Consider the following 56794-nt stretch of genomic DNA (forward strand, 5'->3'; position numbering starts at 1 on the left):
CGGGGACAGCTCGATGTACTCGTAGCCCAGGTCGGCGACGAGACCGGGCAGCTCGAGCAACGGCGTCGTACGGAACATGTACGGGTCGAGGGCAACCTTCATTCGAGCACCCCGGCCTTCTCGGCGGCGGCGATCAGGTTGTCGGCGGCGAACTTCAGGCCCTCGATCTGGCCGAACGACGCGTCCTCGTGCTCGATGTTCACCGGCAGGTCCGGATCGACCTTGTGCAGCGCGGTCAGGAAGCGCGCCCAGAAGTCCACGTCGTGCCCGCGCCCCACGGCGACGAACGACCAGCCGGGAACGCCCGGCCACCGCGTCACGGTGTACCGCCCGCCGAGCCCGAGCGGCTTTTCCGAAGCCGGGATCCACTCGAACCGGTCGTCCAGGACCCCGTTGATCGCAGCCGTCTCGTGGATGAGCGTGTCCTTGGCAGCCGCGAAGAACACCAGGTCGCCCAGATCCTCGATCGCCCGGACCGGGTCGATGTGCTGCCAGAACAGGTGGCTTGGGTCCAGCTCCGCGCCGAGGTGGGTCGCGTTGGTCTGCTCGACCAGCCGCTTCAACGTGGCCGGGTTGAAGACCAGGTTGTGCGGATGCATCTCGATCGCAACGCGTACGTCGTACTGCGCGGCCAGGGCCTCGATCTCCGTCCAGAACGGTACGGCGACCTCGTCCCACTGGTAGTCGAGGGTCTCTTTGTAGACGCTGTCCCACGGGATGACCGTCCACGACGGCCGGGTCCCGCCGGCCTCGGCGGCGGGCAGCCCGGACATGGTGATGACGGTCTTGATCCCGAGCAGGCCGGCCAGCTTGACGGACCGCTCGAGGTCGGCGCCGTGCGTGATCTCGGGATCGGGGTGCAGCGGGTTGCCGTTGCAGTTCAGCGCGGTGAGTTCGATGCCGTACCTGTCGAAGGTCGCCAGGTACTCCTTGCGCGCGTCCGCACTCTCGAGGAGTTCCTCGACCGGGAGGTGCGGGGTGCCGATGAAACCGCCGGCGTTGACCTCGACGCTGGTCAGGCCGAGGTCGCGCAGGATCGCCAGCGCCTCGTCGAGGGGCTTGTCGTGCAGGCAGGCGGTGTAGGCGCCGAGCTTCATAGCGGGTGGTTCCTTTCAGCTGAGGGAGACGGCCTGGCCGTTGTTGAGCGCGGACTGGGTGACCGCGGCGAGGATCTCGAGGTTGTGCAGGCCGTGGGCCAGCGACGGCACCGGCGCGAGTTTGCCGAGGCCGGCGACCTGGTCCAGGAAGGCTCTGGCCTGCCAGGTGAACAGGTCGTTCTGGCCGTGGCCGACCGACGGGAAGTCCATCGGGATGCCCTTGTCGATCCCGGGGTGCTGCGGACCGATCAGCACAGTGCGGAAGCCGTTGGTCTTCGCGTCCGGACCGTGGTCGGCGAAGGTGAACTCGCCGGGCCGGTTCAGGTCGAAGGCCGCGGCGCCGTCGGCGGTGAAGATCTCGAAGCCGAGCCCGTTCGGCAGGCCGTGCGAGATCCGGCTGATCGAGAACGTGCCGACGGCGCCGTTGGCGAAGCCGGCCGTGAAGGTGGCGATGTCCTCGTTCTCGACCGGCTCCAACTCCTCGCTCACTGCACCGGCCGCATGCCCGACCGTCGCGCCCAACGGCACCGGGCGCTCGCTGGTGAACGTCCGGAACACGGCGCCGCCGACCGACGCGATCGGTCCACACAGGTACTCCCCGAGATCGACCAGGTGACTGCCGATATCCGCCAGCGCCCCGCTGCCAGGCCCGCCCTGGTAGCGCCAGCTCATCGGGTTGCCCGGGTTCTGCGCGTAGTCGCACCAGTAGTGGCCGTTGAAGTGCCGCACCGGCCCGATCGCCGCGAGCTGCTCACGGATCGCGTTGATTCCCGGCGTACGACGGAACGAGAAGCCGACCCCGGACTGTGTGCCGGCCGCCTCCGCCGCGGCGACCATCGCCTTCGCATCCTCGACCGAGGGCGCGAGCGGCTTCTCGCACAGCACATGTTTGCCAGCGGCAAGCAATGCCTCGACCACCGGCCGGTGCAGCTCGTTGGCGATGGCAACCGACACCACATCGACGTCCGGCGCCTCGGCGATCGCCTGCCAGGACGTCTCAGCGCGCTCGTACCCGAACCGCCGGGCCCCGTCGACTGCGAACGGTTCGTACGCGTCCGCGATCGCGACCAGCCGGATCTCCGGCAGGTCCAGGTCGTAGAGCTGGGACGCGGCGCGGTAGCCGGCGGCGTGCGCCCGGCCGACCATGCCCGCGCCGATGACGGCGACGCCAAGAGAGTTCACAGCTGTCCTGCCTTCGCTTCTTCGGTCGTGGTGAATTCCTCGATCTCGGCCTCCAGTTCGGCCATCGCCTCGCCGCCGGCCATCAGGTCGGTGATCTCCTCGCGGGACCGCTCGCCCTTCCGGAAGTCCGCGGCCAGCGCACCCCGGATCAGTACGGCGAAGTGGTCGCCGACCGTCATCGCGTGCGTGACGTGGTGGGTGACCAGCACGACCGCGATGCCCTTCTGGCGCGCCTGCATGATGATCCGCAGCACGTGCGCGGCCTCCTTCACGCCGAGCGCCGCGGTCGGCTCGTCGAGGATCAGCAGCTTGGCGCCGAAGTACACCGCCCGCGCGATCGCCAGCGCCTGCCGCTCACCACCGGACAGTCCGCCGACCAGCCGGTTCCCGTCGGTCACGCGAGTGATCCCGAGACCCTGCATCTCCCGGACGGCGACCCCGCCGGCGTACCTGCGGTCGAACCGGCGGAACGGCCCGCGCCACCTGGTCGGCTCGGCCCCGACGAAGAACGACCGCCCGATCGACATCAGCGGGAATGTGCCGCCGAACTGGTGCACGGTGGCGATCCCGTGCGCACTCGCGTCCCGCGGGCTGCGGAAGACCACGGTGTCGCCGTTCGCCTTGATCAGGCCCGACGTCGGCTGGTGCACTCCGGACAGGATCTTGATCAGCGTCGACTTGCCCGCGCCGTTGTCGCCCAGCAGGCAGAGCACCTCACCAGGGTGCACGCGCAGCGAGATGTCGGTGAGAACGTCGGTCGCACCGAACGACTTGCAGACGTCGGTCAGCTCCAAGAGCGGTTCCGTCATGATCACGCCTCCTTCTCGGCGCGGAGCGCAGTGGGTAGCTTCTTCGTGCGGGGCGCGTGCGCCAGGGCCATGCGCCGGAACGTGTTGTTCATCAGGACGGCGGCGAGGATCAGCACGCCGAGGATCAGCGCGGCCCAGTCGGAGTTCCAGCCGGTGTAGTAGATGCCCTGGCTGACGATCGCGAACGTGAGCGTGCCGAGCACGATCCCGACGACCGAGCCGTAGCCGCCGGTCAGCAGCACGCCGCCGATGACGACCGCGATGATCGAGTTGAAGACGAACGACTGCCCGTTCGCGACCTGCGCGCTGTTGTAGAGCATGGTCTGGATGACGCCGACCACCGCGGCGCCGAACGCCGAGGCGATGAACAGCGTGATCTTCACACCCTGGACCGGGATACCGGTGGCGCGGGCGCTCTCCTTGTCACCGCCGACCGCGAACACCCAGTTGCCGTACGGGCTGACGTGCAGCAGCCAGCCGACCACGAGGATCGCGGCGATCCACCAGAAGATCGCGACCTCGAACTTGCCGCCGACCAGGGTGCCCAGCACCGCCTTGGCCTGCGGACCGGGGTCGATCGCGACACTCGTCGTACCGGTGACGACCCGGGACAGGCCGAGCGTCAGGCCGGAGAGTCCGGACAGGGTCGCGAGCGTGACGATGAAGGACGGGACGTTGGTCCGGGTCACCAGCAGGCCGTTCAGGAAACCGACGGCCAGGCCGAGCGCGAGTGCGGCCACGATGCCGACGATCACCGGGCCACCCCAGTAGCCGGAGACGATCGCCACCGTCATCGAGCTCGCCGCCAGCACCGAGCCGACGGACAGGTCGAGCTCGCCGGCCACCATCAGCAGGCCGACCGGGATGGCGATGATGCCGAGCTCGGCGGCGACGTTGAGCCAGCTCGCGGCGCCGCCGGCGGACAGGAACTGCCCGCCGCCGAAGATCGCGAAGAACACGAAGACGCTGATGGTGCCGATCAGGGCGCCGGTCTCCGGCCGACGGGCCAGGTCGCCGGCCGACGCTCCCGAGCGGGCGCCGTACCCGGCCTGTGACTTCGCAGGCGACGGGTCGGCCAGTTGGACTGTCATGGGAAATACCACCTTGTGCTTGGTGATCGTGCTTGGTGATCCGAGGGTCAGCGGACGCCGGCTTTGGCGCCGGCGATGGCGGAGTCGACGTTGTCGGCGCTGATGATGGCCGGGCCGGTGAGCAGCGGGCGCTGCGGCAGCTCGAGGCCGTACTTGAGGTAGCCGTTGGCCATCGAGACCGCGAGGTAGCCCTGCAGGTACGGCTGCTGGTCGATCGAGAACAGCTGCTTGCCGGCCTTGATCCGGTTCAGCTGCGACTCGTCCATGTCGAAGGTGCCGAGCTTGACCCGCCGGCCGAGACCGGCCTGGTCGATCCCGCTGGCCGCGCTGTCGGCGTCCTGGGTGCTGATCGTGACGACTCCGTCGATGGTGTCGTCCTTGAGCAGCGCCGCCTTCACGCCCTGGGCGACCGCGGTCGGGTTGCCGAAGTTGGACGACGGCATCGGCAGCTGCTTCGAGCTGCCGCCGCTCGCCTTGACGCCGTCCGCGACACCCTTGCAGCGCGACTCGGTGTTGGCGGCGCCGGGCACGGTGTTGACGCACAGCACGTTCTTGGCGCCCTGCTTGCCGAGGAACTCACCGCCCGCCTTGCCGGCCGCGTACTCGTCGCTGCCGATGTAATTCAGCGCGCCGAGCCGCTCGGCGGCCTCCATGCCGCCGGCGTTGTAGACGATCAGCGGCACCCCCTTGGCGACCACTCGCCGGAAGGCGGCGTCCTCGGCCTCCGGCACCCAGTCGGGGCCGATCACCGCGGTCGCGCCCTGGCTGAGCGCGGAGTCGATCAGCTTGGCCGCGTCCGGGCCGAGGTTGTCGTAGTTCTGCGGGCCGAGGAAGGTGACCGACCCGCCCTGGGCCTGGATCACCTTGCCCGCGTCGTCGACCCCACGCTTCACCTTCGACCAGAACGGGTCGTCGGACTTGCCGCCGATCACGAAGATCGCGGTCTTGCCGCTGTCGGCGGCCGCGTTGGCCGCAGTTCCGGCGTCGGCGGCCGCCGCGTCCGCCGTGGCGCCGGAGGGTTTGCCGCTGTTGCAGCCGCTGGTGAGGAGCAGGGCCGCCAATGCGACCGCGCCGATCCGCATGAGTGACACGAGTCGATCCCTTCCTGGAGTGCTGGGGGTGTGGCGCCAGTCACCAGAGAACCGGCACATTTCGGCTCTGTCAATACTTTGTAACGACATTTTAGAGCGCTCTAGATTTTCCGTCGTTGTAATCGTCTATAGCGCTCTAGAGCTATTGCGCTAGAGCGCTATAGGCTGGATCGTGCGTTACGGTGGGCCGACTGGAACGGGAGGTGTGCAGGTGACGGCAGAGCTGGGGCGGTCGGGGCGGCGGGTGACGCTCGCCGATGTCGCTCGCCGAGCCGGGGTCTCGCCGGCGCTCGTCTCGATCGTGATGCGGGACGCGCCGGGTGCGAGCCAGCAGAGCCGGCAGTTGATCCTCGCGGTCGCCGAGCAGCTGGGCTACCGGCCGGATGTGCGGGCGCGTTCGCTGGCCAGTCTCAAGGCGCACACCATCGGGGTGCTCTTCGGGCGGGCAGGGCGGTTCCACATGGAGCTGATCGACGGGCTCTACTCTGCCGCCGAGGAGCGCGGCTGGGATCTGGTCCTCAGCGCGCTCACCACCAGTCGGGACGAGAAGCAGGCGCTGGCTTCACTGCACGACTTCCGGTTCGACGCGTTGATCATGCTGGGCCCGCCGGTGGCCGCGCCGCTGCTCGCGGGCGACGTTCCGCTGGTGGTGATGGGTTGGCACGTCGACCATGCGGATGTCGACATCGTGCGTACGTCGGACGAGCACGGGATCGCGCTGGCCGTGCAGTACCTCGTGGAGCTCGGCCATCGCCGGATCGCCCATCTGCAAGGCGGTGACGGGCTCGTGGCGATCGCGCGGCGTGATGCTTACGTGCAGGCGATGCGGGCTCATCGGTTGAGCAAGCAGGTCCGGATCGTTCGTTGTGATGGTGAGGATCAGCTCGACGGGCAGCGTGCGGCGCGGGCGATGCTCGACGACAAGGCCGAGCTTCCGACCGCGATCGTCGCGTTCAACGACGACATCGCCGCGGCCGCGATGAGCGTGCTCGGCCAGCAGGGAATCGACGTTCCCGGGGACATCTCGATCATCGGGTTCGACGACAGCGTGCTGGCCCATGGGCCGGGGATCGACCTGACGAGCGTGCAGCAGCTACCGCGGGAGATGGCCCGGCTCGCGGTCGACCGGGTCATCGCCCGGACGGCCGGCGACGCCGTACCCGATCGCGAGCTCGTCCTCGAGCCCGAGTTGATCATCCGCTCGACCACCGGACCCGCGACCGGCTGAACCGCCCACGACCCGGACCGGCCCTGGTGGAACCGGTCCGGTTTCGTGACGTCCTCAACCGATCGAGATCCGGTCCAGGTCACCTCGTTGTGCCACTGCGGGTCTTTTCGATGGCCTCCGGGGTGACGGGGGTGAAGAAGTTGACGAGGTTGCCGTCGGGGTCGCGGAACAACAGCGACCGGTTGCCCCAGGGCATCGTGGTGGGCTCGTTGACGAAGTCGGTGACGAAGCCGGTCAGGTTCTGGTGAACGCGGTCCACGTCGTCGACGAGGAACTCGGTGATCACGCTGTGGTTGTCCGCCGGGTGGGCCGAGCCCGGGGCGAACAGCGGGACGGTGCGGGTGCCGGCGATCGCGAGGGTTGCGCCCGCGGTCTTGAGCTCGGCGAAGTCCTCGGTGGCCCACGTCGCCGGCGCCCCTGTGGCTCGCTCGTAGAACTCGACGAGGCGTGCGACGTCGCTGGTGATGATGCGGATCGAGACGAAGTCCATGGGAATCTCCTTGGCTGTGCTGGAGGCGTGCACGTCGCAGGCTAGGAGAAATAGTGGACAGAATCGGTCCTGTATTCGCGTTAGGCTGCGAACATGCCACGACCCACCGGCCGCGTGCTGACACTCCTGGAGCTGCTGCAGTCGGGCGGCACCCGGACTGTGGCCGAGCTCGCCGACCGTCTCGGCGTCGAAGGGCGCACTGTGCGGCGGTATGTGGACCAGCTGATCGACCTGGACGTGCCCGTGGAGTCGGTGCGCGGCCGCTACGGCGGGTACCGGCTGGCTCCCGGGTACCGCTTGCCTCCCCTCATGCTCAGCGACGACGAGGCGCTGGCCGTGCTGCTCGGCCTGGTCGCCGGCCGCCGGGCAGTGCTGACGACGACGCAGCGCGCGGCAAACGAGACGGCGTCAGCGAAGATCCGCCGGGTGCTTCCCAAGCACATCGCCCGCCGGCTCGACACACTCCTCGAAGCTCTCGCCTTCACGGATCAGCCCGGCGAGTTGGACCACCCGGACGCCGGGCTCCTCCTCACCATCGCCGATGCGGTGCGCCACCGCCGACCGGTCTCGATCCGCTACACCGACCGCGACGGACGGCGCAGCGAACGCACACTGCACGCGTACGGGATCGTCGCCCATGCGGGCCGGTGGTACGTGACGGGCAAGGACGCCCAGGTCGGCGAGGACCGAACCTTCCGGCTCGATCGCATCGCAGCCGCGAGGGCCCTGCCCGGCTCATTCGAAGCGCCCGTGGGTCCCGGTCCGGCACAGCGCGTGTTGTCAGGATTCGCCACGGCCGAGTACCGGCATGAGGTGACCTTGCGGATCCACGGGACAGTTGAGCAGATCCGCGCCTACCTCCCCGCCAGCGTCGCGAGCCTGGAGGAGCACGAGCCCGCGGCCGGTCAGGACCCGGCGGCCGAGCACTGGCTGCGCGTCGAGCTACGGGCGCAGCAGCTCGACTGGTTGCCTCGGATACTCGCCTCACTCGACCGGCCGTTCGTCATCGAGCGCCCCGATGAACTTCGCGACCTCGTCCTCGCGCTCGCCGATCGCCTCACGTCCTACGCCCGCCAAGCCTGACATCGAGGAACAAATGTCATCCAGTGCAGGATCGCCCCTGGCTGGCCGGTATTGCTAGGCGGCCTGCATACTACTGCCTTTCGAGCAGGTTCTTCAGGGTGCGCAGGTCGGCCTGGACGGCGTCCGCGTCGCGGGCGAAGTCGTCATCGGTCATGCCCGGGCGCTGCCGGACGGTGAAGACGATCTCGGCCCCGTCGCCGTCGGGGAGCACGCGCATCGGGTTGTGCACGGTCTCGCCCGACGGCAGCGTGACGTCGTGGTCGAGCACGCCGTACTCGTTGCGTTCGGCAAACTTGATGGTGATCCGGCCCATCGGGGAGTCCGCGACCCACTGGCCGTCGACCTGCTCGATGGAGCCGGCCAGGCCGGCTGCCCACTTCGGGGTGTTGAGCGGATCGGCGGCGTACGTGTAGACCTCCGCGGCCGGCCGGTCGATGTGTTCGCTGAGGTGTCGTGAAGTGCTCATGCCCCCGACGGTAGCGAGGCCACCGCCGGGGGTCTTGAACGAATCGGACTTGTGTACAGCCGTTGACCTTATGCGCCGGCGTTGTCCAGGCGGTCCAGCTGGTCCTCGGTGAGCTTGATGTCGGCCGCGGCCAGTGCGACCTCGAGCTGCTCGAAGGTGCGCGGACCGGCCAGGGTGATCAGTTCGGGGTCGGTCTGGTGGAGCAGCCAGCTGATCACCAGCTGGTTCGGGGTGACGTCCAGCTCGGCGGCGATCTCGGTGAGGACGGCGAGGCGTGCGTCGGCGTCCGGACCGGCGTAGTTCTTCATGATCTGGTGACCGTCGCGCTTCGCCGGGTCGTCGTAGATGCCCTTGAGGATCGGCGAGAACGCGACCAGCGTGAGGTCCTTGGTGGCTCGCAGGTAGTCGGCTTGCTCGTCGTCGACGATCGTCAGGGTGTCGGCGCCTGCCTTCGGACGCAGGTACGAGTGCTCCTGCTGTACGGCGACCGGCGCCGGCCAGCCGTTCTGCTCCGCGAGCGCGCGGATGCGTTCCAGCCGCCAGGTCCGGACGTTTGACCAGCCGATGTACCGGGCCTTGCCTGCGGCAACGATCTCGGCGAGTGCTTCGAGGGTCTCTTCCAGCGGGGTGGAGCGGTCGTCTACGTGGACGTAGTAGAGGTCGACATGGTCGGTGCCGAGGCGGCGCAGGCTGTCGTCGATCGCGTGCCGCAGCGTGTCGCCGCCGGCGCCCGCAAACTGGGCGGCCATCGTCTCCCAGCTGCCGTCGCCGGTGCGGATCGCCTCCGGGTCGCGCACCCACGCGCTGCCCTTGGTCGCCAGGAAGATGTCATCTCGCTTGCCGGTCTTGGCGAGCCAGCGGCCGAGCAGTGCCTCGCTCTCGCCGCCGGTGAAGTCCGGTCCGGGCCACCACGCGTAGCAGTCGGCCGTGTCGATGAACGTGCCGCCGGCCTCCAGGTACCGCTCGAGCATCCGCACCGACGTCGGCTCGTCGGTCGACGTACCCATCAGCATCGCTCCCAGTGCGAGCTGGCTGACGTGCTCTCCGGTCCGGCCCAACGCGACCCTGCGCATATCTGATCCTCCTCGTGAATCTGTCGGTGATTACGAGGCTAGGTACGGCGTTGTTCATTCGTCCAATGCCGATTGTTGGCAGACTTCATGCGTGTGGCGTATCAAGCGGGCAGGGTGCCGCGGACGACGCTGTCGCGGGAGTGCGCCGGGTTGCCGTCGTTCGGCTCCAGGGAGACGTCGACGATCCGGTAGCCCTCGCTGGTCAGGTTGTCCGGGATCCGGAAGGTGCCGCCCTGGGCGGGGTCGAGGACGCCGAGCGACACCATCCGCTCACCGTCGGCGTTGATCAGCCACAGCTCGTAGTAGCCGGTGCTCGCGTCGAGGCCGGTGACCGAGACCTTGAGCTCGTTCCCGTCCTGGATCAGGTCCGCGGTCCCGCCGCCGGTCTTCCCGGGCAGCGGCTCGAGCTGAACCACCGCGACGGGTGGCGGCGCCTCCTCGTCGCGATCGAGCACCGCCGCAGCCCCCAGGCCGATCCCAACCCCAAGCACGGCAGCCACACTCGCCGCCAACACCAACGTGCGCCGCCCATACCCGCGCCGCGCAGGCGCCGCCGGGGTGGTGGGTTCCGGTGTGGAGGCGGTGGTCGCCGGTGGCGCGGTCCGGTCGGGCGTGGGGGTGGTGGGTGCCTCCGGTGGGGTGGTGGGGGTTGGGGTGGAGGGGGTGGTCAGGTGGAGGTCGGCGGCTATGCGGTCCCAGAGGGCGGGGGGTGGGCTGGCCAGGTGGGGGGCGCTGGTGGCTTCGGCGGCCAGTTCGCGGAGTTCGGCGAGGGTTGTCTGGCAGTCGGGGCAGGTGGACAGGTGGGCAGCGGCGTCCGGGTCGGGGGCCGTGCCTTCCAGGGCCCACTGGGCCAGGAGCTCCTCGTCAAGATGCGTCACTGTTCACCTCCTTCAACCGGTCCCGCAGGGACAGCAAACCTCGTCGCGCATGACTCTTCACCGTGCCGAGTGGCAGGTCCAGACGCTCCGCGATCTGCGGGTACGTCTGGTCTTCGTAGAAGGCCATCCGCAGGATGGTCCGGCGCGGCTCGTCGATCCGGTCCAGCTCGTCGGCGAGCACGACCCGGTCGACGAGCTGGTCGTCGGCGGCCGCGACCGGCTGCGTCGCCATCGTCTCACCGACCGCGGCCGCGTTGCGCCGGTCCCGGCTGCGTGCGTCGAGCCGGTCTGCGATCCGGTGCCGGGCGATCCCGGTCAGCCAGGAGCCGAGCGTCCCCGCGGCCGGGTCGAACGTCTGCCGGCCGCGCCAGGCGGAGACGAACACCTGCTGGGTGACGTCCTCGGCGTCGGCCTGGTTGCCGAGGGCGCGGACCGCCAAGGTGAAGACCAGGCGTGACCATCGCTGGTAGGCGGCGGCGAGGCTGTCCTCGCGCCCCTCCGCGAATCCCGTGGCGATTTCGGCCGGCGACGGGTCACCGGCGAGGCTGGTCACGGCTGGGACTCTAGCCGTGGTGTCAGATTTTGGTGGCACTGACCACCAGATTCTGCTGATATCCGCCGTTGTCCGGGTCATAGTCTCCGCCACACGTGACGACCCGGAGCCGGTGCGGTCCGGTCCGGTCGAAGAGGTCGGCGAGCGGCAGCCGCCGCTTGGTGATCTCGCGGATCGAGTCGATGCGGTACGTCGTGGTGCGTCCGCCGTACGATGAGATCCGGATCAGCTGGCCGGGACGGACCTTCCGCAGCCGGACCAGCGGACCGACGCCGTACTCCTTGCTGTCGAGGTGACCGCCCAGCACCATCGAGCCGCGGCCGTCGCCCGGACCGGGCCCGAACCGGTACCAGCCGATCGTCGCCGGGTCGGGCGGCAACTCCATCTGACCGTCGGCGGCGACACCGACCGCCCGCACCGGTACGTCGATCCCCGCAGCCGGCACGACGAGCCGCGTCGGCGCCGACACAGCGGCGGTCGACGGCACAGCAACGGTCGACGGTACGGCGGCGTCGTGCGTCCGCACCGCGGGCAGGTACTTGCAGCCAGGTGGCGAGAGGAGTGTGGCCGCCACGAGGACGGCCACACCACGGGCATGGCTCACGACCGGGCACGCACCCGGACCGCAGCCGTGCCGCCACCGATCAGCAGCAGTGCGAGTACGGCGACCGCAACCACCGGCCAAGCGGATTCCGACGACGCGGCCTGACCACCCGTCCCGCCCGGTACGCCGGACGGGTTGCCGTGCAGACCGGAGATGGTCTGGACCGCGAGCTTCAGGTTGTTGGCCGACGCGCTGCCCCAGGCGTAGACGATCGTGTTCGTGCCCTCCTTCAGGTTCAGCTCAGCAGGGCCGAGGGCAACGGTCGTCGTACCGGCCAGGACCACGTCGGCCTCGACCGTCCCAGCCGGCAGGTCGGCCTTCGCCTCCTTGGGGTTGGTGAGCCCGGTGAAGACCGGCTTGCCGCCCGCCCGGACGTCGACGGCCGGTGCGGCGGCGGTGTGCCGGACCGTCAACCGCGCCTGGCCCGGGGCGAGCCGGGAGGTGTCGTTGACGAACGGCGTCAGCACCGGCTTGCCGCCCGCGTTGAGATGGGCGACGACGGTGACGTTGGCGCCGCCGGGTACGGCGACGTCGTTCGCCTGGATGAGCGCGGCGGTCTTGCCTGCCGCCGTGACCTTGAGGTCGTAGTCACCCGCAGGCAGCTGGAGCGGGTCGGTCAGCGATCCGGGCTTGAAGTTGGACAACAGCTTCGACCCGTTGGCGTAGACGTCGACGGTTGCCCCGGGCACCCCGTGCAGCACGGAGACAGTCGCGTTCTCGGTCGGTCTCGCCTGGGCGCTTGCGGCCGGCACCCCGGCGAGCAGCAGTCCTGCGCCGATCAGTGCGGCGAAGTTGCGAACAGACATCGAACCTCCTCGAAGTCGGTAGATGTCTGTTCCTTCCGGGCCGGCCGGGTCGCCGGATGCACCGAAGAAATTTCGTCCGGAACGCATCCGTGGGAGGGGTCCGCGCCGAAGTAGGGGCAACACGACGTGAGGAGCTCCGGCATGGAAGGACACCGCCCGTCCGTTGCTGTCATCGGCTCGGGAGTGGCTGGGCTGACTGCGGCGTACCTGCTGAGTCGGACCCACGAGGTCACGGTCTTCGAGGCCGACGACCGTCCCGGCGGCCACGCGCACACGCACGATGTCACGGACGCGGCAGGCCGGACCCATCGGATCGACTCCGGCTTCATCGTCCACAACGAGCGGACCTATCCGCACCTGCTCAGGCTGTTCGGGGAGCTCGGTGTCGCGACGCGCCCGACGGAGATGTCGATGAGTGTGCACTGCGACGGCTGCGGCCTGGAGTACGCCGGTGGCCGGGGCGCTGCGTCGATCGCCGGCCGGCAGCTCGCCGATCCCCGCTTCCTCCGCATGCTGGCCGAGGTACGGCGTTTCCACCGCGAAGCCCGCTGCCTGCTCGCGACCGATGGCGACGACCCGACCTGGGCAGCGTTCCTCGCGTCGCACCGGTTCTCGTCGTACTTCGTCCGGCACTTCGCGATCCCGCTGGTGTCCTGCGTGTGGTCGTGCGGTTCGGGACCGGCCGGACAGTACCCCGCCCGGTACCTGTTCCGGTTCCTCGACCACCACGGGATGCTGAGCGTCGGCGGATCGCCGGTCTGGCGGACGGTCGACGGCGGGTCACGGACGTACGTCGACGAGATCGTCGCGCGGATCGGCCACGTCCGGACAAGTGTTCCGGTGCGCGCCGTACTGCGGCATTCCGACGGCGTCTCGGTGTTCACTGCGAACCGCTGCCTCGAGTTCGACCGCTTGGTGCTGGCGACTCATGCGGACACCACCCACGATCTGCTCACGGACGCGACGCCGTTGGAGAAGGAGTGCCTCGGGGCGTTCACCTACTCGGTGAACCCGGCCTGGCTGCACACCGACCGGTCCGTCCTGCCCACGACGCGGCGGATGCGGGCGTCCTGGAACTACCGGATGCGTGACTGCCGCACCGACGAGCCGCAGGTGCTCGTGAGCTACTGGATGAACCGGCTGCAAGGCCTGACCGCGGACGACGAGTACCTGGTGACGCTGAATCCACACGGCTGGGTCGATCCCGCGGCGGCGGTACGCCGGATGACGTACGCACATCCCGTCTTTACACCGGAGTCGGTCGCGGCGGGTGAGCTGCTGCGCGATGCCGGCGGGCCCACGCTGGCATTCGCGGGAGCCCATCTGGGATGGGGATTCCACGAGGACGGCTGTCGCTCCGGCGTCGAGGCGGCGGCGCGGTTCGGTGTCCGGTGGTGACGCTTCCACCGGTGCCCGCGATCGTGCCGGGCCACGTGAGCCACACGCGCCGCGTGCCGAAGCGGCACCGCTTCCGCTACCGCACGTACCAGTGGCTGGTCGACATCGATGCCCTGCCGGACCGCGGCGCCCTCGCGTCGTTCCAGGGCCGCGACCACCTCGGCGATCCGTCGCTGCCGTTGCGGGACAACGTGGCAGCCTTCGTGCGCGCCGCCGGCGAACGGCTCGAGCCGCAGGACCGCGTGCTGATGCTGGCGAACGCACGCAGCCTCGGCTACGTCTTCAACCCGCTCACCGTGTTCTGGTGCCTCACTCCGGCGGCTGAACTGCGCTGGGCAGTCCTCGAGGTGCACAACACGTACGGCGGCCGCCACACCTACCTGGCTCGTCCCGGCCGCTCCTCGCTCCGCAAGGAGTTCTACGTTTCCCCGTTCTTCACTGTCCACGGCGAGTACGACGTGACGCTCAGCCTCGACCATGACCGGATCAGCGTCGCGATCGACCTGCGTCAGCACCAAACGCGCGTGTTCAGCGCTGCCTTCACCGGCCGCCCCACGCCGGTTCGCCGCACGACCATGCTCGCCGCCGCACTCGTGCCGTACCAAGTCGCGACTCTGATCCGCCTGCACGGCATCTGGCTCTGGTTGCGCCGACTGCCAGTGGTTCGCGAAGGACTCCGATGATCACACTTCCACACAGCCCTGTCCGGGCCGCGATCGCCCGGCAGATCGTGCGGAATGCAGTACGCGAGCTGCCGGTCGGGATCAGGCTGCCGGACGGCACCCGGCTCGGCGGTGACGGACCCGAGTTGGAGATCGTGTCCGATGCGTTCTTCCACCGCGTCGGGCACGATCTGCGGATCGGCTTCGGCGAGGCGTACATGGCGGGGGACTGGCGGGCCGGCGCCGGTTCCGACCTGGGCGACGTACTGACGGTCTTCGCCCGCGAGCTCGCCGGGCTGGTCCCGTCGGTTCTGCAGCGGTTCCGCCGGCTGGTCGAGCCGCCGATTGCCAACGGCAACGATCGGGCCGGGGCGCGGGCGAACGTCGCGCACCACTACGACCTGTCGAACGACCTGTTCGCGACGTTCCTCGATCCGACGATGAGCTACTCGTCGGCGCTGTTCGCCGCCGGTGACACGCTGGAGCAGGCGCAGCGGCGCAAGATCGACAGCATCCTCGACCTGGCCGGCGTGCGATCCGGCGCGAAGGTCCTGGAGATCGGCACCGGCTGGGGCCAGCTCGCGATCCAGGCGGCTGCCCGCGGGGCCGACGTACGAACGATCACCTTGTCCACCGAGCAGCGCGATCTCGCCCGCCGGCGGATCGCGGCAGCCGGCGTCGAGGCGGATGTCGAGCTGTGTGACTACCGCGACGTCGACGGGCAGTACGACGCCGTGGTCAGCGTCGAGATGATCGAGGCGGTCGGGGAGCGGTACTGGCCGGCGTACTTCGCCGCGGTGGACCGGCTGCTCGCGCCCGGCGGGCGGTTCGGACTGCAGTCGATCACGATGCCGCACGACCGGATGCTCGCGACCCGGCACACGCAGGGGTGGATCCAGCAGTACATCTTTCCCGGCGGGCTGATCCCGTCCGTCGAGGCGATCGCGGCGGCGTCGGGCGGGCTGGAGATCGTCGAGCGGCGGGACTTCGGAGCCGACTACGCGCGCACGCTCCGGCTGTGGCGGGAGCGGTTCGTGGCGCAGGCGGACCTGGTCGACGCGCTCGGGTTCGACGAGGTGTTCCGGCGGATGTGGGAGTTCTACCTGGCGTACTCGGAGGCGGGTTTCCGGTCCGGGTACCTGGGAGTCTCGCAGTTCGCCATGGTTCGGGAGGATTCGGCAACGGTGAGGAGAGGTTCGTGGAGCTGACTGGTCGCCGTACCTGGATCGTCGGGGCGTCGTCGGGGATCGGAGCTGCGCTGGCCGGCGAGCTGGCGGATCGTGGCGCCCGGGTGGCTGTGTCGGCCCGGCGGGCCGAGAAGCTGGCGGAGGTCGCGGGCGGGCGGATGGCGGTGGTGCCTGTCGACATCACCGATGGCGAAGCGGTGCGGTCCGCGGCGGAGCGGGTCGTCGAGGAGCTCGGCGGGCTGGACATCGTCGTACTGAGTGCCGGCTACTGGAAGCAGATGGACGACTTCGACGCCGAGTCGTTCCAGCGTCATCTCGACGTCAACCTCTCGGGTCTGGCGCACTGCCTCGACGCGGTGATCCCGCGGCTGCGGGCAGCGCGAGCCGGCCTCATCGTCGGGATCGCGTCGGTAGCCGGCTACCGAGGACTGCCCGGCGCGGAGGCGTACGGCGCGACCAAAGCCGCTCAGATCAACCTGCTCGAAGCCCTCCGGGCCGGCCTGCGGCGGGACGGGATCCTCGTCACCACCGTCTGTCCCGGATTCGTGGACACCGAGATGACCCGGTCGAACAGGTTCCCGATGCCGTTCATCATCTCCCCGCAACGAGCCGCGCAGGAGATCGCCGACGGCCTCGAACGCCGCCGTACCCGCATCACCTTCCCCTGGCAGATGGCCTGGATGGCCCGCCTCGGAAAGCTCGTCCCCGACGACCTCTGGGCCCGACTGCTCGGCCGCTAGCTCGCCGCGTGGGCCAGCGCGCTGGGGGAGAGGCAGCCGACGATGGCTGGGGCCTGTTGGATCAGGGTGTCGTCGGTGAGGGCCTCGACCATGAAGAGGGCGTAGTCCACGCGCCGGGTCAGGTTGCTCGCGAGCACCGGGTCGCCGACGTGCCGGCTCCAGACCGGCAGGCCCTGGCTCTCGCCTTCCTCGAGGTCGCTCCCGCGGACGACGGTCCAGCGCCGGTCGCTGGCGAAGATCCGCCGGCACGCCTCCACCTGGTCGTCGATCTCGATCGCGCGCACGAGCCGCGCCAGCCAGGTCGTGACCCGGACCATCAGCCGGAACCGCCGGGAGTACTGGTCCCGGCCGTCCCGGGTGATGTGCCAGCCGCAGGAGAACACCAGCCGCGCGTCCGGGGCGGCGTAGTCGAGAACCGCCTGCGCCGTACCTGACGAGTACTGCTGCACGCCCCACGGGACGAGGACAGTCAGTACGCCGTCGCAGCCGTCGACCGCCTTGCGGATCACCTCGCGGTCGTTGGTCGGCCCCGGCACGATCGTGATCCGGTCCGCGAACTCGGCCAGCTTCGGGACGCTGCGTTCGCGGCAGACACCGACCACCTCGTAACCGCGGTCCAGCGCATGCCGAACCATGTAGCGCCCGAGCTTCCCCGAAGCGCCGACGATGCAGATCTTCATGTCTCCACCCCCTGATCGTACTTACAGTGTAAGTCAGCGTAGACTTACACCGTAAGTCGGTCAAGGAGGACGGATGCGCCGTACGCGAGCGAAGCGGGAACCACTCAGCCGGGAGCGGGTGGTCGCGGTCGCGGTGGCGCTTGCCGACGAGAAGGGCGTCGCCGGGGCCAGCATGCGGGCGATCGCCGCGCAACTGGGCGTCGAGGCGATGTCGCTCTACAACCACGTGGCCGGCCGCGACGACATCCTGGACGGGATGGTCGACGCGGTGTTCCGTGAGATCGACCTGCCGACCGCGCAGGCGGCGGACTGGAAGGCGGCGATGCGGGACCGGGCCGCTTCGTCGCGCGCGGCGCTTCGCCGCCATCCGTGGGCCGTCGGCCTGATGGACTCCCGCAGCCGTCCCGGCCCGGCGACCTTGCGGCACCACGACGCCGTACTCGGGGCCCTGCGCGCCGGCGGCTTCTCCGTCGCGATGGCAGCCCACGCCTTCTCGGTGATCGACAGCTACCTGTACGGCTACGTCCTCCAGGAGTTGAGCCTGCCGATGGCGAGCCCGACCGACGTGGGCGAGGTCGCCGGCGACCTCCTCCGCGACCTGCCGGCCGACACCTACCCACACCTCACCGAGGTCATCACCCAGCACGCCCTCAGCCCGGACTACGACTACACCACCGAGTTCGACTTCGGCCTCGCGCTGATCCTCGACGCCCTGCAACCCGACGAGCTCTAGCAACCCATGTCACAGAGCGCGGAGTTACCTGGTCCTCACTGGTGAGCAACCGATCTGAGCCTTGGCCGGGGAGGCGAGTCATGAGTCATGCACGCGGGTTGGCTGCCTTGCCACGGCCGGTGGCAGTGGCACTCGGCGGCGGCGGAGTGCTCGGCGCCGCGCATGTCGGCGTCGGCTACGCGCTCGAGCAGCGCGGGTTCGTCCCCGACCTGATCGTCGGTACGTCGGTGGGCGCCCTCACCGGCGCGATCGCGGCAGCCCACCCGGACCGGGCCGCGCCCTGGCTGGACGAGGTGTGGACCCACCTGCGCCGCCGGGACGTGTTCCCGTTCGGCTACCTGTCCTCGCAGCGGTCTGCCATCTTCAACGACCGCGGCCTGCGCCGGCTGATCGCGCAGGCCGAGTTGCCGCCCCGGATCGAGGAACTGCCGATCCCGTTCACCGCGGTGGCCATGGACCTGGTCACCGGAGCCGAGATCCGGATCGACCACGGCGACCTCGAGTCGGCACTGCTCGCCAGCGCGGCGATTCCCGGCGCCTTGCCGCCGGTAGTTCGAGAGGGCCGGACGCTCGTCGACGGCGGCGTGATCGCGTACGTCCCGGTCCGCGCAGCCTTGGCCGCCGGAGCAGCCAGCCTAGTGGTGCTGTCGACCGGTCCGGCGAGCTGGCCGGTGACACCGACTCTTCCGCGCCGGCGCCCCGGCGCGATCGCTTCGCGCGCCGCCAACCTGCAGGTCCATCACCAGATCGAGCTCGACCTGCACGACGTCGCCCGGCGGATCCCGACCGTCGTACTGCCGACCGGCATCGACACCTGGCCGGCGCCCTGGGACTTCAGCCATTCGCAGCGGCTGATCGGCACCGCGTCCGTGACTGCGGCGAACTTCCTGGACCAGTTGCACCTCACCGGTCCAGGCCTCTACCGAGCCGACGACACGACGGTTGCACCACCCACAACGGTCAGATCTTGAGGCCGGCAGCGCGAGCCTCGCTGAGTGCGATCGCTTCCTGCAGTGCCGCCAGGATGTAGCGGGGGACCTTCAGTCCTTGACGTTCGGCCCAGAGCAGTTCGCGTTCCACCCGGCTCACCTGCCGTGCGACCTCCAGCAGGTCGCGGTCGAACTCGAGGGCGCGCGCGACGTCGCCGAAGTCCGCCCGCTGCGTGCGGTTGTTCACGCCGACGAGGTCGAACGACCGGCGGCGCAGGATCCGCGTGAGCTGGAGCTGCCAGTCGCTCATTCCCTCCTCGCCGACCAGTACCTCGGCCGACATCCGGTAGAACGCGAAGTGCCCCGGCTCCTGCCGCCGGATCGGCGCGATGACGGTCTCCGCGATCGCGTCCTCGCCCATTCCGCGCAGGCCGTCGACCAGCCGGGAGTACGCGATCACCGCCGACCGCTCGGTGGCCGCGCCGGTCAGGTAGTACAGCAGCCGGATCACGCCGAGCATGCCGGGCAGGTGCGAGAGTACGCCGACCAGCTTCATCCCACCGCTGACCGACACGTCGATCTCGGCGGGCGTCATCCCGAAACCCTGCTGGACGGCGTCGAGCAGGATGCCGTGCTGGAGCTCCTGCGGTGACCAGACGTCCTGGTAGAACAGCCGGTCGACCTCGGTGGCGTCGGGCATCAGCGCGCGCAGCTCGAGCACGTTCCGCTCGACCTCGAGCTCGACCCGGGTCAGGTAGTTGAACACCCCGCCGTACCGCTGCCGCACCTGGTCCGGGTCCTTGATCGTCAGGTCGGCGGCGTCGAGGGACAGCGGCGGGTGTTCCTCGGCGAACGTCTCGACGAAGCGCCGCAGACCGTCCCGGGAAGCCCGCCGGGGCACGGCGCCGCGGCCGTCCCGGACCTGCACGTGGGTCATACCTGTTCTCCTTCGTGGGCGGCTCGTTGCTGTGCGCAACGACGTACGCCGGTCGCGGGCAGGCGTCACCCACTAGGACCGTTCAGGCCGCTGCGGTGTGACATCCGGACGGTCCTGTCACATCTCGCGCCGGTGCTCGGACTTACCTGTGAGCCGACCGGCACGCGGCCGGCTGTCCATCGCACGGAACAGGACAGATCCATGACGAATCCCCTGACTCGCCGCCCCAAAAGACGCGGCCGCACTCTGGCGTTCCTGCTCACCGCAGCCGCGCTCGCCCTCGCGAGCTTCAACCCGGTGCAGAGCGTTGCCGGCGAGCAGCGCGGGACGAAGCCGACCATCGTATTGGTGCACGGCTCCTGGGCGGACGCCTCGAGCTGGAACCGCGTCACCGAGCGGCTGCAGGACGACGGCTACACGGTCCGCGCGATTCCCAACCACCTGCGCTCGGTGGCGGGTGACGCGGCGTCGGTGCGCACCTTCCTGGAGACCGTGCCGGGACCGGTCGTGCTGGTCGGGCACTCGTACGGCGGTTTCGTGATCACCAACGCGGCCACCGGGCTGCCGAACGTCAAGGCGCTCGTGTACGTCAACGCCTTCGCGCCGGACACCGGTGAGAACCCGTTCCAGCTGGTGGGGCCGGACTCGGCGCTCGCTGTGGACCCGGCGACCGTCTTCGACCTGGTCCCCGCCACGCTGCCGCCGACGGCCACCACCGACGTGTACCTGAAGCGGTCGACCGTGTTCGCGTCGTTCGCGACCGGCCTGAGCTCCGATGACAAGGACCTGGTCTTCGCGACCCAGCGGCCGGGCGCGTTCGGCGCGCTCAACGAGCCGTCCGCGACCCCGGCCTGGAAGACGATCCCGTCCTGGAGCGCGATCGGCATCAAGGACCAGATCATCCCGGCCAGTGCCCAGCGGATGATGTCCAAGCGGGCCGGCGCCAAGATCACCGAGTACGACGCCGGGCACCTCGGCCTGATGACCGACCCCGGCACCGTCACCAACGTGATCAAGCAGGCTGCACGCAGCTAGGCCGACGCAGTACCTGGTGGGAGCAGGGTGGCGATCTCGCGGCGGGACGTGATGCCCAGCTTCGTGAACACCTTGCGCAGATGCCATTCGACCGTGTGCGGGCTGATGAACAACCGGGCGCCGATCTCGGGGTTCGTCAGCCCGTCGGCGGCCAGGCGGGCGATCTGCGCCTCCTGCGCCGTCAGCGCGTCGACCGTCGCGACGGCCGGCTTGCGCACGGTCGCGCCTGTCGCCTGCAGCTCGCGACGTGCGCGCTCCGCGAACCCCTCCGCCCCGAAGCCGGTCAGCATCTCGTGTGCCGCGCCGAGCTGCGCGCGGGCATCGACCCGGCGGCCCTCGCGGCGCAGCCACTCGCCGTAGCAGAGCCGGACGCGGGCAAGCTGCATCCGCACCTCTGTGGCGTCGAATCGCTCGATCGCCTCCCGGTAGGAGTCCTCGGCCGCGGGGCCTTCGCTCACCAACGCACGGGCGAAGGCCGCGGTGCCGACGGCCCAACCGGTGCCGGTGGTCTGTGCCATCTCGTCGAGGGCCCGGACCGCGTCGGCTGCGTCCGCAGGCCGCCCGAGCCGGGCGGCGGCCTCGGCGAACTCGGCCAGCGCGTGCAGGGAGAGCCCGAGCTCCTGCGGGTTCGCGCTGGCCTGCTTGGCGGCCGCGTACGCCACGTCGTACCGGCTGAGGCCGTTGTAGAGCACCGCGGCGGCCCATTGGGTGTCGGCCAGGACCTTGTCGTGGCCGCGGACCGCGGCGAGCCGGTCGGTGATCGTCGTAATGGCCTGCTGGGTCTGAGCTTCACGGCCTCGCCACGGCTCGAGGAACATCGGCCCGTAGTGCGGCCAGAAGCCGCTACCGGTCGCTTCGCCGACCGTCCGCACCTCCTCGGCCAGCGTGGCTGCCGTGGTGAGCTCACCGGCAAGCGCCCGGTTCGCCAGGCGAAGGAGAAGGGCCGGCGCCAGCACAGGCAGCGTTCCGGTCTCGCGGGCCACGTCGACCAGCAACTTCGAGAGCACGGACCAACTGCCGAAGTCCCAGACGTCCGTGGCCAACCGGCCGGCGAGCTGGTACCAGCCGAGCACCTCCTGCCTCGACTGCCCCTCGGTGCTCAAGCCGGCGAGAGCCTGCAGCACCATCGGCGCCCCGGCGGCGTACCCCGCTGTGGTGATTTGCGCTAGGCCCTCCAGGAGCAGAACATGTCGCGTCGGCTGGTCGGGCTTGGGCGCGCTCAGCACAGATTCGGCCACTTTGCGGGAGAGCCCACCGCCGGACAATGAGGTGACGATCGCCTCGCGGTAGGTCGACAGCGCGAGTCCGGGGTCGAGTACTTCGAACCGCTTGGCTGCGTCGAGGAACAGCGGCAACGCAACGGTCATGCCTTGGGTGAGGGCCGCGATCCGGCCGCGGAGCAGCGTCAGCTTCACGGTGCCGAGCGCATCGAGTGGACTCAGCTCCGCCGTCCCCGCCAACGCGAGCCCGGCCTCGAACGCGCCCGCCTCGAACTTGGCCTGGGCGGCGGCCAACGTGCGGGCGCCGCGTCGTACCGGGTCTGGGGTCAGCTGGGCGGCGCGATCGAGGAACGCGGCTGCGGCAGCGACTCCGCCACGGGACTGGGCGCGGTCCGCCGACCGCTCCAACTCGGCCGCCACCGCTTCGTTCGGTCCCGCCGCCGCGCGGGCCAGGTGCCACGCCCGGCGGTCGGGGTCGAGCTCGGGGTCGGTCTCTTCCGCCAGCGCGTGGTGGATCTCGCGGCGTTCGTACAGGTTGGCGGCACGGTAGGCCGCCGAGCGGACGAGCGGGTGCCGGAAGCGGACCCGGGCGCCGAAGGTGATCAGCCCGGACGCCTCGGCCTGGGCCGCGGCGGCGTCCACGGCGATCCCCAGTCGCTCGGCCGCGCGCCACAGCAACGTCACGTCGCCGACCGGCTCGGCCGCCGCGGTGATCAGCAGGCGCTGCGTCTCGGTCGGCAGCAGCTGGACCCGGCGGAGGAAGCCCTGCTCCAGCTGGCTGGACAACGGCGGCGCATCCGGACGGACGAAACCGCCGGCGATCTCGGCCACGGCCAGCCCGCGAGGCAGCTCGAGCAGGGCCAGCGGGTTGCCTCCGGTCTCGGCGACGATGCGGTCCCGGACGCGCTCGTCGAGCGGACCGGTGACGACCGACGCGAGCAGGGTGCGCGAGTCGCTGTCGGACAACCCGGTGAGGTGCAACTCGGGGAGGCCGGGGAACGTCTCGCCGGGACTCGGATCCCGGACGGCGAAGACGAGCAGGATCGACTCGGCCAGCAACCGGCGTGCGACGAACTGCAAGGTCTGAGCCGAGGCGTGGTCCAGCCACTGCGCGTCGTCGATCAGGCACACCAGCGGTTGGTTGCCACCGGCATCCGCGAGCAGGCTCAACGTCGCCAGACCGACCAGGAACCGGCTGGGCGGTTCACCGTCGTGGAGACCGAACGCGGTGGCGAGTGCGTCGCGCTGCGGCCCGGGCAGCTGGTCCAGACCGGTCAGCAGTGGAGCGCAGAGCTGGTGCAGGCCGGCGTACGAAAGCTCCATCTCCGACTGGACGCCCGCGGCCCGGACGACGCGGCATCCGGTGGACTGGGCACGGAGGTACGTCAGCAACGCGGTCTTGCCGATCCCCGGTTCGCCGCGCAGGACCAAGGTCGCGCTCTGCCCGGCTCTGGCGCCGGCCAACAGCTCGTCCAGGGCCTGGCGCTCGTCCCGCCGCCCTAGGAGTCCGGCTCTGGAACCTCTCGTCGCCACGGCGCGCCCCCACTGGTCGATAGGCATCCTAGCCGCTGTGGCACGGCGAAACCCGTCACCGAGCGCTACCGCCACACTGCTTGCCCCAGGCAACGTCACACCCGGTGGCCCTGCCCGGTCTTTGGGGTGCAGAAAGCACTCTTCAAGGGAAGGACGACCTGATGACGAAGCACATCCTGGAGCAGGCGGCGCAGGGGATCGCGGACGCGACCTCGAAGCCGCCGTTCCTCTACCAGCTGTCGAAGGAGGAGGCCCGGAAGGTGCTGGACGACCTCCAGGCCGCGCCGATCGACAAGCCGGCCGTCGACGACAAGTGGATCACCGTGCCGGCCGAGGCCGGCGACGTCCGGGTCCGGATCGTCAAGCCGGTGGGCTCCGAAGGCCTGCTGCCCACGATCCTGTACATCCACGGCGGGGGCTGGATCCTCGGCAACGCCGGCACCCACGACCGGCTGGTCCGCGAGCTGTCCGTCGGCGTCGAGGCCGCGGTCGTGTTCGTCGAGTACGACCGCTCGCCCGAGGCGCAGTACCCGGTCGCGATCGAGCAGGCGTACGCCACCGCGCAGTGGATCACCGCACACGGCCGGGACGAGGGGCTCGACCCGAGCCGGCTGGTGATCGCGGGCGACTCGGTCGGCGGCAACATGACCGCGGCGGTGACCATCCTGGCCAAGCAGCGCGGGGACGTCACCTTCTTGCACCAGTCGCTGTACTACCCGGTGACCGACGCCGCGCAGGACACCGACAGCTACCGCGAGTTCGCCGACGGGCCGTTCCTGACCGCCGCGGGAATGGCCTGGTTCTGGGACGCGTACCTGCCGGACCACACCCGGCGTGGGGAGATCACCGTGTCGCCGCTGCGGGCGGAGCCGGCCGACCTGGCCGGGCTGCCGGAGGCGTTCGTGATCGTCGACGAGAACGACGTACTGCGTGACGAGGGTGAGGCCTACGCGCGGAAGCTGACCGCGGCCGGGGTCCGGACCACCAGCGTCCGGTACAACGGCACGATTCACGACTTCATGATGCTGAACCCGGTGCGTGAGTCCGCGGCCGCCACCGGAGCGGTGGAGCAGGCGATCCACGTGCTGCGCAAGGCGCTCGGCGTCAAGTAGGTCAGACGACCGACACCGGGCTCGCGGCGTCGATCAGGGGTGCGGTGAGCTGTTTGCGGGACGTGACGGCGAGCTTGGTGAACACCTTGCGTAGATGCCATTCCACGGTGTGGTGACTGAGGAACAGCTGGCTGCCGATCTCGTGGTTCGTGAGCCCGTCGGCTGCCAGCTGGGCGATCTGGGCTTCCTGCGCGGTGAGGATGTCGCGGGTGTCGAACTGCCGCTTGCGTGCGGTCGCTCCGGTCGCGACGAGCTCCTGGCGAGCCCGCTCGGCGAACGCCTTCGCGCCCATGTCGCCAAAGCTGTCGTAGGCGACACGCAGGTGGAACCGCGCATCCTGCCGACGCTGCTCCCGACGCAACCACTCGCCGTACACCAGGTGCGCACGAGCCAGGTGTACGGCGATCCGCGTGCGGCCGAGTCGCTCGATCGCCTCGCGGTACAGGGTGTCGGCAGCGGGGCCCTCGGTGAGCAGTGCGGTCGAGCGGGCCAGGACTCCGAGTGCCCAGTCGGTCCCTGCTGCGCCCGCGTGCTGCTTGAGCCGTTGCAGCGCCTCGCCCGCCGTCCCATGGGCGTTGCTGCGGGCTGCGGCCTCGACGAGCTCGGCAAGGGACCAGCCGTAGAACCCCAGGTCCTCCTGCTCGCAGGCTCGACGGGCCGCGTCGAGCGCGACGTCGTACCGGGAGAGGCCGTTGTAGAGCACAGCGGTCACGCACTCGGCCAGGGCGAGCGCGCGGCCTTCACCTCGCTCCGTCGCGTCCTTGACGCCGGCCTCGATCGTCCGCAGGGCTGCGTCCTCCTCACCGCGCCAGGCAGCGAGCATCAGACGGGTGTACCGCAGCGGCGCGCTTCCCGTTGCTGCGGCGATCGCGTCCGACTCGGCGACGAGCGCAGCTGCCTGAGTGAACTCTCCGGCGTGCAGGTGTACGCCGGCGCGGTACGACAGCGCCACCGGAAGCACGCCGAGAGCACCGAGCCCGCGGCCGAGCTCGACAGCTCGGGCAGCCAGGTCATGCCAGGCCTCGTCGTCCCAGAGCTCCGGTGCGATCGGCTCAGGCGCGACCGGACACGCCAGCCACAGCCAGTGCTCGAGCCTGGCCTCACCGTGGCTGGCGTCCTCGCGCAAGGCGCGCAGGGCTCTCCGCAGTGGCTGTACGGCGGCGGCGTACCCCTCGGTGAATCGTGTCGCGACCCCGTCCAGGAGGAGGTCCATCGGACCGGCCGCGGCAGCGGCGGGGCGGGCAACGCATGCTGCCTCGGCCGCCTTCACGACGTCACCGAGCCGGCCGCCGAAGATGGCGGCTCCGAGGGCTTCCAGGTACGCCTCCCGTGCCAACGGGTCGGCCAGGTCCTCGAGCAGGTTGGCGGCGTCCAGGAGCAGTGGCGCGGCGTCGCTGCCGCGCCGGCGGGCGAACAGGATCTGGGCCCGCAGCCATGCGAGGTGTGCGCTCTGGAGGTCGTCCAACGGGCCGATCTCTGCGGTCGCGAGCAGGTCGTAGGCGGCGTCCGGTTCACCGGCCCGGAACTTGGCGCCGGCGGCGGCCAGCGCTCGTTCGGCACGCCGTACCGGATCCGGGGTCAGCTCGGCAGCCCGCTCCAGGAAGGCCGCCGCGGCCGCGAGGCCACCGCGGGCCCGGGCTCGCTCGGCTGCGCTCTCCAGTTCGGCGGCCACCGGCTCGTCGAGCCCGACTGCCGCGTGGGCCCGGTGCCAGGCCCGGCGATCCGGATCCACAGCTGCGTCGGTGGCCTCGGCCAAGGCGCGGTGCACAGCGCGCTTGTCCGCCTGGGGAGCGTCGCGGTAGACGACGGTGCGGATCAGCGGATGCCGGAACCGCACCCGGGCGCCGAGGTCGATCAGGCCCGCCGACTCCGCCGACGCGGCTGCGTCGGGACCGATCCCGAGTCGCTGCACAGCCCGCCACAGCAGGGCGGCGTCACCGATGGGCTCGGCCGCGGCGGTCAGCAGCAAGAGGCGGGTCTCGGACGGCAGTGGCTGGAGGCGCCTGCGGAAGCCCTCCTCGATCCGGCTCGTCAGCGCCCGCGGGTCCGGTGCGTCGGGGAGCCCGAAACCACCGGCCAGCTGTCCGGCCGACAGGCTGCGGGGCAGCTCGATGAGGGCCAGCGGATTGCCGTGGGTCTCGGCGACGAACCGGTCCCGCACCCGCTCGTCCACGACTCCCGTGATCGCCGTGTCCAGCAGGGCGCGGGCATCGCTGAAGTCCAGGCCCTTCACGACGAGCTCGGGCAGGCCGCTGAGCTCGCCGGCACCGGTTGGTTCCCGGACCGCGAAGACGAGGGCGACCCGCTCGGCCAGCAGCCGGCGGGCCACGAAAGCGAGCGTCTGGGCGGACACCCGGTCCAGCCACTGGGCGTCGTCGACCAGGCAGATCAGCGGCATGTCCTCGGCGGCGTCGGTCAGCAGGTTCAGCATCGCGACGCCGACCTGGAAACGGTCCGGGGGATCACCTGGGGCCAGGCCGAACGCCGTACCGAGGGCGTCGTACCTTAAATCGGTCGAGCGCTCCCTCAGCTGGGCGTACAGCTGGTGCAGGCCGCCGTACGCCAGCTCGAGCTCGGACTCGACACCGGCTGCTCGCACGACTCGGCAGCCGGCGGAGTGGGCCTGCACGTCGTCGAGCAGAGCGGTCTTGCCGATGCCGGCCTCGCCGCGGAGGACGAGCGCAGCACTCTGGCCGGCTCGCAGACCGGCCACGAGCCGGTCGAGAATCGCGCGTTCGCGCTGCCGGCCTTGCAGCTGAATCGCCATCGCCCACCGCCCAATGACCGAGCCTAGGCCGCGGGTGGTGGAGTGGCAACGAGCCTCAGGCGGCCAGACCGCCGGCGGCGAGCGGGAAAACCACGTGATCCGGTTCGGCCACGGGGGTAGCGTCGGGGGCTCCCCGGACCTCCAGGAGGTGCCCGTGTCTGAGGCCGCTGCTCAGCCGCTGCTCGCGTCGGTGTCCCGCGCCGCACGGAAACTGGAAGACCTCGGCGATCCTCTGCCTGCCGAGGTGACCGCCCGGCTGGCCGAGCCGGACGCCGACCCCGAGACCCTGCTGCGGCCGTTCGTCCTCCTGGACGTGCGGATCGACGAGCTGGGGAACGCGGTGTGCACGCCGGGCGCCGCGCCGCCGCGCTTGGTGCAGCACGGGTGGCGCAGCTTCCTGGTGCGGGTGCAGAACCCACACCGCTTCGAGGCCAAGCTGGAGCCGACCCCAAGCGGCGTGTACGGCCTCATCGACTACGCCAGCCACTCGGCGCGGATCGCGTTGCACGACACGCTGACCGTCGTACCGCGGATCAAGAACGCCTGGCTGGATGCGAAGGTCGCCGAGCCCAGCGAGTTGTCCGGGCTCGAGGTGGAGTACAAGGTGATCAGCCTGTACAGCCGCGAGGACGGGGTCCGGCAGGGTGGCCTGAGTGTGGTCGTCGCGGACGAGCTCAACCACCACAGCCTGAGCCGCACGCCGTCGGGGATCGCGTACCGCCGGATGAGCCTCGAGGACCGGCAGTACGGCGCTTCGTTCGACTTCGACTGTGCGACGGCCCGCGACATCCAGCTCGATGTGCGCGAGCCGGACGGGCGGAGCTGCATGGCGTCGATCACGGTCCGCGACGCGCAGGGGCGCTCGTACCCGTCCAAGGCGATGCGGCTGGCGCCGGACATGTTCTTCCACGAGCACGTGTACCGGGCGACCGGCGAGGTGATCCGGCTGCCGGAGGGGCGCTACGAGATCACTGCGCTGCGTGGGCCGGAGTACCGGCCGGTGCGGATCGAGGCCGATGTCGACGCGGCGACCGACGTACTGGCTGTGCCGCTGGACCGGTGGGTCGACCCGGCGAGCCGTGGCTACTACTCGGGCGATCCGCACATCCACGCCGGTGGTTGCTCGCACTACAACGTCCCGAGTGAGGGCGTGACGCCGGAGACGATGATCAGGCACGTCCGCGGTGAGGGGCTGTGGCTCGGCAGCGTGCTCACGTGGGCGCCTTGCTACTACCACCAGAAGCAGTTCTTCAGCGGGAAGTCGATCAGCCCGCCGGCGGACCTGGAGTATCCGGCGATGCAAGAGGCGCAGGGGATGACCTGGAGCCCGCAGCCGACGGACCGGGACGCCGAGAGCGTGCTGCGGTACGACCTGGAGGTGTCCGGGTTCCCGTCCAGCCACTCCGGTCACGTGATCCTGCTCGGGCTCACCGACCAGGACTATCCGGGCACCAAGGTGATCGAGGACTGGCCGTCGTGGAACCTGCCGGTCCTGGAGTGGGGACACGCGCAGGACGCGCTCACCGGGTACGCGCACTGCGGCATCGGGCTGGCGGTCGGCACGGACGAGCTGCCGAACTACATCGTCCCCGGGTTCCACGGCATCGGGTCCAACGAGATCGTGGTCGACGTACCGCTGGGTGCCGCGGACTTCCAGTGCGGTGGACAGTTCACGCCGGTGGTCGAGCTGAACATCTGGTACCACCTGCTCAACGTCGGCTATCGCACGCTGATGCTGGGCGAGACCGACTACCCGTGCATCTACGACGACGGTCCGGGCATCGGGCGTACGTACGTGCGACTGGACGAGCCGCCGCAGGGACCGCGGGCGCTGGAGGCGTGGATCCAGGGCTTGCAGGACGGTGCGTCGTACTTCGGTGATGGCCGGAGTCACGTCTTCGATCTGGCCGTCGACGGTCACGTGACGCGGGAGCACACCGTGGCCGCGCCGGGCCCGGTGCGGGTGAGTGCGACGGTCGCAGCCTGGCTGCCAGAGCAGCCGCCTCCGCCGGCGCCCGGACGGCTCGTGTACAGCGCGCCGGTGGGCTGGCACCTGGAGCGAGCGCGCATCGGCACGTCTCGGAACGTGCTTGTCGAGGTGCTCGTGAACGGTGTGCCGGTGGGGACGGAGGAGGTGGTTGCGGACGGCACCGAGCAGGCAGTGTCGTTCGACGTACCGCTGGAACGCTCGTCCTGGGTGGCGGTGCGGATCCTGCGCAGTGTCCACACCCAGCCGGTCTTCGTCGAGATCGCCGGCCGGCCGATCCGGGCCTCGCGGCGCAGCGCGCAGTGGTTGCACGACTCCGTCGACGCGTTGTGGAAGGCGAAGTCCGGGTTCATCAGGGACAGCGAGCGCGAAGCCGCACGGGAGGCGTACGACGCCGCCCAGCAGATCTACCGGGTCCGGCGAGACGAATGCGAGGTCGACTGATGATCCACGTCGGCTGCTGCGGACCGGTCGAGACCGACGCGCCGCTCGCGATCACCATCAACCCCGAGGCACGCGTGACCGTCGCGCGGACCGGCGTACCACTGGGGCAGCCGACGCCCGGCGAGTGGCACACGATTCCCGTTGCCGTGGTCAACGAGGGGTTCGTGACCGGACCGCTGAGCATCGAACCCGAGCCGGTGGACGGCGTCGCCTGGGACCTGCTCGTGCAGGAGCTGACCGGGGAACGCCGCCAGGACACTTCGCTGCGCGTCCGCGTCGACACACTCGCTGTGGTCGACGTGACTCTGACCTGCCGGGCGATGTCTGCCCTGGGCGGGCTGGCCACCCACAGCACCACGAGCTTCCTGCTTCGGCCATTGCGTCGCCTTCTCTGACCAGAGCGCATACCGTTCTGTCAGGCATGCCCGCACCCGAGCCGCGCGAGGAGTCCGATGAGCCCATCCGCGAACCTGGTCGGTCGGCGTCGCGAGTGTGCGGTACTGGACGACTTGGTGGCGGGTCTGCGCGCCGGCGACTCCGCGGTCTGCGCGATCCGGGGCGAGGCCGGGATCGGCAAGTCGGTGCTGCTGGACTATGTCGCGGAGAAGGCTGCGGGCATCACGGTGACGCGCACGCAGGGCATCGAGGCCGACATGGAGTTGGCGTACGCGAGCCTGCACCAGCTGTGCGCGCCGTTCCTCACCGTGATCGACGGCGAGCCGGGCCGGTGCTGGTCGTTGTCGACGACGCCCAGTGGCTGGACCAGGTTTCGCTTCAGACTCTGGAGTTCGTGGCCCGGCGGCTGCTGGCCGAGGCGGTCGCCATGGTGTTCGCCGTACGCGACCCTGCGGGGGAGTCCGCGCTGCTTGGGCTCCCGCCGCCAGCTCCCCGCCGCCCTGGCCACCTCCGCCTGACCACCGTCGACTGGTTCATCCGGACGGGATGAGGCAGCCGGCGTGCCGGTGCGGCGACCATCTGAGTGCGGCGCGAGTGTTCGGTGCCGTCGACGGAAGAGGTGCCTGATGATTCGGTCGTGGTGTCTCTACCTGGCCACCGCGACCGGGATCGTCTGCCTGGTCGCCCAGTGGGGGGTGGCGGCTGCGTTCGTGTGCGCGATCCTCGGCCTCGTGACCGGGGCCGCGGTTGCGTCTGCCGTCTGGTCGGAGAACGACGACGGGTGGCACGCGGTGCGGGGAATCGCTCGGTGCGGGCTGACGGCCGGGCTGATGGTGCCGGCCGCGATCGGTCTGATGGCCGCCTTCGGGTTCGCCGGCGTCCTGATCGTTCTGATCTTGGCCTGCACCTCGCCCGCAGTCGTCTCGCGGGCCCGGGGACGATGGCTCCCGGCGAAGGATCGGCCGGCACAGCAGGCGAAACCGGTCCGCGCACGTCGGGCCCGGCCCGCCGCGAACCAGCCCCAGCCCGAGCCTGCTGCCGAGGCCCCGGCCGAGCCGACGCCTCCGCTCGCTGTCATGGACGACGCGGCCCTTTGCCTGGCCTGGCGGCGGAGCTTCGTTCTGCTGCAGGCCGCCCGGACAGCCGCCGAACGCCTGGCCGTCGTCGAGCAGCGGCAGCAGTATCTCGACGAGCTGCACCGGCGATCGCCAGGCGGACTCGCGGCCTGGTTCGCATCGGGTGCGCGGGCGTCCGGCAACCCACTCCCGTACGTCGACCAGGACCGGCGCCGGATCGACTGACCGGTTCCGGGTCAGGCCGGGATCAGGCTGAGTGCACGGGCCCGTCGTACGGCCTCGTTCCGCCGCGAGACGGCCAGCTTGCGCAGGATGTTGCGGATGTGCGTCCGGACGGTGTTGACCGAGACGAACATCTCCAGCGCGATCTCCTCGGTGGTCAGCAGTTCGGACAGGTGACCGAGCACCTCGGTCTCCTTCGCCGTGAGTGGCTCGATGTGCGGCTCCAGGTGTGACAGGTCGCCCGCCGGGCCGTTCCGGACGGGGAGAGTCCGGCGGCCGTCACCGATGGCCGACCCGAGCCAGCCGTTCCGGCCGGCCAGGTCAGTGCCGGCTGCGAGCAGTTGCCGCACGGCGGCAGGAGCCTCGACGAACGGCCGGCGCAGCTCCTCCGGCTCGGCCAGCTGCAGCGCGCGGTTCAACGCGGCCCTCGCCCGTGCGGGCTGCGCCCTGTGCAGCTCGTGGGCGGCCTCCAGCAGTCGCGCGCCCACCGTGGCCTGCAACGGCGCTCCGTTGCCTTGAGCAAGGATTGCCGACACTGAAGCGGCGACGCCGGCCCAGTTCCGCCGCTGCAGCTGGGCCTGACCGAGCACGAGTGCGCCGATGGCGTCGCCGCAGCCGCCCAGTTCCTCGATCAGCCGCGCCGCCTCGTCCGGCTCGCCCTGGACGACCTTCAGCCTGGCCGCTTCGATCTGCAGTGGGTGCGTGGGCCAGCCGCCGTTGACGCCCGGGTGATCAGCAGCTGCCTCGACCAGTGCGAGCGCCTCGTCGACCCCTCCGCGGGCCTGCAGCAGGCGCGCCTGCACAATGGCGGACTGTGCCTGCAGGACCGGTTCGTCGCACGCGTCGTACGAGCGCATCGCCGCCCTGACATGCTCCTGGCCGGCTCTCAGGTCGTCGCGTTCGATGCTCACTCTGGCCAGGGCGATCTCGGCCGCCGGCGGCGGACCGTCGGCCGGCAGGCCCGCCCGTTCGGCGAGCGCCGCCGACTGTGCGGCCCACTCGTAAGCGCCACGGAGAGAGCCCTGGTAGGAGTCGATGAGCGCGAGGTAGCCGAGGCATGTCGCGGCCAGACTCTCGTAGCCCGGAGTCGCTGCGCCCACCGCTGCCGCCAGGGCGGCGCGCGCCCGGGCGATCTCGCCGTCGTACAGGAGGCATCTCGTCTTGATCGCCTGGACCAGCAAGGTGAGCTCGGGGTGGGCCGCGACCTTCTCCTGGTGTCTGAGCAGCTCCTGCTCGGCCCGATCGGCGAGCATCCCGGTCCGTGGGTCGTCGACCACGCACGAGCGCACGGTCTGGACGATGCCGGCCGCCAGTTCGACGGTGTGGTCGTTGTCCGCCTCCGGGACCAGCGATGCGCTGACGCGCTCCAGTTCGTTGGCGCAGCGGGCGGTGTCGCGGTCGGCCAGGGCCAGCGCGGCCCGGACCACACCCGCGGCCGGATCCTCGATGTCGGACGGCATCTTCCTGAGGTCGCGGTCGAGTCCGCCGCTGTCCTTGCCCAGCAGGACCTCGCCGATGGCCAGATGCTCGACGACGTACGCCGACGCATCGCTCCACGCCTCCGCCGCGGAGGCGACGCCGACGGCGGACTCGAGGAGTCCCTGCCGGGCGTACCAGTCGCCGGCCTTCTTGTGCAGCTGCCGCCGGAGCCGCGGCGACTCGTGCGCGAGCTCGGCGCGGAGCAGGTCACGCAGGAACGGGTGGTACCGGTACCAGCCGGGATGATCGGGCAGGTGCTCGACGAGGACGTTGCCGGCGGCGAGGGACGCGAGGGTGCGGCCGGCCGAAGGCCCGCCCAGCTCCTCGATCAGGCCGGGCTGGAGCACATCCACGACACTGGTGCGCAGCAGCAGTGTCCGCACCTTGGCGGACTGGGTCCGGAGCACCTCGGCCGTCAGGTACTCGGCGATGTTGCCGTTGTCCCCGGCCAGCTGGGTCACGGCCGCATCCGGATCGTCGCTGGACTCCAGGCACATGGTCGCGAAGCGCAGACCGACCGCCCAGCCCCTGGTTCGCCGGGTCAGCGCGGCGATCGAGTCGCTGCTGATGCTGACGCCCGACTGCTGTACCAGCCGCGCCGTCTCCTCCTCGGTGAAGGCGAGATCCGCCATCCGTACCTCGGTGACGAGGCCGGCCAGGCGATACCGGTGCAGCGGGAGCACGGGGTCGACCCGGGTCAGGATCAGGACGTGCAGGCGCTGGTCGCTGTGCCGCAGCAGGAAGTCGATGCCGCTCGAGTCCCCGGCGGTCGCGAGCTCGTAGCCGTCCAGGACGAGGGTCACCGGATCCGCCTGCTTGGCCAGCGCGGTGGCCAGTTCGGTGAGCATCTGGGAGTGTGCGCCGGCGGTGTCGTCCCGTGCTCCCGGCAGGACCACGCCCTGCCGGCGGAGAGCCTCGAGCACCTGCGGCCAGAACCTCGCGGCGGGGACATCCTGTTCCTCGAAGGTCAGCCAGGCCGTGCTGTGCCCGGCCGCTGCGCGCTGCGCCGCCCAGGCGGCGACGAGCGCGGTCTTCCCGCTGCCGGCCGGAGCGCTGACCAAGGTCAACGGCAGTTCGGCGCCGGAGTCCAAACGTTTGCTCAGTCTCGGGCGCTCGACGTACCGCCGCGGAGGTCTGGGCATAGCGAACCTGACCGCCAGGACGGGATCGATGGACCCGTCACTGCCGGCCGCCGCGGACTGCTCCCTCGCGTGGGCGCCCCCCATGAGCCATACCGTGACCCGGTCGCGGGCCGGTGACATCACCCGACGCGGGTGATACCAAGGCGATCTCGCGTATCATTTCCGACGGAGAGGCTGGTCGTGGGGGCAACGACACAGGCTGAGTACCTCGTCGCGGGGGCGATGTAATCCGGGCGCTCAGGACCGGCGACCACAGTAGCCGTCATCCAACGTGCGCCGCGGGACTTCGGCAACCGGGGAGCGGCGGTCGACAGGGGTCGGGGAGATGTCACCTGCTGAACCTGAGCCATCTCGTTTCGGTGCCTCCGAGGCGTCGGACCGCCATTTGCTGGCCACGAAGCTGGCCCGGCCACGCGTCCCGTCGACGTACGTCGAACGCCCGCGGATCGCCGACCTGCTGGACGACGGCACCCGTCGCCCGTTGACGGTGGTGAGCGCCGGCGCGGGCTGGGGAAAGACCTTGGCGACGGCATCCTGGGCTGCGTCGGCGGCTGCCGACCGGCCGGTGGCCTGGCTCTCGCTCGACGAGAGCGACAACCATCCGCGCTCGTTCTGGTCCTACTTCGTGGCCGCGATCCGCAGCGCCGCCGAGATCCCACGCGGCAACCCGCTGGCGGGTCTCGCGCCGGGTCTCGGCGCCGGGGACGAGAATCTCCGCCGGCTGGTGGCCGGGCTGACGCAGTTGCCGGAGCCGGTCGTCGTCGTACTCGACGACTTCCAGCTCGTGCACGCACCGGCGGTCCTCGGCGCCGTTGCCCAGGTGCTGCGGCATCCGCCGCCGCAGTTGCGGCTGGTGCTGCTGACCAGGGCGGATCCCGCGCTGCCGCTGCCCCGCCTCAAGCTCAAGGACGAGCTGGCCGAGATCCGGTCCACCGACCTCGCCTTCGACGTTCCCGAGGCGTTGGCACTGCTCGCCGGGGCCGGTGTCGTGGTCGATCGGGACGGGGCCCGGCTGCTCGTGGATCGCACCGAGGGATGGCCGGTCGGGCTGCGGCTGGCCGCGTACTTCCTCAAGGGCGGTGAACCAGGCCGGACGCCCGCGGACTTCGCCGGCGACGACCAGGCGGTGACCGACTACCTCCTCGATGAGGTGTTCGCGAGCCAGCCACCCGAGCTCCGGCGGTTCCTGCTGCGGACCTCTGTCGCCGACCGGCTGAGTGGCGGACTCGCGCAGGTGCTGTCCGGCGACCCTCGCGGCCAGCGCTTCCTGGAGCGGCTCGAGCGGTCGAACGCGTTCGTGGTCGGTCTCGGCTCGGACCGGCAGTGGTACCGGTACCACCCGCTGCTCCGGGAGATGCTGCGGCACCAGCTGACGATCGCCGAGCCCGAGATCCTGCCCGACCTGCAACGGCGGGCCGCGCTCTGGTTCGCGACGAACGACCAGCCGGTCGAGGCGTTGCGGCACACTGCGGAGGCGGCCGACTGGTCGTTGCTCGGCCGACTGTTCGTCACGCAGGTCGCACCGCTGATGGTCTCGGCCGAACGCTCCGTGGTCGCCGCCGAACTGGCTCGCATCCCCGTCGGCCGGCTTGCGGAAGGGCCGGAGCTGGCTGTGTGCGCCGCGGCGCTGCGGATGCACGCCGGCCGTTTCCAGGACATGCAGCCGCATCTCGACCGGGCGCAGCTGCAGCTGGACAGCACGAGCCCGGAGTCGAGGATCGCCACCTCCATCGCGATCCGTCTGTTCTCGGCGGCCGTGACGCGCTCCCGCGGCGACATCGACGCCCTGCTGGCGACCTCGGCGGCGGCGCTCGAGGAGGCGTCCGGGCCTGGCGCTTCGCTGCCGGCGGCCGAGCAGTACCGCGCCGTCGCCCTGAGCAACCTGGGGACAGGTCTGTTGTGGTCCGGCAATTTCGACGAGGCCGAGGCGCGCCTGCGGGAGGGACTCGCGCTCGCGACCGCGACCAGGCTGGAAGCGTCCCGGATCAACATCCTGGCGCACCTGGGACTCGCCGCCGCGGTCTCGGGCAGACTGCGGCAGGGCTTCGGGTACGCCGCCAAGGCCGTCGAGCTCGTCGACGCGCGGGGTTGGGAACCGCTGGCGCAGGCGGCCACCGGATACCTCGCGCTGTCGATCATCAATCTGCAGTGGAACAACGTCGACGACGCGCAGAGCCTGCTCTTCCGGGCCAAGGAGGCTGCGACTCTCGACCTTGCCGCCGGGTGCGCGGTGGGCGTGACCCAGGCTCGCCTGCACGCGTCGCTCGGCCGCGTGGAGGCGGCGCGTGAGCAGATGGAGCGGGTGCGGAACGAGATCGGGCAGTGGCGGCCCCCGACCTTCATCGAACGGTGGCAGGCGATCACCGAGGCCGAGATCGAGCTCGCCGCCGGTGCCCCGAAGGCGGCGATCGCCAAGCTCGGTAGGCCGACGGACAGGCAGCCGCCGTTCGCCCGTGAGCAGGCCTGCCTGGCCGAAGCATTCCTCGCCTGCGGTGAGCCACAGCGGACCGAGGAGATCCTCGCCCCACTGCGTGACCGGACGACCGACCGCACCGCCGCGGTGGAGATCTGGCTGCTGACGACCCTGGCGGCCGACAGCCTGCGCGCGAACAACCGTGCCGTCGAGGCCCTCGGCCGCGCGGTGGAGATCGCCCGTCGGGAGGGCGTCCGACGGCCGTTCCTCGTCATGGACCCCGAGCGGATGCCGCGCCTGCTGACCCAGGTCGAGCAGCTGGACCCCGATACCTCCGGCTTCGTGGACGAGCTGCTCGCGGACCTGGGCATGGTCAGGTCACACAGCGCACTGGCCGATGTGCCGGCCGAACCGCTGACGGACCGGGAGCTGACCGTCCTGCGGTACCTGCCGACGATGATGACCAACGCGGAGATCGCGGCGGAGCTCTTCGTGTCGGTGAACACCGTGAAAGTGCACCTCAAGCGGATCTTCCAGAAGCTCGGCGTGGCCAGCCGGCGCGACGCCGTACACCGGGCTCGTGCGCTGGGACTCCTGAACGGCTGAGCGGCGACGGCTCAGTCGGCGTCCTCGCCGCGGTGCCCGATCACCCAGGTCTCCGCTTCGTGCAGCGCTTGCCCGGTCGATTCCCCGACCAGCTCGGTGGCCTCGAACACGGTGACCGGCCCGGACGCCTCCACCCGGTTGGTACGACGCAGGAGCTCGGCAAGACCGCGGTCGACGCCGCTGAGGTACAGGCGGCCGCCGACCGCGTGCAGGGCGGCGGCGTAGTCGGCCACGACCTTGACGAACGTCGCGCCGACGGACGTGTGGCCGCGAAGCCGGAGAACGACAGCGGGCGCCTCGGCGCCGGCCGGATCAGGCAACCGGGTGGCCAGGGTCCGGGAGCCCGCGTAGAGGAGGCTGCCGTACACGTCGAGCACGATCGTCTGATGGCTCGGCAAGTGCTCCGGGGCCGGATGCTCGGTCCAGCGGCCGTCGCCGGCGGGCTTCAGCTCGACGACCTTGAGGTCCATCGCACCCTGGTTGAGCTGAAGCACGAGCGACAGCGTCACGCCGATCCCGACGGCGGTCGCGACCGGGAGGAACAGGGTCGCGAGGAAGGTCGCGATGATCGCGATCTGGGACGTCGGTCCGGTGCGCAGGATCGTCATCAGCTCACGCGGCCGGAGCGAACCGGCGGCCGCGAAGATGAGGACCGCCGCCAGGGTCGGCATCGCGACGGCTCCGATCAGGTCGGAGAACGCTGCCAGAATCACGACCATCCACAGTCCCGAACAGATCGCCGCCCACCTGCCGCGGCCGCCGACGGCCTGGTTCAGCGCCGTCCGGCCGACAGAACCGCCCACCGGCTGGCCGCGGAAGAAGCCGGCCGCGAGGTTGCCGACGCCCTGGGCGATGAAGTCCCGGTCGGGGTTCGAGGCGGTTCCGTCGTGATTGGGCGCGGCCTCGGCGACCCCGCTGCCCTGCACGAGGACGATCGCCGCGACGGCCAGCGCACCGGTGACCAGCGGCAACGACAGGCTGCCGAGGTCCGGCAGTTGCGGCGCCGGGATGCCCCGCGGAATCTCGCCGATGTCCTCGACGCGTGCCACCGAGTCGGCGCCCGCGATGATCACGACCGCCGTCGGGACCGCCAGCGCGATCAGGGCACCCACCGCTCCCAGCCGGGTCCGGGACAGGCCGACGAGGATGCCGAGCGCCGCGAGACCCGCCAGCAGCGAGGCGATGTCGATCTGCGCCGGATGGAATATGACGTCCGCCGCCTTCGCCAGCGCGAAGTCGCCGCTGGCCTGCACCCCGGTGAGGTCGGGGATCTGGCCGAAGAAGATGTTGACCGAGATCCCGGTCAGGAAACCGGTCATGACGGAGTGCGAGACGAACCGTGTGTACCGTCCCAGCTTGGCGATACCGGCCAGGATCATCACCACCCCGGTCAGGATCGTCAGCAGGAACAGGGCCTCCGGCCGGTCCGCCGGGTCCACGTCCTCCAGCGCCGAACCGGCCGCCAACGCCGCCGCTGTGGTCGTGGTGATCACCATCAGCCGGGTGCTCGACGTCAGTCCTCCGGCGACCGGACCGGCGAAACTCGCGTACAGGCCGTGGATCGGGTTCACGCCGACGAGTACTGCGGCCGCCATACCGTCCGGCACCCCGCTGATCGCGCCCGGCAGGCCGGCGACCACGTCGGCGCGCAGCGCGCGGCGCTCCGGCCGCATCGACCGAAGCCATCCGGGCACGCGATGTGCGCTCACCTGGCATCAGAGCTCGAGGCTGATCGGGAAGGTGGCGATCCAGGTGAGGGTGGCGGCGAGCACGACGCAGCCCGCCACCGTCAGGACCCAGCGCAGGCGCCGGTTGGCCATCTTGGTGCTCATCCCGGCGAAGAACAGCACCACGGCGTACAGGACGACGGTGAGCACGTAGTTGCTGGCCCGCTGGATGTTCCGGCCCACCTCGGCGGTGGAGACTGCGGCGGCCGCGTCCAGCCGGTCGGCTTCCTGCCGCGACCCGAGGTGGTACTGGTTCATGGCGAACGGAGTCGGCGGCGCATCCGGATTCGTCGCCGGCCGGGTCGCCACCCAGGCGTCGAACGCGGTCCGGAACTCCGGCCGGAAGCGATTCACGTAGAAGGTGGCGAGATCGGTCTCACCGCGGCGGTCCGCGTCCGCCCAGGCGATGAACGTGGCGACGTCGACCTGGGTCTGGGCCTCGGCCAGCCCCTGTGCCCTGGCGGCCTCGATCCTGATCGTGTTCGTCCGTCCGGCCGCCTTGGCCTGCTCGCCGTTCCACCGGGTGGCCTGGTAGCTGCTCCACGAGGTGCCCAGCGCAGCGATCACCAGCAGGATGGTGACGACCACCTCCTGCAGGCTGCGGCCGCCTGCGGTCCGCTCGTCAGCGCCGGTTGCCATCGTCGTCACACGGGGGCGACACCTCGAGCCCGGCCACCTGGAGCTGGGCACCGATCACGCTGACGGTTCGCTCCATCGCCGTGGGTTGCAGGCGGCCCACTCCGTCGCCGTGCGGATGGTCGAAGAAGATCAGCAGGAACAGCAGGAGAGTGATGACCGTCGTCACGCTGCCCATCAGGACGGCCTGCGTCACGGCGCGCTCGGCCCGGTCGGCGAAGAACAGCATGTAGCCGAAGATCACCACGGAGATCACCGCCAGGACCAGCCACAAGGGGGTCGGGATGATCCCCTCGGCGCCGTGCACCCGGTCGATCCGGGCCTGTTCCCGGTCGGCGGTCTGGTCCATCCACCGGTCGTAGGCCGACTGCTCGGTGGCCGTCTGCGGGTCGACGGTCGAGACGGTCAGGAACAGCTCCGCTCCCCACGGGTTGATCGAGTTCCCGAGGGTGCCCTGGTTCAGGGCGTCCCACTCGGTTCCGGCCACCGAGCGCGCGTAGCAGATCAGCTCGCCGGTCAGCTCGGCTGCGGCGCGGTCAGGCAGGAACTGCGCAGTCTGGACCTGTTGCGCCACGATCGTCGCCTCGGACTCGGCGCCGGACCGGGCCTGGTCGTACGACGTGAACGACAAGAAGATGATGAAGCCGAGCAGCACGGAGAACCCGGTTGCGAGCACACCGAACACGCCCGATGCGCGGTCACCGTCGCTGAAGTAGCTGCCCTCCGGCGCCCGCCTCCGCACGAGCAGCATCGCCGTGACGGTGACCGTGACCGCGAGGACGACGATCAGCGCGGCCCAGACGAGGTTCATACCGGCCGGCTACTTCGCGGCCCCGGGGACGGCTGCCTCTCCCGGCGGCAGCGGGCGGGAGCCGGCCGTCGACCTGCCTGCACCGACCAGAACCTGCACGACGGCCAGCAGGCCGGCTACGAGGACGAGCGACCAGAAAAGCCGCGACAGTGAGACGTCGTTTCCCCACAGCAGTACGACGACGCCGAGCAGACCGGCCACCACGCGCAACCACCGGGCGTTCGGCGCGACCCATCGGCCCGCGTCGCCGACCGGGCTGTCGGACACGGCGCCGCCGATACTCTCCAGACCGCCGCTGACAGTGTTTCGTACGGCGGATCCGTACCGGTTGGAACCGGCGTACCAGCCGATGACCACGAGGATCAGGCCCAGCCAGAGGAACACCTGGCGACCGCGTTCGAGGTAGGCGAGCAGAGTGTCGAAGAACACCGCGCTGGCCGGACCGAACGTCGTACCGGCCAGGGCGTCGATGAACAGTTGCCGCCCGACGGCAAGCGCCAGCGCCATCAGCAGGGCGTTCGCTGCCAGCGCCGCTCCGATGACCACCGTCATTCGCGGACGGTTGCGGGCGAGCACCAGCGCGATGAGATACAGCCCGGCCACTGCCACGATCAGCCACTGGGCCAGCGGGTTCGCGAACGCGTAGATCGTCTTGATCTGCTTCAGCTGCGGTGCGTCCATCAACACGATCTGCTTGTCGATGTCGGGGACCGGGATGTTCTGCACGATCGTGAGTCCCCGGTCGACCAGGCGTTGCTTGACCCGCTCGATGACTTCGGAGACGTCCAGGACGATCTGATCGCCCTGCAGCGAGACGGCTCCGGACTGGTCACCGGCCAGGATGCGCTGGAAGGCCTGCTGGGCTCTGGTGTTGGCCGCGGTCCACAGGTCGGCGAACTCGTCCGAGGCGAGGAACTCGCGGACCTGGCGGTCGATCAGGCTGTTGATCGCGGCAGACAGGGGACCGATCAGTCGCTGGAGCCGGGGCCGGTCGGTGATCACGCCGGCGAACACGTCGTTGAGCATCGCCTCGATGTCGACCTGCTCCTCGATCGCGGTGGTGACCTTCGTCGCGATGGCGTCCTGCACCTCAGGGGAGTTCACCAGCGGGCCGACGGTGTTCACGTAGCGGGTGGTGTCGTTGAGGGTGCGTTGTCCCCAGTACGCGACGGCTGCGGGTGTCGTCAGGAGCGCCGCCAGGAACACACAGATGACCACCGCGGCCGTGCGCCCCCGTGAAGGCCTGTCGGCCGCCGGTGCTTGGCCCGGCACGCTGCGCTCCGGACCGGGCGGAGTGGGGTCAGGATTCGACATGCTGCGCCTCCTCGCCTGCCGGCTGCAGGTCGATCGTCGCTTCCGCCCGCAAGCCGGGCCTCACCCCACGCGGATGAACCGCCGCCGAGCTCACACCTGGACACCGCCGGGATAGCCGGCTGCCTGCCGGCGCTGCAGGCCGCCGGAGATCCAGTGCACGATGTCGAGAAGGCCGGCGAAGGCCACCCAGAACCAGTCGGACCCGGACAGGCCGCCGCCGGTGTAGAGGATGACGTACATCAGCGTCGCGAAGGGCAGGAAGACGATCCCGAGCAGCGGCCAGATCCACGAGTCGAACGCGGCGTCGACCAGCTTGGGTCGCGCCACCCACACGATGAACAGCGCGAACCGCGGGAACACCCCGGCCAGCAAGACGAAGAAGCACCCCATGTCGACCCTCCCGCAATCCGGCCATCGTCGACCTGCATCGTGACCCGGCCGCCGGCGCTGAGCATCATCCGGCCGGGGTGAGGCGCGCATGGCCGGCGAGAGCAAGCATCCAGACAGGAGCCGCCGCCGATTCCGGCGGCGGTTGAAGCAACGGGAGGAGATGCCAAGATGACTGCGCAACGGGGCGGGGCGGCAATGACCGGCTTCGTCGTGTTCGCCGGCGTGATGCTCGTCATAACAGGACTGGTCAACGTCTTCCAAGGACTCGTTGCTCTGTTCGACGACGAGCGGTTGGTGATCACGCCGGAGAACCTGATCTGGGTGGACGTGACCGGCTGGGGCTGGTTCCTGCTGATCTTCGGCCTGATCCTGCTGGCCGTCGGCGGCGGCCTGCTGCTGGGCCAGACGTGGGCCAGGATCACGGGCATCGTGGTCGTGTGCCTGCACGCCGTACTACAGATCCTGTCGCTCGGCGCGTACCCGGTCTGGTCGCTGCTGATGCTCGCGCTGGACGTCGTCGTGCTGTACGCGCTCACTGCCCGGTGGTCCGACGTCCGCGACCGGCTCGGCAGGCATGGCAGCAGCAGCGTGGACGTGGCCTGGAACGGCCACGAGGACGAAGCCAAGCCCGCCACCCAGCAGCAGCAGGGTGCCCCACCGATGAGCTGACGACTGGAGGGTTACTCGGGGGCTCCCCGCCGGGAGCCCCCGTCGTCTGCCTTCGGCCGTGGGTCGCGCCAGTTCGCGCCGGTCTGCTGGATGTACTGCGCGACGGCGTCGTCGAGCGTCGGGAGGAAGTGCGCCGGGTCGATCGTGCGGGTGAGCTCGTACCGCTCGATCTTCGCGCGCACCGGATCCTTCATCTCCGCGAAGACCAGGGACACCCCGCGGGCGTTCAGCCAGGAGTCGAGCTCCTGCAGCATGTCGGAGGCGGTGGTGTCGACGTCGGTGATCGGCTCGGCGGCCACGATGATCCAGCGCAGGTCGGGGTGGTCCTCGGCGATCTCCCGCACCTTGTCACTGAACATCCGCGCGTTCGCGAAGATCAGCGGCGCGTCGAAGCGGTAGACGACCAGCCCGGGCAGCAGTTGGGCGTCGGGGTAGCTCTCGGTGTCGTGCAGGCCCGCGATTCCGTCCACCCGGCCGAGCTCGGTCTCGTGCGGCCACCAGGCGCGGCGGAAGACGTTCAGGATGGACAGGGCAACGGCGATGAGAATGCCGGGCAGCACGCCCAGCAGGGCCACGCCGAGCAACGCGATGACGGACAGCCCGAACTCGGTACGGCGCTGGTGCCACAGCCGGCGCGTCCCGGCGATGTCGGCCAGCGACAGCGCCGCGGCGATGACGATCGCGCCCAGTGTCGGTTGCGGCACGTACTGCATCAGTGAGGTGGCGAAGACCAGGACCACGGTGATCATTCCGGCGCCGACGATGCCGGTCACCTGGGACCGGGATCCGGCCTGCTCGGCCACGGCGGTGCGGGACCCGCTGGTGCTGACCGGGAAACCCTGGAAGAAGCCGGCCGCGATGTTGGCGGCGCCGATGCCGACCATCTCCTGGTTTCCGCGCACCCGATCGCCCTTGCGCGCGGCGAACGCCGACGCCGTGGACATCGTGTCGGCGAGCGCGACGACGGCGATCGCGAGCGCCCCCACGAACAGCGGCGGCAGGTCGCCCCAGCCGACCGCGGGGATCGTGAAGGGCGGAAAACCCTGTGGGAGCACGCCGACCGTGTCGACCTCGCGCTCCTCCAGGTCGAACGCGTTGACCAGGAGGGCGGCCAGCACGACGACGATGAGCACGCTCGGCAGTTTGGGCAGCAGCCGGTTCAGCAGCAGGATGCCGGCCAGGGAACCGATCCCGAGGATCGCGGCCGTCGCGTTGGCGGCGCCGTCGGCGAGTCCGGTGAAGAAGTCGCGTGTCTCGGCCACCAGTCCCTCGGCGTCGACGGAGAAGCCGAAGAGCTTGTCCAGTTGCCCGATGATGATGGTCAGCGCGAGCCCGTTCATGTAGCCGATCTGGGTCGGCTTCGACAACAGGTCCGCCACGAACCCGAATTTGGCCACTCCGGCGATCGTCATCACGACACCGACCATCACGGCCAGCATCGACGCCAGCGCGACGGCGCGAGCGGGATCGCCGTTGGCGAGCAGGAGCGGCGCGATGGTTGCCGCGATCATCGGTCCGAGGGACGAGTCGGGACCGAGCACGAGTACCCGGGACGGCCCGAAGACCGCGTAGCCGAGCAGACACAGGATCGAGGTGTAGAGCCCGGTGACCGGTGGCAGGCCGGCCAGTTCGGCGTACGCCATCCCTTGGGGCACCAGCAGTGCCGAGAGCACCAGGCCGGCCACGACGTCCCGCGGCAGCCAGGTCCGCTGGTACGACCTGGCCATTCCCACGCCGGGCACGTACTCCTGCCACCAAGGCTGTTTCACGTCCGGTCGGTCGGAGACTGAGGCCATGGTGATCAGCCCGCCGGCTTACTCGGCCACGAACGGATCGGGCGCGGCCCCCTCGGGAGCCTGCTTCTCGAGGGTGACCTTGATCTCCTGCAGCGCCTCGCGTGCTTCCTTGCTGACCTTCGGGTAGCGCGGATCGAGCTCGATCAGCGTGTTGGCGAGCACCGCGGCCGCGGCGATCCGCGCGTACCACTTGCGGTCGGCGGGAATCACGTACCAGGGCGCCCACTCGGTGCTGGTCCTGGACAGCATCTGCGAGAACGCACGCTGGTAGGCGTCCCAGTACTCGCGCTCCCGGATGTCGGCCGCGGAGAACTTCCAGTTGTGGTCGCGCAGGTCGATGCGCCGCAGGAAGCGGATCCGCTGCTCCTCCTGGGACAGGTTCAGGAAGAGCTTCACGATCTTGAAGCCGTTGTCGCTGAGCGTCCGCTCCCACGCGTTGATCTCGTGGTAACGCCGTTTCCACAGGCCCTTGCGGGTGCCGCGCGGAAGCTTCTGACGGTCGAGGAGCTCGGGGTGCACGCGGACGACGAGCACCTCCTCGTAGTGCGAGCGGTTGAAGATCCCGATCTCGCCGCGGGCCGGCAGCCGCTGCCCGTAGCGCCACAGGTAGTCGTGGTCGAGCTCCTCACTGGAGGGGACCTTGAAGCTGTTCACCGACACACCCTGTGGGTTGACCCCGGTCATGACGTGGCGGATCGTGCCGTCCTTCCCGGCGGCGTCGAGCGCCTGCAGGACCACCAGCACACCGTGGGTGTGCTGGGCGTACAGCCGGGACTGGTACTCCGACAGCAGCTCGGTGCCCTGGACCAGCAGTTTGCGGCCGCGCTTCTTGGACTGGATCGTGCCCTTGAAGTCCGGCTCGAAGTCCTTGGCCAGGTTGACCTTCGACCCCGGTTCGACGCGGAACGGCGCGATGAAATCGGCAATCCGCTGCTCGCGAGTTGTCATTCTCTGCTCCCTACCTCTGCAGGCGCCGGCGGTGTGTGCCGAGCGCGGGCCGGCGCAAGGGCGGTTTCGGGGCTGAGCGTCGCCGGGGTCCGCTGCCCACGGCGGGTGACCAGTTTGTCCAGCTCGACGACGACCGGGAGCAGCGCGGCCAAGGCGAAGCACGTGAGCCACTGGCGCGGGCTGAGCGCGACAGTGAGCAACCCGCCCTGGAAGGCCCGGAGCTCGGTCGCCAGGAACAGCAGTACGACGGGGATCAGGCCGATCGCCAGCGCTTTGACGATCGGTGGCGTCAGGCCGCTGGCCGGGGCGCGCCGGTTGACCACCGAGTTGAACGTCGTGCCCAGGCCCATCACGACGAAGGTCATCGTGATCGACACGGTGCCCTGCGTCGTACTCGGCTCGTCCGGCCCCGCCACCAACGGCGCAAACGCTGCCAGGAAGAGCACGATCGCGTAGCCGACCCACCTGATCACGGCGTTCCGGTTCGTGATCGGCACCCCGGGGTCGCGCGGCGGACGGTGCATGACGTCGGGATCACCGGGGTCGACAGCGATCACCACGACACCGACGGCAGTGGCGAAGAACAGCAGGAAAAGCACCATCGACGGAGTCATCGCCACCCCGTCGTTGATGTCGAACACGGTGGCGGCGAGGAACAGCAGGACCAGCCCCAGCAGCTGCGTCATCTGGTACCGGACGTACGAGACGACCTTGTCGTAGACGCGCCGGCCGATCTCCACGGCGTGCACGAGGGTGCCGAAGTTGTCGTCGGTGAGCACCATCCGCGCGGCCTGCTTGGTCACTTCGCTGCCGCTGCCCATCGCCACCCCGATGTCAGCCTGCTTGAGGGCTGCCGCGTCGTTGACCGCGTCACCGGTCATCGCGACGATCAGGCCCTGCTCCTGCATGGCCCGGGCCAGCCGCAGCTTGTCCTGGGGGGTGACCCGTCCGAACACGTGCAGCTCGGGCAACCGCTGCTTCAGCTGCTCGTCGCTGAGCGCCTGCAGTTCCGGGCCGCCGATCGCGCCGGGGCCGAGGCCCAGGTCCGCGCCGATCGCCTGCGCCGTGACCGCGTGGTCGCCGGTGATCATGCGCACGTCGATGCCGGCGGTGAGCGCCGTACGGACCGCGTCCTTGGCCTCCGCGCGCAGCGGGTCGATGATGCCGGCCATCCCGACGAACGACAGCCCGGTGGTCAGGGACATCGGATCGCCGGTCATCGTGTCGAGCTCGTCGCCGGTCACCAGGCGGGCCGCGAACGCGAGCACCCGCAGGCCTTTCTGCCCCATCCGGGTGTTGGCCTCGTCGATGCCGGGCCGCGACTGCGCGATCGGAACCTGCGAGCCGCTCAGCGGTCCGCCCGCCTGGCTGCAGCGCGCGACGACGACGTCGGGGGCGCCCTTGACCAGTTCGATGACGTGCTCGGCGCCGTCGACGGTCACCCGGTGGAACGTCGCCATGAACTTGTACTCGGAGTCGAACGGAACCTCCGCCAGCCGCGGGTAGTTGCGCCGGGTCTCCTCCGCGTCGATGCCGAGCTTCGCGGCGAGCACGACCAGCGCCGCCTCGGTCGGGTCGCCGATCACCGAACCGTCGTCGCCGACCACTGCGTCGCTGTCGAGCGCCAGTCCGAGTCCGAGACGGGTGAAGTCGGGAACCGGGACGCCGGCCACCGATCGGATCGCGCCGCTCTTGCGGTAGCCCTCGCCGTCCACGGTGAACCAGGTCCCGCCGGCGTACAGCGTCGAGACCATCATCTGGTTCAACGTGAGCGTGCCGGTCTTGTCGGTGTTGATCGCACTCGTCGCACCGAGGGTCTCGACATCGGTGAGGTTCTTCACCACGGCTTTCGCGTCGGCCAGCTGCCGGGCGCCGAGTGACAGCAGGCCGGAGACGAATGCCGGCATGCCGGTCGGCATGGCCGAGATGGCCATCGCGGTGCCGAGCAGCAGCAGGTCCTTGCCCGGCATCCCGCGGATCAGGCCGACCACGACGATGACCGCGACCGCTCCCCAGGCGATGATCCCGAGAACCTTCGTGAGCGAGTCGAGCTCGCGCTGCAGCGGCGACCGGGTGCGCTTCACCGAGGTGAGCATCGACGCGATCCGCCCCATCTGCGTCTGCAGCCCGGTCGCGGTGACCACGATCGCGCCGGTGCCCCGGGTCACGGAGGTGTTCTGGAACAGCATGTTGGTCTGGTCGCCCAGACCGACGTCGGGGGAGGCCAGCGCACTGGTGCCCTTGGCAATCGGTGCGCTTTCCCCCGTCAGCGCGGCCTCCTGCGCCTCCAGCGTCGCGGACCGGACGATGCGTCCGTCGGCAGGCACGATGTCGCCCGCCTCGACCTCGACGATGTCACCCGGAACCACCTGGGTGGCCTCGATCATCGTGACCTCGCCGTCGCGGACGACCCGCGCCTGCGGCACCTGCAAGGTGGCGAGCGCGTCGACGCTCGCCCGGGCCGCCAGTTCCTGGCGGGTGCCGAGCCCGACGTTCAGCAGGATGAGCAGGGCGACGATGACGCCGGTCGAGAGCTCCCCGATCACCAGGCTGACCACGACGACGGCGATCAGCATGATGTTCATCGGGTCGCGCAGCTGCTGAGCGGCGACCACCCAGATCGAGGGCGGCTTCTCCGCGGGGATCTCGTTCGGGCCGTACGACGAGAGCCTGGCCGCCGCCTCGGTCGCGGAAAGTCCCGAGCCGGTGTCGGAGCCGACCGCCGCGACCACCGCCTCGGCAGCGAGCGAGTACGGCGCTTTCCCGGCGCCGGTCGCCGGTGATGCTGCCATGCCAGTCGTGCCGGTCGTGCCGGCCGTGCCGGTCTCACTCACGCGTGTCTCCCCTCGCGCCGACGTCAGACCTGCTGCTGGATGGCGTCGATCCGGTTCGAGCTGATGGCCTTGATGAAATCTGCGAAGTCCTGGTCGTTCTGGGCCGCGTAGCGTTCGGAGAAGTCGGTGATCGCCGTGTCGAAGGCGCTGTCGTCACCGAGGTAGGCGGCGATGGAGACCGGGTCACCGGACCGTGCGTGGGCTCGGGCCAGGGTCCATCCGCAGGTGCGCGCGTAGAACGCCATCGTCGCCGGAGCCATCAGCTCCACGAGCGCCGAGCCCTTCATGTCGCGCAGCTGGCGCCAGTAGAAGTAGCGGTCCGCCTGGACACCCTTGGACCAGCCCAGGAAGATGTCGCTGCTGGCCTGCATCAACCGCTGGCCCTGGACCACCCGCTCACCCGGCTGCTTGAACGTGCTCTTGCGCAACGGTCCTTCGAGGACCGACTGCGTGGCTTCCTTGACCTGGAGGAACAGCGGATCGCTGCGGTCACGGCCCTGCAGCAGGACGATGAACGCCCGGGTGCCGACGCTGCCGACGCCGACGACCTTGCGTGCCCAGTCGACGACCTCGAAGCGCTCCAGCAGTTGCCGGAGGTCGAGCCGAAGAGTGGAGCGGTAGTCCCGGAACGCGTCGAAGACGACTTCCTCGAGCGCCCCGGGTTCCAGACCGTAGGTCTCGTGGAGGTCGCGCGCGGGGACGACCACTGGCGGAACGCTGGCGATCCGGTAGCGTCCGTCGACCTCCTCGCTGAGCTTGGACAGGGCCTGCTCGCTGTTGCGGGAGTGCGCCTTCAGAGCGTTCTTCGCGAAGCGCTTCTGGGCCTCCTTCACCTGCTTCGCCGTCATCCCGCTCGTACCGTCGTCCGCGCCGGTGTCCTTTTGCTTGCCCTTCTTGGACCCCTTGCCCTTGCCCTTGTCGCCGCCGGCCGCACCCCCGGCGGCGAGGAAGGCCTCCACCGACTGCTTGATCTGCTCCTCGGAGATGTGGGCGTACCACACGTCGAGTGTCTTCATCGCGGCGAACTCGGCCATCGCCTCCCGGTAGGAGGTGACGCAGGCCTTGGTGATCGCACGAGTGTCCGACGTCGAGCAGCCGTTGTTCTGCGCCGCCACCGTGAAACTGGCCGCCAGCCGCTTGACGTCGTACTCGAACGGGCCCGGAAGCGTCTCGTCGAAGTCGTTGATGTCGAAGATCAGCGTTCGCTCCGGGGAGCCGTAGACACCGAAGTTCGACAGGTGGGCGTCCCCGCACAGCTGGACCTCGAGCCCGGAGGTGGGTGTCTCGGCGAGGTCGACGGCCATGATCTTGGCGGCCCCCCGGTAGAACGTGAACGGCGAGACCATCATCCGGCCGTGCCGCAACGGCACCAGGTCCGCGTCGCGCCGGAGGTTCTGCTCCTCGATGAGTGCCACCGGGTCCGGCCGATCCGCGGCCGGCCGCCATCCTGCGTGACTGTCCGGCTTCGTTCGCGTACGAGCCTCGAGACCGCGGTCCCGGCGCTCCTCCAGCGTCAAATGGTGAACCTTCGCCGACATGACCGGCCGCCTTTCTCCGTCGCAGGCGCGACTCGCCGGGCGAGCCGGGTACCCACCCGGCGAACCGCGTACGGCGCTGACGATTCAGCAGAACCCGGGCCGCCGCATCACCCCTGAGGGACGATCAGGCGCCCGGCCGGTGGCGGCGGATTCATCCGGGGTGTGGGATGTCCGAGTGGAGCGGATGGGTGTGGGGTGAGTTCCATGAAGCGACGGGTTGCGGCAGTTGTGGCGCTGGTGGTGGGGGCGGCGACTGTTGTGCTGGGCGCCGTGGTCGCCGTCCGGGAGTTTCCGCGCGGCCTCGGGGTGCTGGCCTGTGTGGTGATCGCCGCCGTTGCGGCCTGGTACGGCGTGCTGCGCAGAGGAGTCGCCCGCACGGCGGGGCTGTACATCGCGGGTGTGGCCCTGGCCGGGGCGGTGATCCTGATTGCCGTGGGTGGGAAGTTCGGCGTCGATCTGCTCGTCCTGGGTGGGCTCCTGGTGACGCTGGCCGCGACGCGAGCCAGCTTCACCGCTCGGGTGGAGTTGCCGCGTGTGGCCGCGCCACAGCATCCCGTGCTGTTCTACAACCCGCGCTCCGGCGGCGGGAAGGCCGAACGCTTCGCGCTCGCCAAGGAAGCGCGGGACCGCGGGATCGAGCCGATCGAGCTGAAGGCCGGCGACGATCTCGAAACCCTGGTCCGCGGCGCGGTCGAGCGGGGCGCCGACGGACTCGCGATGGCCGGCGGCGACGGCTCGCAGGCGATCGTCGCCGCGATCGCCGCCGAGCGCTCGCTGCCGTACGCCTGTGTGCCGGCCGGCACCCGCAACCACTTCGCACTCGATCTCGGAGTCGACCGGGACGACGTCGTCGGCGCTCTGGACGCGTTCGTCGACGGCGGCGAGCGGCTGGTGGACCTTGCCGAGGTCAACGGCCGGGTGTTCGTCAACAACGTGTCGCTCGGCCTGTACGCAGAAGCCGTCCAGCGCAGCGGGTACCGCGAGGCCAAGCTCCGGACGCTGCTCGACACCGTGCCGGACGCGCTCGGCTCCGGTGGCAGCCAGCTCGACATGCGTTGGACCGGCCCTGGGGGCGACGGCCATCGCGGCGGTGCGGCTGTGCTGGTCTCCAACAACCGCTACCGACTCGGCCGCGCGGTCGGTTCCGGCACCCGACCGCGCATCGACGACGGCCTGCTCGGCATCACTGTCCTCGGTTCGCCCACCGAGGGCGAGGAACGCCGTGCTCAGCGTCCCTGGCGCGAGTGGTCCGCTCCGACCTTCGAGGTCGAAGCCGACCGGCCACTACCCGCAGGCGTCGACGGGGAGGCCCTCGTTCTCGACGCGCCGCTGCTGTTCCGGATCCGGCCGGGAGTTCTCCGGGTGCGGATCGCGCACCAGCACCCGGGGGCGTCGCCGTCGGCGACGGCTCCCGAAGGCCTGCGCGACGGCCTGGCCGAACTGGTGCGCATCGCCCTCGGCCGGAACCGGAAACCGGCGAGTTGACACTGGCGAGTTGACACTGGGAGGCCCGCAATGGATCTGATCGAGGTCGAGACCAAGGAGTCGATGAGCCGGGAGGCCGCCGCGGCGCGCCTGCACGCGCTCGCCGACATGCTTGCCAAGGACAACAATGTCGAGTTCGAGCGGGGTGGCCTGCGGATCACGGTGCACGTACCCGACGAGGTGCACCTGAAGGTCGAGTTCGAGCTCGGGGACGACGGCAGCGAGCTCGAGGTCGAGCTCACGTGGTGACGGCACCGAGGCCGAGCTCACGGGCCGTCCGGCGTCGTGGCGAGACCGGCACGCTGAGCCTCCTCGAGGACTTGGACCACGCGGTGTTCCGGTCGGTCGCGCGGATGTCCACGCCGGTGCTGGACGAGCCGCTGCGGCGGGTGTCCGACTTCGCCGACTTCTCCAAGCCGTGGTTTCTGGTGGCCGGCGCCCTCACGGTGTTCGGCGGCTCGCGGGGGCGGCGCGCTGCAGTGGCGGGACTCTCCGCGATCGGGGCCGCGTCGCTGGTGGTGAACCAGCCGATGAAGAAGGCGGCGCGTGAACGTGTCCGGCCCGATCGGCACTTCCACGGCGTCCCGGTCCGGCGCTGGGTGCGGATGCCGACGTCCGGATCGTTTCCGTCCGGACATTCCGCCTCCGCAGCGGCCTTCGCCGTCGCGGTCGGAGGCGTCCTGCCCGGGCTCCGGCCGCCGCTGCGGGTGGCTGCCTCGGTCGTCGCGTTCTCCCGGGTCTACACGGGAGTGCATTACCCGAGTGACGTGCTGGTCGGTGCGACAGTCGGAGTGCTGGCCGGGCGACTGGCCGCGCGGCTGGCGCTACGCCGCCGGCCGCCGACCGACCTGACGGTGCGCGGGGCGTCGTGATCGCGGGGCGGGGACCGCGTCGTCGCCGGCTTGCTCGAGGCGGACGTAGCGCTTGCCGAGCGGCCCGGCCGACATGCCGTGCAGCACCACACTCAGCAGCACGGTGAGAGACACCGCGGCGATCGCGCGTTCCACCAGCTCGGTCTCACCCAGCTCTTCGATCGCGAGCAGTGCGAACACCACCGAAGCGAGTCCCCGCGGCCCGAACCATCCCACGAAGCCGACCGTGCGCACGTCCAGTCCCTTCCCGATCAGCGACAGCGCGACCGGCGCCATCCGCACCACAGTCAGGCTCAGTACGGCGTACGCGATCAGCGGCACGTCGAAGTTGTGGACTGCGATCGGCACCAGCGCGGCCCCGAACAGGAACCAGACGGCGAACGCCAGGATCTCACCGAGGAGCTCCGGTGGCTCGATGGCGTCGTCCGGGTCGATCACCTCCTCGTCCAGCCCGGCCCGGAAGGCCAGGCCGGCCAGGAACGCCGCGATGAATCCGTTGCCGCTGAGGGCGCCCGCAAGAGCGAAGCTGCCGAGTGCGGCGGCGAGCGTGCCGAGTCGCGCGGCGCCGGTGCCGGCCCAGTGCCGTTGGGAACCGATCGTCAGGAGCTTGGCGCTTCCCAGGCCGGCCACCAGGCCGACGATGACGCCGACCGCCAGCTCCAGCAGAGCGCCACCCCCGTCGGTGGCGGTCCCGTCCTCGTGCGCAGCTCCGAGCTGTCCGGCGGCGACGGCGATCGTGAAGGTGACGACCGGTGTGACGATGCCGTCGTTGAGCCCACTCTCCACGTTCAGGGCGCGGCGCAGGCGCATCGGGATTCGCTGGTCGTTGATGACCTGTGCGCTGAGAGCAGCATCGGTGGGGGCCAGCGTGGCACCCACGAAAGCTGCCAGCGCCCAGGTGAGATCGTCGAACAGCCAAGCCGCCAGGAGCGATCCGAGGACCACCGAGAGCGGTAGCCCGATGCCCAGCAGGCGCGCGGGAAGGTAAATGTCTCGCCGCAGCCGGGAGATGTTGACCCGCGCCGCGTCGGCGAACAGCAACAGCGCGAGGGTCAGCTCCGCGGTCAGGTGGACCGACGGCGCGCCGACCTGCAGCGTGAGCGGTCCCCAGTCCTGGTTGCCCAGCACGTAGCCGGCGACGGTGAAGACCAGCGGACCGGTGATGTTCGCCTTGGCCAGGAGGTCCGACGTCACGGCCCACGCCAGGACGAGGAGCGCGAGTACCGCGAACGCGGCTTCGGTCATTGGCGCGCAGTCGTGCGCCGCCGCGACCAGCGGGTCCGGGGGCTGAGCGCGCGGACGTAGAAATCGCCAAGCTCGTAGTGCTGGTCAGGGCAAGTGGGCAGCGACCTGGCCGAGCCGAAGGTGACGTCCTCGATGGTGAGCCGGGAACCGCGGCTCAACGCGTCGTGGTAGCCGACGAGTCGCCCGTCCACGCGCAGGTACGTCTTTCCGTTGGTGTGCCAGTCGAAGCGCAGTTCCACGAAGTGCGTGGTGGGATTCGGCAGCTGGCCGATGTCGTGCCGGCTCCGGTGCAGCCGGACCCGGACCAGAGCCTGGAAGGTCGTCAGCGGTTCGAGGCGCAGGTCGAACGAGTTCCCGAGCCGAAGGATCCGCAGCGACGAGGCAACGGCTGGATCAGGCTGCTTGATCCGCAGCCGGCAGCTGATCCCGACGACGTCCAGAAGCGGTGTGTCGAGGACGTAGCGCAGAGCACGACCCGGTGCGACCAGCACGGTGCCGTCGGACGGATCGAGGGCGGGCGAGGCTGGTGACCAGGTGCCGGGTAGGCCGTGCAACGACCGGAGGTCGTGGTCCGGGAACTCGTTCAGCAACACCGATCGCCACATGGGGACCTCCTCATCCGGCTTGCTCCGCGGCGACTTCGCCAGGCTGGACTTCCTCTGCGGGCTCCGCGACCGGTGCGTGCTCCGGCAGTTGGTCGCCGGAGATGAGGCCGCTGAGCCAGCGGGTGGACGGATCGGCGTCCAGGAGCAGGGCCTTGACCAGCAGCGACAGCGGGATGGCCAGTACGGCGCCCACCGGGCCGAGGATCCACGCCCAGACGATCAGGGACAGGAACGTCAGCGTCGTGGACAGCCCGACCGCGTCCCCGACGATCTTCGGCTGGATGATCGACTGGATGATGAAGTTGATGATGCTGTAGGCCACGATCACCCACACCAGCGTCGCCCAACCCTGGTCGAGCAGTCCCAGCAGCGCCGGCGGCACCACTCCGATGAAGAACCCGACGTTGGGGATGTAGTTGGTGATGAAGGCGAGCAGACCCCACAGCCAGGGCAGCGGGATGTCCAGCAGGTAGAGGATTCCGACGTCGAACACGGCGACGATCAGCCCGAAGACGGTGGAGACGATCAGGTAGCGGGTCGTGTTGCGGGCGAAGCCGGCCAGCGCGCCGGCGATGTCCGGCCGCGTCCCCGCCGCCTCACCCAGCCGGTTGGCGAACGGGGCTGCGTCGATGCACATGAAGAACAGCACGACGACGACGAGCCCCAGGCTCGACACGACCCCGAGGAGTCCGCTCAGCCAGCCTTGCAGGACATCGAAGAACTGACTGAGGTCGATCCCCTGCAGCGCGGCCTGGAGTTGCTCGGTGCCCACGCCGAGGCCGGCCAGCCAGCTGCGCGCGTCGTCGACCAGTTCGGCGAACTGGTCCTGGTAGGTCGGCAGCAGAGTCGCCAGCTTGGCCACCGAGTAGGCCAGCGCGCCTGCCATTCCGAGCAGGAAGACGTACACGGTCACCAGCGAGATCAGCGCGGCGATCCATCCCTTGACGCCACGCCGGACCAGGAGCCGGCGCAGCGGGCTCACCGCGATCGTCAGCACCAGAGCGAGGAAGACCGGCCCGGCGATGTCGGAGAACCCGCGCAGGCCGGCGGCGGTCAGGACCGCGCCCGACGTCCCGAGCAGGACGACCACCCCGCGCGGAAGCGCCCAGGAGGCAACCGCCGAATCTGTTGCCGGGACCCGGCCGTCAGGCGACTCCGTGGAGCCTGCGGACATCGTCGCAACCCCCTCTCGCCGACTCACCCGGGCCTCGAACATCACTCAGATCGGTCTGGGCAGCATCACCCACGCCGGATGATCCTCGGCCGGCCCTGCCGTTGCGGCTGGGTCATCCGGTCGGGGTGAGGCGGCGCCGGACGTCGCTGCGAGACGCTGCCCCCGTGACGTGGAGCACCCTGTGAAGGAGGCCGGATGGGTGACGGGTCGCCGGCCGGTACGGCCAGAGCGAGCCAGGATCGGCAGCCGTCCGACTACGCCGGGGCGATCTACGGGTCCCTGCTCGCGGCGTCGGTGGTGGCCGGTACCGGTCCCGGGCAAGAGCCTCCAGACCCTGCGGAGCTGGTTGTCCTGTTGCTGGCAACCGGCGTGGTGTTCTGGCTGGCCCATGTCTACGCGCACCTGGTCGGCGAACGATCGAGCCGGGCACTCATGTCCGCGAAGGAGTTCCGCGTCGCTGCCAGGCGGGAGTGGCCGATCGTGCAGGCCGCCGTACCACCCGCGGCCGCGGTTGCCGTCGGCGCGCTGCTCGGGCTGTCGGACGCCGGCGCCGCCTGGCTGGCGCTCGCGGTGGCAGTCGGATCTCAGCTGGGTTGGGCGCTGTACGTCGCCTCCAGAGCAGGCGCCACCTTGAGCCGCCTGATCGCCGCGGGGGTGGTCAACCTGGTGCTGGGCATGGTGATCGTCCTGCTGAAGGCCGCCTTGACGCACTGAGAGGTGTCGCGATGACCGACCACACCGCCGGGAAGTGGTTCCTCCGCCCGGACGAGCGCGGCAACCCGGGCACGGACATCGACCGGATGGGAGACGTGGACGGATCCTGGGTCGAGGGCAACCTGGTGCGGCCGCTGATCCACGGTGCGACGTACTTCCGCCGGCTGTACGAGGAGCTGAGCGCGCTGCGGCCCGGCGGCCGGGTGTACTTCACCGACTGGCGTGGCGACGCGGACCAGAAGCTGCTGCCCGACGGCCCGTCGATCGGGGCCGTGCTGGCCGACCTGGCCCGGTCGGGGATCGAGGTCAGGGGGCTGCTGTGGCGATCCCACTCGGACCACCTGCAGTTCAGCGCCCGGGAGAACCAGCGGCTGGGGACGAAGCTCAACGAGGCCGGCGCCGAGGTCCTGCTCGACCAGCGGGTCCGGCGGATGGCGTCGCACCATCAGAAGCTGTTCGTCATCCGACACGCCGGCCGGCCCGAGTTGGACGTCGCCTTCGTCGGCGGTATCGACCTGTGCCATCAGCGCCGCGACGACGTCGAGCACCGGGGGGATCCGCAGCAGGCGCCGATCGATCGCAGGTACGGCGACCGCGCGCCCTGGCACGACGCGGCGCTGGAGATCCGCGGACCGGTCGTCGGCGATCTGCTGCGCAGCTTCTGCGAGCGCTGGGACGACGGCCATCCGCTGGACCGGCGAACGCCGCACCGGATGCTCGTGCAGCGGCTCGCCCGGATGCCACGCCATCCGCAGCCGCTGTCCGAGGCGTTCCCCGATCCGCCGGTGGCCGGGCCGCACGCCGTCCAGGTGCTGCGAACGTACGGCCACAAGCACCCCGGATATCCGTTCGCGCCCGAGGGTGAGCGCAGCATCGCCCGTGCGTAC

At 70.2% G+C, this 56794-nt stretch carries 50 protein-coding genes (1 of these 50 cut by a window edge); 21 read left to right on the forward strand and 29 right to left on the reverse strand.

What is annotated here, in order from left to right; all coding sequences use genetic code 11:
* Positions 1-98: 98 nt before the first annotated feature.
* The 5 genes from AB0H36_RS27945 to AB0H36_RS27965 are packed head-to-tail and all read right to left on the reverse strand — an operon-like array spanning position 99 to position 5261.
* The gene (locus AB0H36_RS27945) at positions 99-1097 is read right to left on the reverse strand and encodes a sugar phosphate isomerase/epimerase (protein ID WP_360529633.1); all 999 of its coding nucleotides are present in this window, start codon (positions 1095-1097) and stop codon (positions 99-101) included.
* A gap of 15 nt (positions 1098-1112) precedes the next feature.
* Positions 1113-2279: a Gfo/Idh/MocA family oxidoreductase gene (locus AB0H36_RS27950; RefSeq protein WP_360529636.1), complete on the reverse strand. Its 1167-nt coding sequence runs from the start codon at positions 2277-2279 to the stop codon at positions 1113-1115.
* The gene (locus AB0H36_RS27955; RefSeq protein WP_360529639.1) at positions 2276-3088 is read right to left on the reverse strand and encodes an ATP-binding cassette domain-containing protein; all 813 of its coding nucleotides are present in this window, start codon (positions 3086-3088) and stop codon (positions 2276-2278) included. The genes AB0H36_RS27950 and AB0H36_RS27955 overlap by 4 nt, the downstream gene beginning before the upstream one ends.
* Positions 3089-3090: 2 nt before the next feature.
* Positions 3091-4179 carry an ABC transporter permease gene (locus AB0H36_RS27960; protein WP_360529643.1) on the reverse strand — a complete coding sequence of 363 codons (1089 nt, stop codon included), beginning with the start codon at positions 4177-4179 and terminating at the stop codon, positions 3091-3093.
* A gap of 47 nt (positions 4180-4226) precedes the next feature.
* On the reverse strand, positions 4227-5261 hold the full coding sequence (locus AB0H36_RS27965) for a sugar ABC transporter substrate-binding protein (RefSeq protein ID WP_360529891.1): 1035 nt from the start codon (positions 5259-5261) through the stop codon (positions 4227-4229).
* A gap of 220 nt (positions 5262-5481) precedes the next feature.
* On the opposite strand from AB0H36_RS27965, the gene AB0H36_RS27970 reads away from it, so the two are divergent.
* Positions 5482-6498 (forward strand): LacI family DNA-binding transcriptional regulator, encoded by a 1017-nt coding sequence (locus tag AB0H36_RS27970; RefSeq protein WP_360529646.1) that lies wholly within the window; start codon positions 5482-5484, stop codon positions 6496-6498.
* Between the two features lie 79 nt (positions 6499-6577).
* Here the strand turns inward: AB0H36_RS27970 and AB0H36_RS27975 are convergent, their stop codons facing one another.
* A complete protein-coding gene (locus AB0H36_RS27975; protein WP_360529648.1) occupies positions 6578-6988 on the reverse strand; it encodes a VOC family protein in 411 nt (136 codons plus the stop codon).
* A gap of 93 nt (positions 6989-7081) precedes the next feature.
* On the opposite strand from AB0H36_RS27975, the gene AB0H36_RS27980 reads away from it, so the two are divergent.
* On the forward strand, positions 7082-8071 hold the full coding sequence (locus AB0H36_RS27980) for a YafY family protein (protein ID WP_360529651.1): 990 nt from the start codon (positions 7082-7084) through the stop codon (positions 8069-8071).
* 70 nt (positions 8072-8141) lie between these two features.
* Here the strand turns inward: AB0H36_RS27980 and AB0H36_RS27985 are convergent, their stop codons facing one another.
* The 6 genes from AB0H36_RS27985 to AB0H36_RS28010 form a co-directional block, all read right to left on the reverse strand.
* The gene (locus AB0H36_RS27985; RefSeq protein WP_360529654.1) at positions 8142-8537 is read right to left on the reverse strand and encodes an SRPBCC family protein; all 396 of its coding nucleotides are present in this window, start codon (positions 8535-8537) and stop codon (positions 8142-8144) included.
* 68 nt (positions 8538-8605) lie between these two features.
* Complete coding sequence (locus AB0H36_RS27990) at positions 8606-9610, reverse strand: aldo/keto reductase (protein WP_360529657.1); 1005 nt, start codon at positions 9608-9610, stop codon at positions 8606-8608.
* Between the two features lie 101 nt (positions 9611-9711).
* Positions 9712-10488 carry an anti-sigma factor gene (locus AB0H36_RS27995; protein WP_360529660.1) on the reverse strand — a complete coding sequence of 259 codons (777 nt, stop codon included), beginning with the start codon at positions 10486-10488 and terminating at the stop codon, positions 9712-9714.
* Positions 10475-11041, reverse strand: coding sequence for a sigma-70 family RNA polymerase sigma factor (locus AB0H36_RS28000; protein ID WP_360529663.1), 567 nt, complete (start codon positions 11039-11041; stop codon positions 10475-10477). Before AB0H36_RS28000 ends, AB0H36_RS27995 begins: the two co-directional genes overlap by 14 nt.
* Positions 11042-11063: 22 nt before the next feature.
* Positions 11064-11627, reverse strand: coding sequence for a class F sortase (locus AB0H36_RS28005; RefSeq protein ID WP_360529666.1), 564 nt, complete (start codon positions 11625-11627; stop codon positions 11064-11066).
* Between the two features lie 14 nt (positions 11628-11641).
* Positions 11642-12451, reverse strand: a complete 810-nt coding sequence (locus tag AB0H36_RS28010) for a DUF4397 domain-containing protein (protein WP_360529669.1) — start codon at positions 12449-12451, stop codon at positions 11642-11644.
* 141 nt (positions 12452-12592) lie between these two features.
* On the opposite strand from AB0H36_RS28010, the gene AB0H36_RS28015 reads away from it, so the two are divergent.
* The 4 genes from AB0H36_RS28015 to AB0H36_RS28030 are packed head-to-tail and all read left to right on the forward strand — an operon-like array spanning position 12593 to position 16438.
* The gene (locus tag AB0H36_RS28015) at positions 12593-13849 is read left to right on the forward strand and encodes an FAD-dependent oxidoreductase (protein WP_360529672.1); all 1257 of its coding nucleotides are present in this window, start codon (positions 12593-12595) and stop codon (positions 13847-13849) included.
* Positions 13850-13860: 11 nt separating this feature from the next.
* Positions 13861-14532: a DUF1365 domain-containing protein gene (locus AB0H36_RS28020; protein ID WP_360529675.1), complete on the forward strand. Its 672-nt coding sequence runs from the start codon at positions 13861-13863 to the stop codon at positions 14530-14532.
* The gene (locus AB0H36_RS28025) at positions 14529-15719 is read left to right on the forward strand and encodes a cyclopropane-fatty-acyl-phospholipid synthase family protein (protein WP_360529678.1); all 1191 of its coding nucleotides are present in this window, start codon (positions 14529-14531) and stop codon (positions 15717-15719) included. The genes AB0H36_RS28020 and AB0H36_RS28025 overlap by 4 nt, the downstream gene beginning before the upstream one ends.
* Positions 15710-16438: an SDR family NAD(P)-dependent oxidoreductase gene (locus tag AB0H36_RS28030; protein WP_360529681.1), complete on the forward strand. Its 729-nt coding sequence runs from the start codon at positions 15710-15712 to the stop codon at positions 16436-16438. Before AB0H36_RS28025 ends, AB0H36_RS28030 begins: the two co-directional genes overlap by 10 nt.
* On the opposite strand, the gene AB0H36_RS28035 is transcribed toward AB0H36_RS28030, so the two are convergent.
* Positions 16435-17118, reverse strand: coding sequence for an NAD(P)H-binding protein (locus AB0H36_RS28035; protein WP_360529684.1), 684 nt, complete (start codon positions 17116-17118; stop codon positions 16435-16437). The two genes, AB0H36_RS28030 and AB0H36_RS28035, sit on opposite strands and share 4 nt — an antisense overlap.
* A gap of 73 nt (positions 17119-17191) precedes the next feature.
* Between AB0H36_RS28035 and AB0H36_RS28040 the strand changes: the two genes are divergently transcribed.
* Both AB0H36_RS28040 and AB0H36_RS28045 read left to right on the forward strand, forming a co-directional pair.
* Positions 17192-17851, forward strand: coding sequence for a TetR/AcrR family transcriptional regulator (locus tag AB0H36_RS28040; protein WP_360529687.1), 660 nt, complete (start codon positions 17192-17194; stop codon positions 17849-17851).
* An 80-nt stretch (positions 17852-17931) separates the two neighbouring features.
* Entirely contained in the window at positions 17932-18822 is an 891-nt protein-coding gene (locus AB0H36_RS28045) for a patatin-like phospholipase family protein (RefSeq protein ID WP_360529690.1), read from the forward strand.
* Here AB0H36_RS28045 and AB0H36_RS28050 read toward each other — a convergent pair.
* Positions 18812-19717: a GTP-binding protein LepA gene (locus tag AB0H36_RS28050; RefSeq protein WP_360529693.1), complete on the reverse strand. Its 906-nt coding sequence runs from the start codon at positions 19715-19717 to the stop codon at positions 18812-18814. The two genes, AB0H36_RS28045 and AB0H36_RS28050, sit on opposite strands and share 11 nt — an antisense overlap.
* A gap of 201 nt (positions 19718-19918) precedes the next feature.
* Between AB0H36_RS28050 and AB0H36_RS28055 the strand changes: the two genes are divergently transcribed.
* The gene (locus tag AB0H36_RS28055; RefSeq protein ID WP_360529696.1) at positions 19919-20752 is read left to right on the forward strand and encodes an alpha/beta hydrolase; all 834 of its coding nucleotides are present in this window, start codon (positions 19919-19921) and stop codon (positions 20750-20752) included.
* Here the strand turns inward: AB0H36_RS28055 and AB0H36_RS28060 are convergent.
* Complete coding sequence (locus AB0H36_RS28060) at positions 20749-23505, reverse strand: AAA family ATPase (RefSeq protein ID WP_360529699.1); 2757 nt, start codon at positions 23503-23505, stop codon at positions 20749-20751. The two genes, AB0H36_RS28055 and AB0H36_RS28060, sit on opposite strands and share 4 nt — an antisense overlap.
* Positions 23506-23666: 161 nt before the next feature.
* On the opposite strand from AB0H36_RS28060, the gene AB0H36_RS28065 reads away from it, so the two are divergent.
* Complete coding sequence (locus AB0H36_RS28065; protein ID WP_360529702.1) at positions 23667-24617, forward strand: alpha/beta hydrolase; 951 nt, start codon at positions 23667-23669, stop codon at positions 24615-24617.
* Position 24618: 1 nt separating this feature from the next.
* On the opposite strand, the gene AB0H36_RS28070 is transcribed toward AB0H36_RS28065, so the two are convergent.
* Positions 24619-27384, reverse strand: a complete 2766-nt coding sequence (locus tag AB0H36_RS28070; RefSeq protein ID WP_360529705.1) for a LuxR C-terminal-related transcriptional regulator — start codon at positions 27382-27384, stop codon at positions 24619-24621.
* 154 nt (positions 27385-27538) lie between these two features.
* On the opposite strand from AB0H36_RS28070, the gene AB0H36_RS28075 reads away from it, so the two are divergent.
* From AB0H36_RS28075 to AB0H36_RS28090, 4 genes are all read left to right on the forward strand, one after another.
* Positions 27539-29815, forward strand: coding sequence for a CehA/McbA family metallohydrolase (locus AB0H36_RS28075; RefSeq protein WP_360529708.1), 2277 nt, complete (start codon positions 27539-27541; stop codon positions 29813-29815).
* Positions 29815-30210 (forward strand): hypothetical protein, encoded by a 396-nt coding sequence (locus tag AB0H36_RS28080; RefSeq protein WP_360529711.1) that lies wholly within the window; start codon positions 29815-29817, stop codon positions 30208-30210. The genes AB0H36_RS28075 and AB0H36_RS28080 overlap by 1 nt, the downstream gene beginning before the upstream one ends.
* Positions 30211-30267: 57 nt before the next feature.
* Entirely contained in the window at positions 30268-30729 is a 462-nt protein-coding gene (locus AB0H36_RS28085; protein ID WP_360529714.1) for an ATP-binding protein, read from the forward strand.
* A gap of 108 nt (positions 30730-30837) precedes the next feature.
* Positions 30838-31512: a hypothetical protein gene (locus AB0H36_RS28090; protein WP_360529717.1), complete on the forward strand. Its 675-nt coding sequence runs from the start codon at positions 30838-30840 to the stop codon at positions 31510-31512.
* 11 nt (positions 31513-31523) lie between these two features.
* Here the strand turns inward: AB0H36_RS28090 and AB0H36_RS28095 are convergent, their stop codons facing one another.
* Positions 31524-34130 (reverse strand): LuxR C-terminal-related transcriptional regulator, encoded by a 2607-nt coding sequence (locus AB0H36_RS28095; protein ID WP_360529720.1) that lies wholly within the window; start codon positions 34128-34130, stop codon positions 31524-31526.
* A gap of 385 nt (positions 34131-34515) precedes the next feature.
* Here AB0H36_RS28095 and AB0H36_RS28100 point away from each other — a divergent pair, with 385 nt between their 5' ends.
* Entirely contained in the window at positions 34516-37149 is a 2634-nt protein-coding gene (locus AB0H36_RS28100; protein ID WP_360529723.1) for a LuxR C-terminal-related transcriptional regulator, read from the forward strand.
* Between the two features lie 11 nt (positions 37150-37160).
* On the opposite strand, the gene AB0H36_RS28105 is transcribed toward AB0H36_RS28100, so the two are convergent.
* The 5 genes from AB0H36_RS28105 to AB0H36_RS28125 form a co-directional block, all read right to left on the reverse strand.
* Positions 37161-38822 carry a SulP family inorganic anion transporter gene (locus AB0H36_RS28105; RefSeq protein ID WP_360529726.1) on the reverse strand — a complete coding sequence of 554 codons (1662 nt, stop codon included), beginning with the start codon at positions 38820-38822 and terminating at the stop codon, positions 37161-37163.
* Positions 38823-38864: 42 nt separating this feature from the next.
* Positions 38865-39524, reverse strand: a complete 660-nt coding sequence (locus AB0H36_RS28110; protein ID WP_360529729.1) for a hypothetical protein — start codon at positions 39522-39524, stop codon at positions 38865-38867.
* Positions 39499-40323, reverse strand: a complete 825-nt coding sequence (locus tag AB0H36_RS28115) for a hypothetical protein (protein WP_360529732.1) — start codon at positions 40321-40323, stop codon at positions 39499-39501. The genes AB0H36_RS28110 and AB0H36_RS28115 overlap by 26 nt, the downstream gene beginning before the upstream one ends.
* Before the next feature lie 9 nt (positions 40324-40332).
* Positions 40333-41637: a hypothetical protein gene (locus tag AB0H36_RS28120; RefSeq protein ID WP_360529735.1), complete on the reverse strand. Its 1305-nt coding sequence runs from the start codon at positions 41635-41637 to the stop codon at positions 40333-40335.
* A gap of 90 nt (positions 41638-41727) precedes the next feature.
* Positions 41728-42027 (reverse strand): hypothetical protein, encoded by a 300-nt coding sequence (locus AB0H36_RS28125; RefSeq protein ID WP_360529738.1) that lies wholly within the window; start codon positions 42025-42027, stop codon positions 41728-41730.
* A 168-nt stretch (positions 42028-42195) separates the two neighbouring features.
* Between AB0H36_RS28125 and AB0H36_RS28130 the strand changes: the two genes are divergently transcribed.
* Positions 42196-42696: a hypothetical protein gene (locus tag AB0H36_RS28130; protein ID WP_360529741.1), complete on the forward strand. Its 501-nt coding sequence runs from the start codon at positions 42196-42198 to the stop codon at positions 42694-42696.
* Between the two features lie 11 nt (positions 42697-42707).
* Here AB0H36_RS28130 and sulP read toward each other — a convergent pair whose 3' ends face one another.
* The 4 genes from sulP to AB0H36_RS28150 are packed head-to-tail and all read right to left on the reverse strand — an operon-like array spanning position 42708 to position 49812.
* Positions 42708-44465, reverse strand: coding sequence for a sulfate permease (sulP, locus tag AB0H36_RS28135; RefSeq protein WP_360529744.1), 1758 nt, complete (start codon positions 44463-44465; stop codon positions 42708-42710).
* Positions 44466-44510: 45 nt separating this feature from the next.
* Positions 44511-45440, reverse strand: a complete 930-nt coding sequence (locus AB0H36_RS28140) for a polyphosphate kinase 2 family protein (protein WP_360529747.1) — start codon at positions 45438-45440, stop codon at positions 44511-44513.
* A complete protein-coding gene (locus tag AB0H36_RS28145; protein ID WP_360529750.1) occupies positions 45437-48274 on the reverse strand; it encodes a cation-translocating P-type ATPase in 2838 nt (945 codons plus the stop codon). Before AB0H36_RS28145 ends, AB0H36_RS28140 begins: the two co-directional genes overlap by 4 nt.
* A 23-nt stretch (positions 48275-48297) precedes the next feature.
* Entirely contained in the window at positions 48298-49812 is a 1515-nt protein-coding gene (locus tag AB0H36_RS28150) for a DUF2252 domain-containing protein (protein WP_360529753.1), read from the reverse strand.
* Positions 49813-50016: 204 nt separating this feature from the next.
* On the opposite strand from AB0H36_RS28150, the gene AB0H36_RS28155 reads away from it, so the two are divergent.
* The 3 genes from AB0H36_RS28155 to AB0H36_RS28165 are packed head-to-tail and all read left to right on the forward strand — an operon-like array spanning position 50017 to position 52169.
* Positions 50017-51297 (forward strand): diacylglycerol kinase family protein, encoded by a 1281-nt coding sequence (locus AB0H36_RS28155; protein ID WP_360529756.1) that lies wholly within the window; start codon positions 50017-50019, stop codon positions 51295-51297.
* Positions 51298-51327: 30 nt separating this feature from the next.
* Positions 51328-51546 carry an amphi-Trp domain-containing protein gene (locus AB0H36_RS28160; RefSeq protein WP_360529759.1) on the forward strand — a complete coding sequence of 73 codons (219 nt, stop codon included), beginning with the start codon at positions 51328-51330 and terminating at the stop codon, positions 51544-51546.
* The gene (locus AB0H36_RS28165; protein ID WP_360529762.1) at positions 51543-52169 is read left to right on the forward strand and encodes a phosphatase PAP2 family protein; all 627 of its coding nucleotides are present in this window, start codon (positions 51543-51545) and stop codon (positions 52167-52169) included. Before AB0H36_RS28160 ends, AB0H36_RS28165 begins: the two co-directional genes overlap by 4 nt.
* Here AB0H36_RS28165 and AB0H36_RS28170 read toward each other — a convergent pair.
* Genes AB0H36_RS28170 through AB0H36_RS28180 form a run of 3 tightly spaced genes read right to left on the reverse strand, consistent with a single transcriptional unit; the run spans position 52122 to position 55193 of the window.
* Positions 52122-53414 carry a cation:proton antiporter gene (locus AB0H36_RS28170; protein ID WP_360529765.1) on the reverse strand — a complete coding sequence of 431 codons (1293 nt, stop codon included), beginning with the start codon at positions 53412-53414 and terminating at the stop codon, positions 52122-52124. The two genes, AB0H36_RS28165 and AB0H36_RS28170, sit on opposite strands and share 48 nt — an antisense overlap.
* Positions 53411-54019 carry a hypothetical protein gene (locus AB0H36_RS28175; protein ID WP_360529768.1) on the reverse strand — a complete coding sequence of 203 codons (609 nt, stop codon included), beginning with the start codon at positions 54017-54019 and terminating at the stop codon, positions 53411-53413. The genes AB0H36_RS28170 and AB0H36_RS28175 overlap by 4 nt, the downstream gene beginning before the upstream one ends.
* Before the next feature lie 10 nt (positions 54020-54029).
* Positions 54030-55193 carry an AI-2E family transporter gene (locus AB0H36_RS28180; RefSeq protein WP_360529771.1) on the reverse strand — a complete coding sequence of 388 codons (1164 nt, stop codon included), beginning with the start codon at positions 55191-55193 and terminating at the stop codon, positions 54030-54032.
* Between the two features lie 195 nt (positions 55194-55388).
* Here AB0H36_RS28180 and AB0H36_RS28185 point away from each other — a divergent pair, with 195 nt between their 5' ends.
* Positions 55389-55907 (forward strand): hypothetical protein, encoded by a 519-nt coding sequence (locus tag AB0H36_RS28185; protein WP_360529774.1) that lies wholly within the window; start codon positions 55389-55391, stop codon positions 55905-55907.
* Between the two features lie 11 nt (positions 55908-55918).
* Positions 55919-56794: the 5' portion of a phospholipase D-like domain-containing protein gene (locus AB0H36_RS28190; protein ID WP_360529776.1), read on the forward strand. 720 nt of this gene lie beyond the right edge of the window; the window shows 876 of its 1596 coding nt (coding positions 1-876); the start codon lies at positions 55919-55921; its stop codon lies beyond the right edge, outside the window.

Source organism: Kribbella sp. NPDC050820 (assembly GCF_040653975.1).
GTDB lineage: Bacteria > Actinomycetota > Actinomycetes > Propionibacteriales > Kribbellaceae > Kribbella.

What these genes read in the sequence shown, in the direction of transcription:
- AB0H36_RS27965 (WP_360529891.1), bottom strand. Translation starts at nt 5,261, where the DNA reads ATGCGGATCGGCGCGGTCGCATTGGCGGCCCTGCTCCTCACCAGCGGC.
- AB0H36_RS27955 (WP_360529639.1), bottom strand. Translation starts at nt 3,088, where the DNA reads ATGACGGAACCGCTCTTGGAGCTGACCGACGTCTGCAAGTCGTTCGGT.
- AB0H36_RS28070 (WP_360529705.1), bottom strand. Translation starts at nt 27,384, where the DNA reads ATGGCGATTCAGCTGCAAGGCCGGCAGCGCGAACGCGCGATTCTCGAC.
- AB0H36_RS28150 (WP_360529753.1), bottom strand. Translation starts at nt 49,812, where the DNA reads ATGTCGGCGAAGGTTCACCATTTGACGCTGGAGGAGCGCCGGGACCGC.
- AB0H36_RS28120 (WP_360529735.1), bottom strand. Translation starts at nt 41,637, where the DNA reads ATGTCGAATCCTGACCCCACTCCGCCCGGTCCGGAGCGCAGCGTGCCG.
- AB0H36_RS28035 (WP_360529684.1), bottom strand. Translation starts at nt 17,118, where the DNA reads ATGAAGATCTGCATCGTCGGCGCTTCGGGGAAGCTCGGGCGCTACATG.
- AB0H36_RS28045 (WP_360529690.1), top strand. Translation starts at nt 17,932, where the DNA reads ATGAGTCATGCACGCGGGTTGGCTGCCTTGCCACGGCCGGTGGCAGTG.
- AB0H36_RS28050 (WP_360529693.1), bottom strand. Translation starts at nt 19,717, where the DNA reads ATGACCCACGTGCAGGTCCGGGACGGCCGCGGCGCCGTGCCCCGGCGG.
- AB0H36_RS27975 (WP_360529648.1), bottom strand. Translation starts at nt 6,988, where the DNA reads ATGGACTTCGTCTCGATCCGCATCATCACCAGCGACGTCGCACGCCTC.
- AB0H36_RS28015 (WP_360529672.1), top strand. Translation starts at nt 12,593, where the DNA reads ATGGAAGGACACCGCCCGTCCGTTGCTGTCATCGGCTCGGGAGTGGCT.
- AB0H36_RS28040 (WP_360529687.1), top strand. Translation starts at nt 17,192, where the DNA reads ATGCGCCGTACGCGAGCGAAGCGGGAACCACTCAGCCGGGAGCGGGTG.
- AB0H36_RS28090 (WP_360529717.1), top strand. Translation starts at nt 30,838, where the DNA reads ATGATTCGGTCGTGGTGTCTCTACCTGGCCACCGCGACCGGGATCGTC.
- AB0H36_RS28125 (WP_360529738.1), bottom strand. Translation starts at nt 42,027, where the DNA reads ATGGGGTGCTTCTTCGTCTTGCTGGCCGGGGTGTTCCCGCGGTTCGCG.
- AB0H36_RS28185 (WP_360529774.1), top strand. Translation starts at nt 55,389, where the DNA reads ATGGGTGACGGGTCGCCGGCCGGTACGGCCAGAGCGAGCCAGGATCGG.
- AB0H36_RS28140 (WP_360529747.1), bottom strand. Translation starts at nt 45,440, where the DNA reads ATGACAACTCGCGAGCAGCGGATTGCCGATTTCATCGCGCCGTTCCGC.
- AB0H36_RS28170 (WP_360529765.1), bottom strand. Translation starts at nt 53,414, where the DNA reads ATGACCGAAGCCGCGTTCGCGGTACTCGCGCTCCTCGTCCTGGCGTGG.
- AB0H36_RS28055 (WP_360529696.1), top strand. Translation starts at nt 19,919, where the DNA reads ATGACGAATCCCCTGACTCGCCGCCCCAAAAGACGCGGCCGCACTCTG.
- AB0H36_RS28010 (WP_360529669.1), bottom strand. Translation starts at nt 12,451, where the DNA reads ATGTCTGTTCGCAACTTCGCCGCACTGATCGGCGCAGGACTGCTGCTC.
- AB0H36_RS28085 (WP_360529714.1), top strand. Translation starts at nt 30,268, where the DNA reads ATGAGCCCATCCGCGAACCTGGTCGGTCGGCGTCGCGAGTGTGCGGTA.
- AB0H36_RS28155 (WP_360529756.1), top strand. Translation starts at nt 50,017, where the DNA reads ATGAAGCGACGGGTTGCGGCAGTTGTGGCGCTGGTGGTGGGGGCGGCG.
- AB0H36_RS28095 (WP_360529720.1), bottom strand. Translation starts at nt 34,130, where the DNA reads ATGCCCAGACCTCCGCGGCGGTACGTCGAGCGCCCGAGACTGAGCAAA.
- AB0H36_RS28180 (WP_360529771.1), bottom strand. Translation starts at nt 55,193, where the DNA reads ATGTCCGCAGGCTCCACGGAGTCGCCTGACGGCCGGGTCCCGGCAACA.
- AB0H36_RS28115 (WP_360529732.1), bottom strand. Translation starts at nt 40,323, where the DNA reads ATGAACCTCGTCTGGGCCGCGCTGATCGTCGTCCTCGCGGTCACGGTC.
- AB0H36_RS28130 (WP_360529741.1), top strand. Translation starts at nt 42,196, where the DNA reads ATGACTGCGCAACGGGGCGGGGCGGCAATGACCGGCTTCGTCGTGTTC.
- AB0H36_RS28080 (WP_360529711.1), top strand. Translation starts at nt 29,815, where the DNA reads ATGATCCACGTCGGCTGCTGCGGACCGGTCGAGACCGACGCGCCGCTC.
- AB0H36_RS28160 (WP_360529759.1), top strand. Translation starts at nt 51,328, where the DNA reads ATGGATCTGATCGAGGTCGAGACCAAGGAGTCGATGAGCCGGGAGGCC.
- AB0H36_RS28105 (WP_360529726.1), bottom strand. Translation starts at nt 38,822, where the DNA reads ATGCGGCCGGAGCGCCGCGCGCTGCGCGCCGACGTGGTCGCCGGCCTG.
- AB0H36_RS28175 (WP_360529768.1), bottom strand. Translation starts at nt 54,019, where the DNA reads ATGTGGCGATCGGTGTTGCTGAACGAGTTCCCGGACCACGACCTCCGG.
- AB0H36_RS28025 (WP_360529678.1), top strand. Translation starts at nt 14,529, where the DNA reads ATGATCACACTTCCACACAGCCCTGTCCGGGCCGCGATCGCCCGGCAG.
- AB0H36_RS27990 (WP_360529657.1), bottom strand. Translation starts at nt 9,610, where the DNA reads ATGCGCAGGGTCGCGTTGGGCCGGACCGGAGAGCACGTCAGCCAGCTC.
- AB0H36_RS27985 (WP_360529654.1), bottom strand. Translation starts at nt 8,537, where the DNA reads ATGAGCACTTCACGACACCTCAGCGAACACATCGACCGGCCGGCCGCG.
- AB0H36_RS27980 (WP_360529651.1), top strand. Translation starts at nt 7,082, where the DNA reads ATGCCACGACCCACCGGCCGCGTGCTGACACTCCTGGAGCTGCTGCAG.
- AB0H36_RS28065 (WP_360529702.1), top strand. Translation starts at nt 23,667, where the DNA reads ATGACGAAGCACATCCTGGAGCAGGCGGCGCAGGGGATCGCGGACGCG.
- AB0H36_RS27945 (WP_360529633.1), bottom strand. Translation starts at nt 1,097, where the DNA reads ATGAAGCTCGGCGCCTACACCGCCTGCCTGCACGACAAGCCCCTCGAC.
- AB0H36_RS27960 (WP_360529643.1), bottom strand. Translation starts at nt 4,179, where the DNA reads ATGACAGTCCAACTGGCCGACCCGTCGCCTGCGAAGTCACAGGCCGGG.